Here is a 53,810-nt window from a genome sequence, read left to right on the forward strand (position 1 = left end):
TTTCTTTGCGGCGGCAAAGAAAAGTAGGTGCCGCCCCGCACAGGGGCGACGCCTGGAGCGAGCTAACAATTGGCGGATGCCATCGCAAAGGCCGAAAACACCGACCGGCGCAGCACGACCCACGAAGGCAAATCGCGGATGCCAGCGCAAACGCCGAAAACCCCAAACGGCGTCGCCAGCCAACCCTAACCCCAACCCCTACCCCTCCCTCCGCAACTCCGCCGATTCCCGAACCATGGCAATAAGCGCCCTCAACCCAGCGGGCACATGCTTGCGCCCAGGATAATAAAGACACAACCCATCCAGCGGCGGCGTCCAATCCTCCAGCACGCGAACCAGCGTCCCCGCCTGAAGATCCTCAGCGACCGTCCACTCGGACAGATAAGTCAGCCCAACCCCAGCCCGCGCAGCGCTCAACATTAACCCGGATTCATCAAGGGTCAACGCACCCTTGCCATCGATCCGCACCGTCTCCCCATGCCGCTCGAACTCCCATTGATAAATCGTGCCACTCGGCATCCGAGTCCGAATACAACGATGCTGACTCAACTCGTCAGGCGTACGCGGCGGCCGATGCCGCGCAAAATACGCCGGACTGCCGACCACGGCAAACCGCTGCTTATCCCCGAACGGCACCGCAATCATGTCCTGCGGCACCGTCTCCGCGAGCCGGATCCCCGCATCGAACCCCTCGATCACGATGTCGATCAGCCGCCCCTCCGTCACGATATCCAGCTTCATCTCCGGATAGCGCGCGAGGAACGCTATGAAAACAGGCATCGCCTGATGCGCCGCCCCCACGGCCGTGTTGATCCGCAAGGTGCCGCTCGGCGTGTCGCGAAAGCTGCCCGCCTGCTCCAGCGCGACGCGAATCGTCGACAACGCGGGCGCCACACTGTCGACAAACTGCGCCCCCGCCTCCGACAACGACACACTGCGCGTCGTGCGATTGAAGAGCCGCACGCCGATGCGCGCTTCGAGCGCCGCCACAGAATGGCTCAGTGCCGACGTCGAGACGCCCATCTCGTTGGCGGCGGCGCGGAAGCTCCGGTGACGCGCAACAGCTAGCACCGCTTCGAGTTCGCTCAGGCCGGTCGTCTTCATTATCCTGTTTTGCTCAATAGGTCATGTCTGATTGTACGGCTAGTCGCGTCAATCAGGCGCCGCTATCTTTATGGCACTGAAGGCAAGTCACGGGATACGCAGATGCACACAATCGACAGGATCTATATCGACGGCGCGTTCGTCACGCCGCACGGCGACGAATGGTTCGACCTTTTCAACCCCGCGACCGAGCGCGTGATCGGCCGTGTGCGTCTCGCGGACGCAAAGGATGCACGCGATGCAATCGCGGCAGCGAAGCGCGCGTTCCCGGCGTTTTCGCGCACCAGCAAACGCGCGCGCATCGACATGCTCAGGCGCATGCATGCCGCCGTCGTCGCGAAAGAGGACGAGCTCTACGAAGCGATCGTCGAAGAGTACGGCGCGCCCGTGTCGCGCGGCCGCTGGATGGCGCAGCACGCGAGCAATGTGCTGATCGAAGCGGCGAAGGTGCTGGAGCAGTACGAGTTCACGCGCCGCGCGGGCAGCGCGGAAGTCGTGATGCAGCCGCTTGGCGTCGCGGGGCTGATCACGCCGTGGAACAGCAATGCGGGCTTCATCTGCGGCAAGCTCGCGGCCGCGCTGGCGGCGGGCTGCACGACAGTCATCAAGCCGAGCGAAATGAGCGCGCTGCAGACGCAGATCGTCACGCAGGCGCTGCACGAGGCGGATCTGCCGCCCGGCGTGTTCAACATCGTGACGGGGCGCGGCGATTCCGTCGGCGCGCAGATCAGCTCGCATCCGGATGTCGCGAAGATTTCGTTCACGGGATCGACGGCGGTCGGCAAGACGATCCTGCGCACGGGCGCCGATACGCTCAAGCGCGTGACGCTCGAACTGGGCGGCAAGTCGCCCGCCATCGTGCTCGAGGACGCGGACTTCGAGCAGGCCGTGCCGCTCGCGATCAACGCAGGCTTCATGAACAGCGGGCAGGCATGCATCGCGGGTACGCGCATTCTGGTGCCGCGCCAGCGTCTCGCTGAGTTCGAGGCGCGCGTGCGCGACGAAGTGGCGTTGACGCAATCGGGCGATCCGCGCGATCCGCGCACCACCGTCGGGCCGATGGTCAGCCAGAAGCAATGGGAGCGCGTGCAGCGCTATATCGGCATCGGCATTGACGAAGGCGCGCGGCTGGTCGCGGGCGGCGAAGGGCGTCCCGACGGGCTCGATGCCGGCTGGTTCGTGCGGCCGACCGTCTTCAGCGACGTGACCAACGACATGACGATCGCGCGCGAGGAAATCTTCGGGCCGGTGCTGTCGATCATCGCGTACGGCGACACGGAAGAGGCGATCAGGATCGCCAACGACACCCACTACGGCTTGCAGGCGTACGTGTTCGGGCAGGACAGGGCGCGCGCGCACGAAGTGGCGTCGCGCATCGAGGCGGGACGCGTGCTCGTCAACACGCTGGCGCATGAGCCGGCTGCGCCGTTCGGCGGATTCAAGCAGTCGGGTATCGGCCGCGAATACGGCACATATGGCATCGAAGCGTTTCTCGAGCCGAAGGCGTTGCTCGGCGTGCTGTGAGCGTGCTGTGAGCGAGTCGTGACGCATCGAGCGCGGCGGTGAAGGACCGGGTGTCTTTCACCGCCTTTCTTTTGCTCGCGCGTGTTAGCGTAGGACGATCCCCATGCGCCGAGCCCGGACGGCGCGCGCCGCCCGTCGACGCACGCGATCGAGCCAGCACGCATGTGATACGTGAAAGCCTGCGTAAGCGAGCCCTTAGCGGCGAGCCTCCCATCGCGTGGGACGCGTTGTTATCGTTTCGGCATCTTCATTACTGCAACGGCAGCCGCCGTTCTGCCGATCGCCATGATCTCGCTCAAACGCATTTCTCTTCTCGCCGCGCTGGTCGCGCTGACCTGCGCCGCTCACGCGCAAGTGCCGCCTTCGTCCGATTTTCCGCCGCCGCACGACGGCACCGCGCATGACGGCCCGCCGCCGCATGGTCCGGGCTTCGCGGCGATCAACGATCTCGAGCATCTACAGCGTCTCTATGACATGAGCGGGCGCGATGCCGAGATGATTGCGGTTTATCACGACGTGCTGTCGAAGACGCACGATCCGGCATTGCGTCATTACGTGTATGTCGCGTTGGCGCGCAACCAGCTGAAGCCCGCCAACGTCGATCAGGCGATCGACACGATCCGCAAGAGCCTCGATGAAGATATCGACACGCTCGACAAGCAAGCTGTGCTGCGGCCAAAGCGCTGAAGCATGTCCCTGCTCGCTGCCCGCATCACGCGAGCAGCGAGATCAATCCTCCGATTGTCAGCCCTGCCGCGAGCCACTTGCCTGCGGTGTAGAAGCCGTTGCGCTCGTCGTGCGGCTGGTCCGGCCGCTCCAGTCCCAATGCGCCATAGGCGAATGCCTTCACCGGCGAGACGTTCGCGGGATTGGCTTCCGTGCTGCCCGTATCGTCCGTTGCGGTGGGGTCGTCGATGTCGCTATCGGTAACGGCCGAGTCCGGCGTGCCGTTGTCCGCTTCCGTTTGTGTGTTGTCCGTGCCTGCGTCAGTGGATGCCGTCGCCTGATCCGTAGCCTGCACACGCGAAGCCGCCGCCGCGCCTTCGGGCGAAATGCTGACCGTGACGCCCGGTTGCGCAGGTTTCGTCGCAGTGTTCTGCTTCCCTTCGTTCTGCTTTTGCGCGGCGCCGATCACATTGTTCACCGCGGACTGCGCGGCTTGCGCCGATGCTTCGCCGGACACGGAAGCGAGTTGCGTCGACGGCGTCGTCGCCGTCCCATATCCGACACTGCTTACCATTGCTCGCCTCCTTCAGTCGCGAATTCCAGTTGCACTGACGGTGCTAACGTCCAGTCGCGCGCGCAACTTGAGGCCTCGTAAGGCCCGGTAAGCAAGCCGGGCGCGCACGTCATGCGGCGATGTACACCCACGCATCGATGCCGGACTTCAGCGTGACGAGCACGCGCTTGTAGTCCGACACCTCGTATTCATCGGCGGCGAGTAGCTCCTGCTGGGTGATTTCGAAGACCGTGCCCGCCACTTCGTCGGCGGGATTGGCGCTGGGTCGCACCACGGGATGATGAGTCTTGCCGCTGATCTCCACGACCTTAGGATCGCCGATGGCAAGCAGCGTCTGCGCATAGCCTGGCAATGAATCGGGACGGCCCGCGAGCTCGCGGCCGAAGCTGGAAATCTGTACGTTGCGATCCTGCAGCGTGCCGTACGAGAACAGATAAACGATGCCGGGGGTGTTCAAGTGGCGCTCCTCGATTCGATTCGAAAAAGGAAAGTCTACCGTCGCGGCGTGATACACGCGCGCGACCGTCGCGCAACAGCCCGTCGCAAAAACGCGGGAAGCGAAAACTCTCCCTCGACTATCAGGCGCGCGGTGGATACGCCGGGTCGGTTGGCTTCGATTGGAGTGTGTGTTCAGCAAAAAGCTGGATGCGGGCGGGCGCTTCTTTACTGCGCGCTGATGTTGCTCTGACTTCGTTCCGGGTGTAACTAAAACAGCCCGAACATTCTGGCGTTCGAGCTGTTTTTTTAGCGCTTCGTTTCTTTCCCGTTACCGCTCTCGACGCGCTTCCTATTGCGACGCGCTGGTGTCGGCGGAAGGCGCCGCGATCATCGCCACGCCGCAAAACCAGCCATCGGAAGACGGCTCACGCGCTTGCCATTGCGCGCGTTTGCCCAGCACGTTATCGCATTGCACGGGCGGCACGAGATCTTGCGTCGTGGCCGTGCATTGCTGGACTTCGCGGCCGAGTGCCTGCGATTCGAATGGCTTCGGCTTGTCCGCGGGCTGGCTCACGGCGGCCAGATCCGTGTCGACGGGCCGCGGCGCGCGCGGTTCGTCCGGCGAAGGCTTGTGCAACTGCTCGCGAATCTCTTCGATGCGCGTCGAGTACCAGTCGCTCAGGCACGCGACATCCCTGCAGTTCTCTTCGCGCCACGCCCATTTGCTGTCGCTGTCTTTTCTGTACGCGCGACGGTCGGCGGCCTGGCGCTGTGCGAGCTTGAACAGCTTGCCGAGTTCGTCGTCTGCTCGCGACAGACCGTCGTCGTGGCAGATCAGCGTCTCGGCTGGCGAATGCGCCTTTGCGCAATTGAAGCTGGTGGCATGCGCGCTGGTCATCGCCAGCAGGCCGAGCGCGGCTACGGTGTATCGGTTGAGCTTCATCGTATGCGGATGGCTAGTGACACACGACAACGCATGTGACTGCGCTGATGCCCGCTGCCGCGCCGACCAGGCCGCCGAGCATGAAGGTCTGAAGCGATGTCGCGCATCCTTGCAGACACAGGATGGCCGCGAGCAGGATGGAAGCAGTGGTAAAGCGCATTGGCCCCTCGATGCAGATAGTCTCGATCTGCAAGCATAGGTGCCGTGCGCGTACGCATTCGGGCGAGCAACGGGCGATAAAGCCGGTTGCTTACGAGAAATTGCGCACGCGTCAGGATATGGAAGACATGGCGCGCCGAGCGGGAGCGGAGCGCGCACAAACGTTCAAGACTGTGCGCCGCCGCGCGCGATACGCTGGGTTCCGTACGGTAGATCCGGGTATTCAGCGTGAGGGCGACATGACCACTTCCACCACCGTAACCAGACCTCGGGTGCTTCCCGAGATTCGCGAAGCGACGTTCCCCAGCGATACTGCGCCGCTCGTCGCGATCGTTCGCGAATACGTGAGATGGCTCGCTATGGACCTGTCGTATCGCGGCTTCGAACAAGAGATGCAATCGTTCGAACAAACGTATACGTTGCCTTCGGGTATGTTCCTGATCGCGGAAGTTCCGACGGAGATAGCGGGCTGCGTCGGACTGCTGCGTCATTCGGATGAGGTCGCCGAAGTGAAGCGGCTTTACGTGCGGCCAGCATACCGTGGGTCCGCGCTCGGCGAGAAACTCATGCATGCATTGATCGACAAGGCGAAGTCGCTCGGCTTTGCAAAGCTCGTGCTAGATTCCGTACCTCAAACGGCTTTCGCGCAAATGCTCTACGAGCGTTTGGGTTTTGCAGAGACCTCTCCGTACTACGCGAATCCCGTTCCCGGTACGCGCTTTCTCGAACTCGTGCTCTGAAGCGCAAGACGGCGCGCGCCGCGAACGTTCATCGAACACACGTGCAAGGAATCCATGTCGTCGGCCAACTCACTGCTTCTCTCGCCAGGCGCACAGTCTCTGTTCGATGAATGGTGTATCGCCGATCTCGACCTCGCGCTGATGCTCAACCGCCTCGTGCTGAACGGCGACGACGTGCCGGAACATCTCGCCGATTACGCGCGGCATCAATGGCAAAGGCCGTCGGTGCAACGCTGGGTCCAGTTGCAGCGGCTGTCTCTTTGACGCACGGGCCGCGATTCATTTCCCACATAAAGGGAATAGGCGGTTGCGTTCGCGACATGAATTGCATCGAATGCAAGCTGCCCGCGACCGCAAACGTCAAATGTCAGGTAAAGCGGGCCGGCTGGCATTGACTGCCCGACTGTGCGAATCGATGTGAAGTATTAACCTCAGGCGTTTGCTGCCGTTATACATCGGCAGAGTGACCGAAACTGGCCTGAGTTGACAATGCTTTTCTCCCCGACGGAACAGACGTCCGACGCCGGATTTAGAAGCCGGTTTCACCGACGTTCGCTGGAACATCAGCGACCCCTTTCGACCGTGACGATGGCGTTTACCGTCGTCGCGTTCATCGCCTTCGCTTGCGCGCGCAGTCTCGTCTCCGGACCGGCCGTGCCGCTCGTGTGGCGGCTCGCGTGCGCGATCGTGCTTGCGCTGCTGGTCGCCGCGATTCCCCGGACCCGGCGCACGTCGGTATTCGGCGGCATCGGCGTGGCGTACACGCTCGTCCTGCTGGCGGGGCTCGCGTTGAATGTGGTCGGGCTCGAAGAGCCGCTGTTGTGGGCGCTGCCTGCGATCGTGGTGATCTCCGTCTGCGCCGCGCCGCTGTGGCTCACGCCTGCGCACTTCTGCATCGGCACCGCGCTGTTCTACGCCGCGGGCACGCCGCTGTTGCTGAACCTGCCCGACCCGCACGGCAACACCAGCGTCGTGTGCTGGATGTGGATACTGATCGCGGTGCCGACCTCGGCCGTGTTCCACTTTGGTTTCTACTGGTTCCGGCGCAATCACTTTTTGCTGGAAGACCGGCTCGCCCGCCTCGCCGCCACCGATCCGCTGACAGGCCTGCAAAACCGCCGCGCGTTTCTGGAGCAGGCGGCGATGCGTCTGTCCAAGCTGGATAGCGGCGCGAAGGTCAGCGCGATCTTTCTCGACATCGACTACTTCAAGTCGCTCAATGACCAGTTCGGCCATGCGGTCGGCGATCAGGCGCTGTCGGACGTGGCGCGCGTGCTGAAGGAACTGACGGCGGCGGCCGATATCGTGAGCCGTATCGGCGGCGAAGAGTTTGCGCTGTTGCACGACGCGGCGTTGCGTCCCGCCGCGCATCTGGCCGAAACGCTGCGCGCGGCGATCGGGCGCGTCGCGCGTCCCGATGGCCAGTTGAGCGCAAGCTTCGGCGTGGCGGAATACCGGCCGGGCGAAAGCGTGATGGCGCTGCTCGACCGCGCGGACGAGGCGCTGCTGCGCGCGAAGTATTCGGGACGCAACCGCGTGTGCGCGGAACGCGCGACGCTCGTCGACCCGGTGCGCCTGACGTGGACGCACGTCCACGCCGACGGCGATACGGCGTCGCAGCCGATTCGCCAGCAATGGGACGACTTCTGGCTGACCTCGCATTTCCAGCCGCTCTATAGCCTGTCGCATCAGAAGCAGGTCGGCTTCGAGGCCTTGTTGCGCGGCGAGCGCGAGGACGGCGCGCAGGTGCCGCCCGTCGAGCTGTTTTCCCCGAAGCCCTTCACCGATCAGGGCGAGCTGGACCGCACCAGCCACGTGCTGCATCTCAGCAATGCGCGCCGCCTGATACCGGACGACGCGTGGGTCTTCCTGAACATCCTGCCCGCGACCTTCGTCGCCGACGGCTATCCCGATCAACTCGCACAGATCGCGCGCTCGGCGGGCATTCCGTCCGAGCGCGTGGTGCTCGAACTGCTGGAGTCGCATGGCGGCAGCGTCGACGATATGTCGCGCGCGGCGGGTCAATATCGCGATCACGGCTTCCTGATCGCCGTCGACGATTTCGGCGCAGGCCATTCGAACCTCGACCGGCTGCTGCGTATCCGGCCCGACCTCGTGAAGCTGGACGGCGAACTGATCCGCGCCAAAAGCCCGGGTGCGGATCAGCCGATCCTGCCGAAGCTCGTCTCGCTGCTGCATCAGGCGGGCATGCTGGTCGTGGTCGAAGGCGTGGAGACCACTGAGCAGCTGATACTCGCCGTCGAATCGAATGTCGATTTCGCGCAAGGCTATTTGCTCGGCCGCCCTGCGCCGTCCGTTACGCCGCCCGATGCGGTGCACCGGCGCATCGATCACGCGTTCGACGTGATCGCCGAAGGGCGCGCGCATCAGCATGCGTTGTTCGAATCGGAAGTGCGGCCGTACCGGCAGGCGCTCGACGCGGGCGTCGATGCGTGGCTCAAGGGCGTGCCGCTCAACGACGCGTTCTATGATCTCGCGCAATTGGAGCTGTGCATCAGCTGCTTCGTGCTCGACGATACGGGCCGGCAAATCGGGCATGAGGTGCCGGGCAGGGCGTCCGGCATCGACGGCGGGTCATTGCATCCCGTCGCGAATCCGCGCGATGCGCGCTGGGACCACCGGCCGTATTTCCGCAATGCCGTGCTGCGGCCGGGCGTACCCATCACGAGCAGCCCGTATCTGTCGCTGGCGAGCGGCAGGCCGTGCATTGCCGTGACTGTCGCGTTGCAGTCCGCCGTGGGGCGCTGCGTGGTCGGCGCGGAGCTGGACTGGTCGCTGCAGCGTCTGCCGTGGCCGACGGCTGAGCATTGGTGATGGACGGGTTAGGGCAGAGCTATCTCGTTGCTGGCTGAATGCAGCTGGGCGAGCAGTGCGCAGGCCTGTTCATGGAGATCGGCGCCCGTGGGCCGCAGCGCGAAACGCGTCGATTCGGGCAGCCGCGCAAAATGCTTGCCCGTGCTGCGCGCATACGCGGGGTCGTAGTGCAGATCGATCAGCTGCTCGAATAGCTCGACACGGCGGTCTTCGTCGATCAGCTTGTGCCATTCGCCGATTCGCGCACGCCCATGCAATTCGACGAGCCGCGCGAGTTGCGACTTGAAGAGCGCACGGTCGTCGAACAGATGCGCGTAGTCCTCGAGCAGCAGGCGGATACGCTCGTCGCGCTCCGTGACCACGGCGACACACGAGCCGCGACGAATCTGTTCCGTCAATGAAGCGGGCAACGCGATGGACCCGATACGGCGGCTTTCCGCTTCGACGAACACGGGCCGTTTCGGATCGAAACGGCGCAACGCGCCGACGAGCGCGGTATCGAATGCTTTCTGCGTGGGTTGCGGCTCGTTGGGCAGCGTGCCGAGAATCGAGCCGCGATGCGCGGCGAGCGCTTCGAGGTCGAGGGTCTGCGCATCGGCCCTGGCGAGCGCATTCAGCAGACGTGTCTTGCCGCTGCCCGTGTGGCCCGCGAGCACGATATAGCTGAATTGCCGTGGCAGCGTATCGAGCAGTTCAACCACCTTGCACCGGTAGGTCTTGTAGCCGCCGTCCAGTTGCCGCGCGCGCCAGCCGATCAGATTCAACCACGTCGCCATCGACCCGGAACGCTTGCCGCCGCGCCAGCAATAGATCAGCGGACGCCAGTTGCGCGGGCGGTCCGCGAAGGTCGTTTCCAGATGCGCGGCGATGTTGCGCGACACCATCGCCGCGCCTTGCCGGGTCGCCTCGAACGGCGACACCTGCGCGTACATCGTGCCGATGATGACGCGCTCCTCGTTCGACAGTACGGGCGCGTTGATGGCGCCGGGAATGTGGTCCTCGGCGAATTCGAGTGGCGTGCGGACGTCGACGATTTCATCGAATTCCGCGATCTGGTCGAGCGTGACGAGAAGCGATTTCAAGGGCTGAAGCAAGAGGCCGCCGCGGCGCGGCGTACGGAACGATTATCGCATGCCGGGCTGTCTTTCCCGTTCCCGCCCGCGACGGGCCGTCGCAAGCGAATACCTCACGTTATGATGTAAAGTCACGGAAAGCGATGTAAGCTGATGGTGTGGAGGCGCAACATGTCGATTTCGTCGGTATTGCACTGGTGTTTCGGAACCCAGCGGCACCATAGGGGACTCGACCACGGCAACGGTGAATCGGGCGACGGCGAACACCGGGCGTTGGCGCGGCAGGACGAACGGCGGGAACTGCTGGACGAACTGCGCCGGCAGGCGTATCTGCACGATCTGCTGCGGCTCACGTGCGCGGATGTGATGCGCAAGCCGCCCGTCACGGTGACCGTCAATGAAAGCATCGGCGGCGCGCTGGCGGCGCTGGACGCGCACCATATCAAGCTGCTGCCCGTGGTCGGTGCCGAAGGGCGCCTCAAAGGCGTCGTCACGCACGTCGATCTGCAACCGCTGGACGAAGTCCTGCCTTTTCTCAAGCTCGCTTCCGACACCATCGCACCCGACAGCGAAAGGCGCGAATGGCCCGTCACGACCGTGATGTCGAGCCATGCACAGTACGTCGACGCAACGGCGCCGCTCACGGAAGTCATCCCGCTCTTCACGAAGAACGGCCATCATCATCTGCCCGTCGTGGATGAGGACGGGCGCGTCGTCGGCATGCTGACTCAGGCCGATATCGTCAAGCTCATGCTCGGCCATCCGGACAGCGTGTAAGCCCGCCGTTTATCCGGCCTCACGCGCTCAGGCGGCGCAGCGGTTCGCCGCGCGCGGCCAGTTGCCCGATCGCTTCGCCGATCGCGCCGCCCACCAGGATCACGGCCGGGCTGGCAATCTGTTGCGCCGCCGCACGCGCCGCGATGTCGCGCAGCGGCGCGCAGACCCGCTTCTCGCGCGACGTGCCGGCCCACTGCACGACGGCAGCGGGCGTCTCGGGCGCGAGCGTCTCGCCCAGGGCTTCGCTGATGCTGTCGATGCGGCTCGCGCCCATGTAGATTGCGAGCGTCATGCCCGTCGCCGCGAGCGTGGCCCAGTCGGGCTCGGTGCCGTCGCGCAGATGCGCGGTCACGAAGATCACGCCCTGGCAATGATCGCGATGCGTGAGCGACACGCCTAGCGCGGCCGCCGCCGCGAAACCCGACGAGATGCCGTTGACGATCTCGACGTCGATCCCCGCGTGCCGCAGGTCCGCGATCTCTTCGCCGGCGCGCCCGAACAAGAGCGCGTCGCCGCCCTTGATGCGCACGACGTGCTTGCCTTGCAGTGCGTAGCGGCGCATCAGGCGCTGAATGAACGCTTGCGGCGTCGACTTGCAGCCGCCGCGTTTGCCGACCTTGACGACGCGGGCATGCGGCGCTTTCAACGCGGCGATCTCGTCGTTCACGAGGTCGTCGATCAGCAGCACGTCGGCGGCTGCGATCGCCTTGGCCGCCCTGAAGGTCAGCAGATCGAGGTCGCCGGGTCCTGCGCTGACGAGTGTGACTTTGCCCGTGTTCATTCTGTTCTCCATCGTTTGATCGTCGATCATTGGCCGCCAATGCAAAACGGCGTCCCGTCCGTGCATGCACGAAGGGGACGCCGCTGTCCTGACTGATCCTGCCTGTTTTCCATGGCGGGCGCGCAACGCTGCGTGCCCACACTCGATTCGTTGCCGGCGCCTTTGCCGGCGAACACGTTATTGCAAGAACAAGGCCAGTGGTTTCGATGGGCGCGTATAGCATGCGCGCGAGGCGCGGCTGGCTTCGCTGGACGCTTTCTATGCGGAAAAGCACGGCGTGCGTGCAGGTCCGTGGGCCTCGCGCTCGCCGCACTCGCGCAGTGCTGCGACGCACCACGAGCGTGCCTGAAGGCATCATGTTGATACGCGCGGCGTGACCCGCCGGAACGTCTCGACGTCCGCAACCCTCCACCCGGCGTGGACTCGGGCGCATCGCCGCACATATGGCATAGCGCTTGCATCACCGAACCGCCGCGGCATCAACGATGAGCCGCTCTATGGCAAATCTTCGTAACATCGGATTGGACAACGGCGTCCCTTCGGTCTGGTCTCGCACCGGACTGTCGGGACGCCGTTTGCGTTTACTCACGACGGACGACGCACGACAAGCATCTGGAGACCACATGAAACAGCGCATCTCGACGTTGATCGATTTCTTTGTGCGAGACAAGGCGTCGACGAGTCCGCCCGCACACGGCGACGATGGCCCGCGTGACGGCGCGAGCATGCGACCCGAGCGCTTGAGAGACCGGCGTGCAACGCGCGCGCACAGGCGCCGCGGCGAGAGCTACAGGCCGGCACGCGCGGTACGCTGCGCCGGTTGAAACGGCATGACGCCGGCTTGCATGCCGACGTCCGTGAATCGTGACGGATTGTGACAATTCGTCTGTACGCCGCGCCTACACTGGGTTTTGGTCCACACACGCCGAAACTCAGCTTCCGCCATGACAGACGCCATTCAGCAGATCCAGAAGAACTACGACGATTGTCCGTATTACTCGTTTCCCTATCACCACAGCGCGCCTGAACATCTGGCGGCAGTCGCCTACGCGTTCGGCCTTTCCGCGCCCGACGTGCGCACGGCGCGCGTGCTTGAACTGGGATGCGCGGCGGGCGGCAATCTCATTCCGTTCGCGGTGCGCAATCCTCAGGCACGCGCGGTCGGAATCGATCTTTCCAGCACGCAGGTTCAAGACGGCTGCAGACGTATCGAGCGTTTGCAACTGGGCAACGTCGAACTGCTCCAGAAGGATCTGATGTCGGTGACAAAGACGTTCGGCCAGTTCGACTACATCCTGTGTCATGGCGTCTACAGTTGGGTGCCGGAGGCGGTGCAGCAGGCGATCCTGAACATCTGCCGCGAGAACCTGTCGGCTGACGGTATCGTCTACATTGGCTACAAGACCTATCCGGGCTGGAAAGCGCACGAGATCGTGCGCGATGCGATGCTGCTGCGCGCGCATGCGCAGGACGATGCCCATACGCGTCTCGCGCATGGGCGCGGCATGCTCGATTTTCTGCACAAGCACGCGCTGCGCAACAGTGTGCTCGCGCGCGCGGTCGAACAGGACCAGGAAACGGCTCAGACCTACGATGCCGCCTACGTGATCCACGACTTCCTGTCGCCGAACAACGCGCCTTGCTATTTCAAGGACTTTGCGGCGCGCGCGGAGTCGCACGGCCTCGCCTATCTGGCCGACGCCGAGCCGCCGCTGATGTTCGCGACCAACTACGGCGACGAGATTGCGCGGTTGCTGTTCAGCGAATGCGGACACAGCCAGGTGTTGCTCGAACAGTATCTGGACTTCGTCAGCGACCGCTCGTTTCGACGCTCGCTGCTCGTTCACAAGGAACGCGCCGGCGATATCAGCTATCAGATGCAGCACACACGGCTGCGCGAATTGCATGTGGCCGCGCAACTGGAATGCGCCGATGGCGAAGTGCGTATCGACGATTCGCCGCAGCGATTCGGCGCGTCCAATGGCAGCGTAGTCGTGTTCGACACGCCCGTCGCCAAGCTGGCCGCCGATGCGCTCGCGCGGGCATGGCCTTTCACGCTGGGTTTCGAGGAACTGCACCGCATGGCGCAGACGAGCTTGCCTGTCAGCGCCGAGGCGGGCAACGACACGGAAGGACAACTCGTCGCGTTCTTCAACGCGATCGTGGTTCAGGGCATCGGGCGTTATCGGGTGGCGCCGTACGTGCGTCAAGCGGAGAATCCATGCGTCGAACAGTCCGCCCGCGACTATCCCGCCGACCTGCCGCAAGGCCAGGCCGTGCACACCTTCAACGGATGGCACGAGCCCGTCCAGCTCGATCCCGTGGCGCAATACCTGTTGCCGCATATCGACGGCAGCCGGACGCGCGAGGCGCTGCTTGCGTTGCTCAAGCAGGCAGTCACGCAAGGCACGCTCGCGATTCCCCGCAAGGCATCCGCGGTCGATGCGCTCGACGACGAAGCGCTCGCAGCGGAACTGGACCGTGTGCTGGCGCTGCTGTGCGCGTGAATGTCTGCTACTGTTGACTGGTTCGCCAGCGCGCCCTACCAGGCGCGCGGCCCGTTGCGCCCGTTGCTCACGCAGAGGATCGTCATCATGCAGACACTGGAATGTGTGTTGCCCGCCGCCGCCGCGCTTGGAGAATGTCCGCGCTGGGACGAGCGGCGCGCGAAGCTGTGGTGGGTCGATATCAACGCGCCCGCGCTGAATAGCTTCGATCCGAAGACAGGCGAGAACAGCGCGATTCCGATGCCCGAGAACATCGGTTGCTTTTCGTTGACCGAGGACGATGGCTTCATCGCGGGCATGCGCACGGGCATCTTTCTGCTCGATGCGAAAGGGCAGGTCGTGCGCAAGCTGTGCGCGAACGCCGAGAACCCCGCAACGAGCCGTTTCAACGACGGCCGTTGCGACGCGCGCGGACGTTTCTGGCTCGGCACGCTCGACGAGCCGAAGGCGGGCGATGCGGCCGCGCTGTATCGCTACGCGAACGGCGCGTTGACGAAGATGGACGCGGGCCTGCTGACGTCGAACGGCATGGCGTTCAGCCCCGATTACCGCTGGTGCTACCACTCGGATACGCCGCGCTTCACGATCTACCGTCATCCGTACGACATCGACAGCGGCGAGGTCGGGCCGCGCGAAGACTGGGTGAAGTTCCAGCCGACGCCGACGGATCGCGGGCGTCCCGACGGCGCGTCGGTGGATAGCGAAGGCTACTACTGGTCGGCGTTGTACGAGGGCGGGCGCGTCGTGCGCATTTCGCCCGAAGGCAAGGTCGTCGAAGAACATCCGCTGCCCGCGCGCTGCCCGACGATGTGCGCGTTCGGCGGCGACGACCTGCGCACGCTTTACGTGACGACGGCCCGGCAGGGCCGTCCTGCTGAAGAGATCGAGCAGTACCCGCAATCGGGCGGCTTGTTCGCGATGCGCGTATCGGTGCCGGGTCTGATCGAAAAGCGCAGCGCGCTACGCGTGACGCAGTAAGCGCGGCGTCGCATCCGTCGCGAAAGGTTGGGTCGTGCGCGCTGCCGTTATCATATGCGCCTGTCCACGAACGCGATCGACCCCTTCAGCATGTCCAGCACTCCACGCACCACCAGGCGCGTATCCCCAACACGCAGCACGCTCGCGGGACCGCCGCGCATGTCCGACGTCGCGGCGCTGGCAGGCGTATCGAAGATGACCGTGTCGCGCGTGCTGGCTGGCCGCGGCGTCGCACCCGCGACACGCGAGCGCGTGCAGCGTGCGATCGACGAACTCGGCTACGTCGCGGACGCTGCGGCGGGCGCGCTGTCCTCCGGGCGCTCGGCGTTCGCCGCCGTGCTGGTGCCGTCGCTTGCCAGTTCCAATTTTTCCGACACCGTGCGCGGACTCACGGCCGCACTCGAACCTTACGGCTTGCAACTGCTGATCGGCGACACCGACTACGACCTCGAACGCGAAGAACGGCTGGTGCGTTCGATGCTGCGTCATCAGCCGCGCTGCATCGCGTTGACGGGCGCGCAGCACACGCCCGCGACGCGCGAGCTGCTGGTGCGCTCGGGCGTGCCCGTCGTCGAGATGTGGGATTTGCCCGCGACGCCGATCGACGCGGCCGTAGGCTTCTCCAACGCCAGAGCGGCACGCGAGATGGTGCGTTATCTCGCCGGGCGCGGCTATCGGCGCATCGGCTTTCTGGGTGGCGCGAGCGAGCTCGACAGACGCGGCATGGAGCGTCTGAGGGGCTATCTGCAGGAAGTGAAGGCGCAGGGCATGGGCGAGCCGCGCGTAGTGCGGCTGGGCGAGTCGCCCATCACGATGAGCCACGGCGCGCCCGCGCTCGAAGCGCTGCTGCAGCAATGGCCCGACACGGATGCCGTGATGTGCGTGAGCGACATGTCCGCGTTCGGCGCGATCATGCAGTGTCACCGGCGCGGCCTGTCGGTACCCGGCGACATCGCGATTGCGGGCTTCGGCAATTTCGAAATGTCGGCGTGCTGCACGCCCACCATCACGACCGTGTCCGTCGACGCCTACGGCATCGGCACGCGCACGGGCGAAACGCTGCTGGCCGCGCTGGCCGAAAGCGACAGTGCCGCGCGGCATGCATCGGCTCGCCCGGCGACCCGCAAAAGCGTGAAAATCGACTACACGGTGATCGCGCGCGAAAGCGCCTGACACGACTCGTCGCGGCCTTTCGTGCCGCGCGAATGCCGTGCTACCATGATCGGATGTTACCGATAACGTGCCGTACCCGATACGCCTTTGAAGCGGGGTGGAAGCACCCGCACGAAGCAACGGCGGCACAAGCAAACATGGAGACACGAGATGACGGAGAACACGCAAGCGCGCCGTCTGCGCAGCCAGGAATGGTTCGACGATCCTTCGCACGCGGACATGACGGCGCTGTATGTCGAGCGCTTCATGAACTACGGCCTCACGCGCGAGGAGTTGCAGTCGGGCCGGCCGATCATCGGCATTGCGCAGACGGGCAGCGATCTCGCGCCCTGTAATCGTCACCACATCGAGCTGGCCGCGCGCACGAAGGCGGGCATTCGCGACGCGGGCGGCATTCCGATGGAATTTCCGGTGCATCCGCTTGCCGAGCAGAGCCGCCGGCCAACGGCCGCGCTCGACCGCAATCTCGCGTATCTCGGCCTCGTCGAAATCCTGCATGGCTTTCCGCTCGACGGCGTGGTGCTGACCACGGGCTGTGACAAGACCACGCCCGCGTGCCTGATGGCGGCCGCGACGGTCGACATGCCCGCTATCGTGCTGTCGGGCGGCCCGATGCTCGACGGCTGGCATCAAGGCAAGCGCGTTGGCTCCGGCACGGTGATCTGGCACGCGCGCAATCTGCTCGCGGCGGGCGAGATCGACTATGAAGGCTTCATGGAACTGACGACGGCCTCGTCGCCTTCCATCGGGCACTGCAACACGATGGGCACGGCGCTGTCGATGAACAGCCTTGCGGAAGCGCTCGGCATGTCGCTGCCCGGCTGCGCGAGCATTCCCGCTGCGTACCGCGAGCGCGGCCAGATGGCGTATGCGACGGGCAAGCGTATCGTCGAGATGGTCCGCGACGATCTGAAGCCTTCGCGCATCATGACGAAAGAGGCCTTCGAGAACGCGATCGTCGTGGCGTCCGCGCTGGGTGCGTCGAGCAATTGTCCGCCGCATCTGATCGCGATCGCGCGGCATATGGGCATCGAACTGAGTCTCGCGGACTGGCAGCGTGTCGGCGAGCAGGTGCCGTTGCTGGTCAATTGCATGCCCGCTGGCGACTATCTCGGCGAGAGTTTTCATCGCGCGGGCGGCGTGCCTGCCGTCATGCACGAGCTGACCGAAGCGGGCCTCATACACGAATCGTGCATGACGGTGTCGGGCCGCAGCATTGGCGATATCGCGGCGCGTTCGGCGACAGGCGATCGCGACGTGATTCGCACGACAGCCGAGCCGCTCAAGCATGGTGCGGGTTTCATCGTGCTGTCGGGCAACTTCTTCGACAGCGCGATCATGAAGATGTCGGTGGTCGGCGAAGCGTTCCGGCAAACCTATCTGAGCGAGCCGGGCCAGGAGAATACATTCGAAACGCGTGCGATCGTGTTCGAGGGTCCCGAGGACTATCACGCGCGCATCAACGATGCGTCGCTGGAAATCGACGAGCACTGCATGCTCGTCATTCGCGGCGCGGGCACGGTCGGTTATCCGGGCAGCGCGGAAGTGGTCAACATGGCGCCGCCCGCGGAACTCGTGCGCCAGGGCATCACGTCCTTGCCTTGCATGGGCGACGGACGGCAGAGCGGCACGTCGGCGAGCCCCTCCATTCTCAACATGTCGCCGGAAGCGGCTGTCGGCGGGGGGCTCGCGCTGTTACGCACGAACGACCGCATTCGCGTCGATCTCAACGCGCGCAGCGTGCAACTGCTCGTCGATGAAGACGAACTGGCGCGCCGGCGCGCCAGCATGAAGTTCGACATTCCGCCAGCGCAAACGCCGTGGCAGGAGTTGTATCGTCAGACGGTCGGGCAGCTTTCGACAGGTGGCTGCCTCGAACCCGCGACGCTCTATCTGAAAGTGATCGCCGAGCGCGGGAATCCGCGCCATTCGCATTGACAAACCATGATTGGAGACGCGCTTCATGACAGCATCGAACGAAACGAACTATCTTCCCGACGACCTCGACCGCGCATTGCTGGTTGGCCGCGTGTGGCGCAAGACGGACGGGCATGAAGGGCCGAGCGTCGTAGCCGTGCGCAACGGCGACGTGTTCGACATTACACCGAGCGCGCCGACCACGGCTGATCTCTTCGAACGCGACGACGCCGTCGAGATCGCTCGCCATGCGCCGGGCGAACGGCTCGGCAGCGCAGCCGAACTGATCGCCGCGAGCCTCGCGAACGACGCGTCGGCGAGCGCGCAACTGCTCGCGCCCTGCGACGTGCAGCCCATCAAGGCATGCGGCGTCACGTTCGCGGTGAGCCTGATCGAGCGGGTGATCGAAGAGCAGGCGGGCGGCGATCCCGCGAAGGCCGACGAAGTGCGGCAGACGATTGCAACCGTGATCGGCACGGACCTCTCGAAGATCAAGCCCGGCTCGGAAGCGGCGGCGCGTCTGAAGGCGGAACTCGAGCGGCGCGGCGCGTGGTCGCAATACATGGAAGTCGGCATCGGCCCGGACGCGGAAGTGTTTTCGAAGTCGCAACCGATGTCGTCCGTAGGGTTCGGCGCGGACGTCGGCCTGCTCGCGGCATCGACATGGAACAACCCCGAGCCGGAGATCGTACTGGCCGTCAACAGCAAGGCTGTGATCGTCGGCGCGACGCTCGGCAACGATGTGAACCTGCGCGATATCGAAGGGCGCTCGGCATTGCTGCTCGGCAAGTGCAAGGACAACAACGGCTCGTGTTCGATCGGACCGTTCATACGGCTCTTCGACGGCGACTTCACGCTGGATACCGTACGGCGCACGAGCGTGTCGCTGCGCGTCGAAGGCGCCGACGACGGCTTTCTGCTCGAAGGCGTGAGCCATATGTCGGAGATCAGCCGCGATCCCGCCGATCTGGTCGCGCAGACCTGCGGCAAGCATCATCAGTATCCCGATGGCTTCATGCTGTTCCTCGGCACGATGTTTTCGCCGATCAAGGACCGCGACGCGGAAGGCGGCGGCTTCACGCATCACCTCGGCGATATTGTGACGATTTCGACGCCGCAACTCGGCGCGTTGCGCAACACGGTGCAACTGTGCACGGAGATTACGCCGTGGACCTTCGGCGTGCGCGCGCTGTACGCGAATCTCGCGGCGCGCGGGCTGCTCGGTTCGGGCGTGCAATACCCTTAGAATGCATGTTGAAATGGATTGCGTTCAACGCAGCGAGGCGCACAGATAGCGCCGTTTTCAACGGAGAGGATGTTGTGCAATTTCTGAATCGCACGGTTGCCTCGAGCAATCGCGTGCTGCCAATGCTGTGTGTCGCGCTGGCGTTGTGCGCCGGTGCGGCCAACGCCACGCCGGCCGCGCCCAAGGGTAGCGAGGCTCATGAGGCAAGCGCCGCGGCAACGCCCGACCGCTTCACCGCCGACGACCCCGTCAAGGTGCGCGACATGCTCGCGAGCCAGATGCCCCCGGCCGCGTCGGACTCGCTGACCACTCGCATCCGCAAGTTCGCACGCGAGCCCTACGACCGCATCGTGCGCGGTCATGCGGCGGGGGCCGAAAATGGGCAGCGCACTTTCCTGTTCATGATTCCGGCGCCGCACGGCATTCTGTATCGCTCGAATACGCATGTGCTGAGTGTGAACGTGCCGCTTGCCAGCGACGAGGATCCCGACGCGATCCAGCTCTACCAGAGCGTCGCCGGCCCGAGCGGGCGCGGTCTCGTGATCGCGCCCGATGCGAAGGCCAAGGGTTTTATCCAGAAGATCGATTCGATCGAACTGGCGACGCAAGGCAAGCCGAAGACGACGGCGCGCGGGCGTCTGACCGTCCCGCAAGCAGTCTTCGAGCAGGCCGACAACAGCTTTGCGATCGTACTTGTCTGCACGCTCGAACCGCCGTATCTGACTGAAACGCGGGAGCACAGCGATCCCACCGACGAAGAGCCCACCGATATCACGCGCCGCACATCGACGCTGCATGCGAACGTTCAGGCTGTCTGGCTGGTGAACCAGAAAGACGGCACAGTGATTGGCAAAGGGCTGCGGCTCGCGAAGTAGCGGCGCAACCGGACGCGATGCGCGTCCGCGTGCATGTCGGAAACGCCGCACGCATTTCCGGAAAAGGCCTGCGTACCCTTCTGCGACTTTTTCTTTCTGATGCGGTAAGGTATTACGTTTCCTGTTACAGCAGCGGCAGTCCTTCGCAACATTTCACATCGGAGAATAAGCTATGAAGGCAAAGTGGGCAGCAGTTCTGATCGCGGCATCGACGTTCGGCGTGATGGCAGGCCAGGCAAGCGCGCAAGTGGCGGGCTCGCAGACCATTGGCGTGAGCGTCGAGCAGGAATCGATCATCGTCAACGGCTGGAGCGCGAAGAAGGGCCTGCTTGGCAAGCCGATCTACAACGAGCAGGGCCAGAAGGTCGGTGTACTGCACGACATCATCATCGCGCCGGACAATGCGGCTTCGTTCGCGATCGTCGCCGCGCATCAGTTCCTCGGCGTATCGCAGCATGACGTCGCCGTGCCGTTCTCGCAAATCGACTTCACGGGCGGCAAGCTCGTGTGGGCAGGCGCGACCAAAGACGCTGTGAAGGCCATTCCGGCGTTCCAGTACGCGAAGGTCCGCGCAACGCCGATCGCTCGCAAGGAATACAGCGAGCATCACTAAGCGCGTCATGCGGTTCGCTTCGAACTGGAGCGAACCGTGAGCATAAAAAAACGCGGCAGCCCTTGGGCTGCCGCGTTTCGTTTGGGGCGCTGCCGCGCCCATATTGGGCGGCGGCGATGCCGATCAGCTGCGTTCGAGGAACGGGCGCAGCTTGTCCGCACGGCTCGGGTGATTGAGCTTGCGGATCGCCTTGCCCTCGATCTGGCGGATACGTTCGCGCGTCACGTCGAACTGGCGGCCCACTTCTTCGAGCGTCAGTTCCGACGCCGTGTCGATGCCGTAGCGCATGCGCAGCACCTTCGCTTCACGCGGCGTGAGCGCGTCGAGCGCTTCGTCGATCGCGCGGCGCATGTTCGCGTGCACGGCGGCGTCGGCGGGCGACGTCGCGGACGTGTCTTCGATCATGTCGCCGAGCGTCGTGTCGGCGTCTTCGCCCACGGGCGAATCCAGCGAAGCCGGATTCTTCGCGATCTTCAGGATGCTGCGGATCTTCGCTTCGGGCATGTCCATGCGCTCGGCGAGTACCGACGGATGCGGCTCTTGCCCCGTCTGCTGGACGATCTCGCGCTGGATGCGGTTCAGCTTGTTGATCGATTCGATCATGTGAACGGGCACGCGAATGGTGCGCGCCTGGTCAGCGATCGCGCGCGTGATGGCCTGACGGACCCACCACGTCGCATACGTCGAGAACTTCCAGCCGCGACGGTATTCGAACTTGTCCACTGCCTTCATCAGGCCGATGTTGCCTTCCTGGATCAGGTCGAGGAAGTGCATGCCGCGATTCACATACTTCTTCGCGATCGAAATGACCAGACGCAGGTTCGCTTCGATCATCTCGCGCTTGGCCTGGCGCATCTTGCCTTCGGCCGAGCCAAGCTGCTTGTTGATCTGCTTGAGCTGCTGCAGCGGTAGCGCGATCGACGCTTCGATGTCGACCAGCTTCTGCTGTTCCGACTGGATGGCAGGCAGGTGACGCTCGAGCGCCGGACCGTACGACTTCGACTTCGCGGCGACGCGCATCGTCCAGTCGAGATCGGTTTCGTTGCCCGGGAACGACTCGACGAACGCTTCGCGCGGCATGTCGCAGCGGTCCACGGCGATCTGCAGGATGTTGCGTTCGATCGCGCGAACCTGCGCGACCTGCGCCTGCACTTCCGCGCACAGGCGGTCGATGGTCTTCGCCGTGAAGCGGATCGGCGTCAGTTCCTGCTGGATCGACTCGCGCAGGTTAGCGATGGCCGTTGCGCGGCGCTTGTCCGTGACGGGCATGTCGGGCACGCTGGCGAAGAGGTCGCGCACGCGCTGGAAGATCGCGAGGCTGTCCGCCGTCAGTTGTTCGAGGCGCGCGGCGTTGGCTTTTTCGCCGCCGTCGTCCGACAGGTCGCCGTCTTCGTCGTCCGAATCTTCGTCCGAGGCGCTCGCTTCCAGTTCTTCTTCCGCGGCGGCGTCGGCTGCTTCGTCGTCGAGTTCCGCGGCCTCGCTCGTGTCGCTGATGCCGTCGACCAGTTCGTCGATGCGGATTTCACCCGCGACGACGCGGTCCACGTCCGCGAGAATCGTCGAGATGATGGACGGGCACATCGCGATGGCTTGCACCATGTCCTGCAGGCCGCCTTCGATGCGCTTGGCGATTTCGATTTCACCGGCGCGCGTGAGCAGCTCGCTCGCACCCATTTCACGCATATACATGCGGACCGGGTCGGTGGTGCGGCCGAATTCGGAGTCGACCGTGGACAGCGCGACTTCCGCTTCCTCATCGGCCTGATCGTCCGATGCGGCAGCCGAGGGGCCGTCGTTCAGAAGCAGCGTTTCCGCGTCGGGTGCTGTTTCGTACACGGAGACGCCCATCTCGCCGAACGTGCTGACGATGGTTTCCATCGCGGCCGTTTCGGTGAAATTGTCGGGCAAGTGGTCGTTGATGTCGGCGTGCGTCAAATAGCCGCGCTCGCGTCCCAGCGCGATCAGCGCGCGCATCTGGCGTTGACGCTCTTCAACGAGAGATTCCAGCAAGGCCGCATCTTGCGGCGCGGCGGCGGGCTGCGCCTTCGCCTTTGCTGCGCGCTTGGGCGCCTTCGTTGCAGTGATGGTTTCGAACTGGGAGTTGTCCCGGTCAAGCTTTGCCAATACGTTCTCCTCGGCAGGCTGTTTCGCATCCCCGCGCGCGCACCCGCGGCAGGCGGGCTGACCTGTCGGATCGTGAGGTGTGGGCGGGGTGTTGCACGAATCGATTGACGCGGAACGGTGTGCTCGAAGCCACTGGCGAACGCTGGCATGCCAGCAGGTTCACCCGGCTTCCGCGCAGTGCCTTCCAGTTAGGACGCAATTCGACGCGTGCTGAAAAGTGAATCTGCGAGTATAGCAGAAAAGGTGGTGCAATGCACCAGGTTTATACAGTTGCCGATGCCCGGTTCTGGTGCATGCGGGGTCACTGCCGATCGCGCGACAGGTCGGACGCGACAATGCCGGCGAGCGCCGCCACCAGCAGGCACCCGACCGTCAGCAGCGTCTCGGCGAGGGCCACGGACACATGCTCGGGCCCGATTACCGCGAACGCGCCGACCATCAGCCCGACGGCCGACAGCGCGAACATCGTCCATGGCGTGCTGCCGTGTTTCGCGGCATCCCGCGCGACGCAGGTCGCGTCCTGCGCGCGTTCGGGCTCGGAAGCGGTAGACGGAGTGCTCACGGCGGAAGCTTCAGACGACGTAGAGATAGAACCTATCTTATGCGACGCATCGTTCATTTCGACAACGTGTTTCTTTCGAACCGGTAACGGGGCAAGACGGGCGTAGGCCGTAGGCGGCAGCCGCGCTGCGAGATCCATCATGTTATGACACGACGGCAACGGCGTCAGCGGGCAATGCGCGCGATGTGCAGAAGTACAACGTCAAGGTGACGAGCCAGTCCCCCATGTCGCGCTGCCCAGGGCGCCCCCTCACCGTTTGCCCCTTCCATATTTGAGAGGCGGCGTATCAGTTTTGCGGGTTCCCGTTTTCATGCCGATGCGCCAAAGTTGCGCCACATCGTCCTGATCAACCAAGAGAACAAGATGTCGACCGTCAAGAACCCGATTGAAAACCACATCGAATCCCGCGTCTCCGCCAACCATTTCGATGCCGCGCGCCTTCTGGCCGACCACGAAATCGAAGAACTGATTCGCCTTGCGACAAAGGCACCTTCGGCATTCAACCTTCAGAACTGGAAGTTTGTCGCGGTTCGCACCGCCGACGCGAAGGCTCGTCTGTTGCCGCACGCGTATGGGCAACAGAAGGTCGTCGACGCGGCGGTCACGTTCATCGTCTGCGGCACGCTCGAGCCGCACCGGACCCTGCCGGTTGCGCTTCAGCCGTCTGTGAGCGCCGGGCTGATCAATGAAGCGACCCGGGACGGCTGGATCGGTGCCGCGCGCTCGATGTATCAGGACAACCCGGCGCGCCAGCGCGACGAGGCGATCCGCTCGGCGTCGCTTGCCGCGATGACGTTGATGCTCGCGGCGCAGGGGAAGGGACTCGCGTCCGGCCCGATGATCGGCTTCGATCCGGTCGGCGTCGCACGCGAATTTGGACTCGCGTCGACCGACGTGCCCGCGATGCTCGTCACCGTCGGCTATCCCGCGCCGGGGAACTGGCCGCAAAAGCCACGCAGGCCCGTTGCCGACGTATTGCTGTTCGCCTGATCCGGCGCGCCCAGAGGAAAGCGGAACAACTACGCAATTAATCAGGACTCCATTATGAAAGCCTATGTAATAGAACGGGCTGGCGGCCCGGAAGTGCTCGAACTGCGCGACATGCCGTCTTTCGCACCGAAGCTCGACGAAGTGCGCATTCGCGTGCGCGCCTTCGGTATCAACCGCGCTGAAGCGTATCTGCGCGCCGGCAAGCTCGGGCCGATCGACGCGCCGCGCGTGCCCGGCATCGAAGCTGTCGGCGAAATACTCGAAGATCCGTCCGGCGCGTTTCGCGTCGGCGAGCGGGTTGCAACCGCGATGGGCGGACTGCAGTTCACGCGGGCGGGGAGCTATGCGGAGGAAGTCACCGTGCTCGCGCGCAACGTCGTGTCACTTCAGGGCTCGGCGTTGCCGTGGCAAGAACTGGCCGCGTTGCCGCAGGCGTATCTGACCGCGTGGGGCGCACTGCGCAAAAGCCTCAGGATCGAAGCGGGGCAAACGCTGCTGGTGCGGGGCGCCACATCGTCGGTCGGTCTGGCTGCCGTTACGTATGCGAAGGCCTCCGGGGTTCGGGTGCTCGCTTCGACCCGCTCCAGGGAACACGTCGAGCGGCTTTATCTCGCAGGCGCGGACGCGGTCATCGTCGACGACGGGGCGATCGCAGAACAGGTTCTCGACACGCAGCGTGGCGGCCTCGACGCCGCGCTCGAAATCGTCGGCGCCGCGACGCTTCGCGACACCATGAAAACGGTGCGCCCGTTCGGCGCGATCACGGTGATCGGCATGCTCGGCGGCCCACCCGTGCTCGAACAGTTCAATCTCGTCGCCGATGTGCCGCCCGCCGCGCGACTGAGTTTCTTTCCGAGCCAGTTGTTCGGCACGGAGGCTTTGCCGCTCACCAACACGCCGCTGAAATCGCTCGCACTCGACGTGGAAAACAGGCGCATCCCGTCCCACCTGGCCCATGCATTTGGATTCGACGAACTGCAGGACGCGCATCGTCTGATCGAGAGTAATCGCGCGCTCGGCAAGATCGTGGTGCGGCTATGAACGCGTCACGCGAGAGGACTGTCGCCGTGCGATTGAGCAGATTGCTGGTTCCCGTGCTGTTTGCGGCTGGCGTCGCGCTGCAGGACGCCGCGTCCGCGGCGCCCTCGGGCGACGCGGAACGCGCGATCGCGCGACAACTGCATCGCTACGAGCAGGCGCTGAACGCGTCGGACGCAGACGCGATCATGAGTCTCTACGACGACGCGCCCGTCGTGATGGTGCCGAACGCGCCGACGATCGTCGGGCGTGAGGCATTGCGCAACTCGATCACGCACGCCTTGAGCGCGATGAAGCTGAACGTCCGCTTCTCGATCGACGAGATCAAGCCGATGTCGCCCGACTGGGCATTCGCGCGCACGCATTCGACGGGCAGGGTCGACACGCTGACGGGTAAGCACGCGACGCAGCCGGAAGCCAACCAGGAGTTGTTCATTCTGCATCGCGGGGCGGACGGCGTCTGGCGTATCGCGCGTTATGGTTTTTCGTCGACCAATCTGCCCGCGGCCTGAATCTGCCGTCTAGGCGCGCCCGGGCACGGCCGTCCTCGTCTGGCGGCGCGCCTCGGCGGCTTCGCTGACGTCCCAGAACGACAGCACCTGCACCGACAGCCGGCAGCGATGCCAGTACATGCCATGCAGGCGGCGCCGTATATTGTTCAGCGTCGTCCAGTTGGCGCCCTTGACGGCGATGAGTGCGGCAGGGTGCTCGTCGGCTGCTCCGACCAGTTCGACATCGCGGCAGTCCGCGTGCGAATAGCGGAACACGAGCGCTTTCACTTCATCGAGCGAGGCCGATTGCGGCAGACCGCTGATCAACAGTTTCATGCCTTGTCCCGTTCAGCCGATGATGCTCACGCCGCCGTCGACGAACACCGTATTGCCCGTCATGCGACGGGCGTAGGGCGTCGCGAGGAACGCGCAGGTGTAGCCGACGTCCATGATGTCGACGAGTTCGCCGATGGGCGCGCGCTCGGCTGCTTCGTTGAGCAGCAGATCGAAGTCTTTGAGTCCCGACGCGGCGCGCGTCTTCAGCGGCCCCGGCGAAATGGGATGCACGCGGATGCGCTTCGGCCCGAGTTCGTGCGCGAGATAGCGGCATGATGCCTCGAGCGCGGCCTTCACGGGCCCCATCAGATCGTAGTTCGGCACGACGCGCGTCGCGCCCAGATAGCTCATGGCGAACAGCGATCCGCCTTCGTCCATCAGCGGCGCGGCGAGGCGCGCCATGCGGATGAACGAGTGACACGAAATGTCCATCGCCACCGAAAAGCCTTCCGCCGAACTGTTCAGCAGGCCGCCCTGCAGATCGGCCTTCGGCGCGAATGCGATCGAATGCACGGCGACGTCGAGCCGTCCCCACGTCGCGCGGATTGCATCGAGCACCGCTTCGAGTTCGCCGGGCTTCGACACGTCGAGCGGCAGCAGCAGCGACGCGCCGAGCTCCTGCGCGAGCGGCTCGACATAAGCCTTCGCCTTTTCATTCAGATAAGTGATCGCGAGTTCGGCGCCAAGCTCGCGGAACGCGCGCGCGCAGCCGTACGCTATGGAATGCTCGTTCGCGATGCCGACCACCAGCACCTTGTGTTGCGCCATCACCTGGCTCGTTGGCGTGTCCATGCTTAACCCTCCAGCCGGCCGAGCGCGTGCCGGGCGATCATCAGTTCTTCGTTGGTCGGAATCACCCAGACGTCGACGGCGCTGTCCGGACTGCTGATGCGCGGACCATGGCGCTGGTTCGCCGCTTCATCGAGCGAGACGCCGAGCCATGCCGCCAGCTCGCCGACGCGCTTGCGCACCGGGTCCGCGCGTTCGCCGATGCCCGCCGTGAACACGATCGCGTCGAGTCCGCCGAGCGCGGCGGCGAGCGAGCCGAGCTCGCGCGAAATGCGATAGCAGAACAGCTCGACGGCTTCGGCGGCTTTCGGGTCGTCGCTGGCGAGCAGCGTGCGCATGTCGCTGGAAATGCCGGACACGCCGAGCAGACCGGAGCGCTTGTACAGCAGCGATTCGATCGCTCGCGCATCCATCTTTGCTTCTTCGAGCATCCACAACACGACGCCTGGATCGAGACTGCCCGAGCGCGTGCCCATCACGAGTCCTTCGACGGCCGTGAAGCCCATGGTGCTCGCGACGCTCTTGCACTGATCGAAGGCCGTCATGCTCGCGCCGTTGCCCAGATGCAGCACGACGGTTTTGCCTTTCGCGGCACGCTCGTCGAATTGCGGCAGCACGCTCGCAATGTATTCGTACGACAGCCCGTGGAAACCATAGCGCCGCACGCCGCGCTCCGTAATATCAGGCGGCAGCGCGAAGCGCGTTGCGACGGCGGGCTGAGTGTGATGAAACGCCGTATCGAAGCACGCGATCTGCGGCACCTGCGCATTGCGCGCCATGACGGAACGGATGACGGCGAGATTGTGCGGCTGGTGCAGCGGCGCGAGCGGCACGAGCGCCTCGAGATCCTGCATCACCTGCGCATCGACGCGCACGGGCTTCGAATACCTGTCGCCGCCGTGCACGACGCGATGGCCGACCGCGAGGAGTGTGGCGCGTCCTTCGCCATGGCTGCGCAGCCAGTCGAGCAGAAACGCAGTCGCATTGTCGTGCCCGAGCTGCTCGCCTTCGGGCCAGCGTTTGTCTTCGATGACGTCGCCGTTTTGCCGCTTCGCGGTGAAGCGCGGGTTCGTATAGATCTCTTCGATCTTGCCGCCCGCAATGGGTTCGAGCTGCGCGCCTTGCGCTTCGAACGCATGAAACTTGATGCTCGACGAACCCGCGTTGATGACGAGGATGACGTCCATGTCACTCCCTCAAGACGTGTCAAACGATGGCGGAAGAAGGTTGCTCGCGCCGCGCGAGCGCGACCAGCGACGCAACGGCGCAGGAAGCCAGCCGCGTGATGACGGAATCCGCGCGGCTCGTGAGGATGATGGGCACTTTCGCGCCGAGCACGATGCCGGCGGCATCGGCGCCCGCGAGAAACGTCAGGCTTTTCGCGAGCATGTTGCCAGCTTCGAGATCGGGCACGACGAGCACGTTCGCATGGCCCGCTACGGGCGACTCGATGCCCTTGATCTTCGCGGCTTCTTCGTTGATTGCGTTGTCGAGCGCAAGCGGGCCGTCGAGTATGCCGCCCTTGATCTGGCCGCGGTCGGCCATCTTGCATAGCGCGGCGGCTTCGAGCGTCGATGGGACCTTGGAATTGACGGTTTCCATTGCCGACAGGATCGCGACGCGCGCAACGGGAAAGCGCAGTGCATGCGCGAGGTCGATTGCGTTCTGCACGATGTCGCGCTTTTCGTCGAGCGTCGGCGTGATGTTGACCGCGGCGTCGGTGATGATGAGAGGCTCGGCGCGGCCCGGCACGTCCATGATGAAGCAATGGCTCACGCGCCGCTCGGTGCGCAGGCCCGTGCCGCGCGCGACCACGGCGCCCATTAGTTCGTCCGTGTGCAGCGAGCCTTTCATCAATGCCTGCGCGCGGCCTTCGTGCACCAGTTGCACGGCGCATTCGGCGGCCGCGTGGCTATGCGGCGCATCGACGATAGGCAGATCGCCGAGATCGAGGTTGCATTCTTTCGCGGCCGCTTCGATCTTCGCGCGCGGGCCGACCAGTATCGGCGCGATCAGCTTCAGCCGCGCGGCTTCGACAACGGCCGCCAGCGAATCGTGATCGCAAGGATGCGCGACGGCCGTTGGTGTTGGCGGAAGCGTGGCGGCAAAGGCGATCAGACGCTCGTATTTCTCGCGCTTGTGTTCCATCTTCATTGCCCTCGTAGAGGATGTGGCGGGAGTGCGGGCGTGCGCGGCGGACTGTGACCGTCCGCTCGCACACGTGCATGCCATCTGTCATTCGACCTGCTGGCGCGCGGGCTCCGCGCGCCGCGATGCTTTCTTCTTCGATGCCGATTCGAAGATCGTCAATACGCGTGCGAGATCGGCGCGCTCTTGATCGTCGAGCGGCAGCACCGTGCTGAGCTTGTCGATGTCGCGCGCGGCGTTGCGGATGTTGTCGGGCGGCGCGCTGGCGAGCAGCCCCGGCAAGGCCCCGATGGCCGCCTCGCTGTCGAGGCGCAGCAGCGCGGCCTGTTCGCGCACGACATGCTTGAACGACAGAATGCCCCGATCCGACAGCTTGCTCAGCATTTCGCGCGCGAGGTTGAAGCGCCGCTCGTCCGCTTCGCCACGCGTGCGCCGCACATACAGCAGCGCGCGCACGCTTGCTTCGAGCAGGCCGCCCTCCGTCATGTCGTGGCGCAGCCGCTCGTGCTCCGCGACGATCGATGCTTCACGCTCTTCGGTGTCGCCCGGTTCCTTCAACGCGGCGTTTGCTTCGCTGTCGCTGCGCGGCGGAAGGCCTGCGAAGGCCTGCAGCCAGGGTGCGCCATAGACGGTTTCGAAAATCTGCTCGACGGCGGCGTCGCGCATATCGCGATAGAAATCGAACGACGCGATGACGGCATTCGACATGGCCGTCTGCATCTGCAGGAACGGGTTGTCGGCCGTGACGGGCGCGCGCGCTTCCTTCACGCTTTCGGCCGCCCGCGCGACGGACGACGCAAACGGATTGCGATCGGACCACAGTTCGTACGTGACGCGCAGCGGATGCAGCTTGCTGGAGACATCGGCGGTCCACGGCGTCGTGCAGGCGCGCACCCACGGCTGCAGGAAGCTGCGATACAGGCCGAGATTGACGCGCGACAGATACGCGGCTGTGGCGAAGCGCCGGTCGCTTTCGGGATCGGGCTGCACGATCTCGCGCACGTCGGCGATGGTGCGTGGAGAAATGGACAGCACATACTGGCCCTGCACGAGATCCGCATAAGGCGTCGCGTCCGTCTTCGCGCCCATGTGCGCTTCATAGAGGCCGGACGGCAGCAGGTCGATCAGATCGATATTGCTGACGAACTCGCGATGCTCTTTCTTCCCCGTGCTGCTCGACACGAAGATGCCGAGATGGCCGATGCTGTCGTGCGTCGCGTAGACGATGGTCTGATCGTGGCCGATCAGATCGGCGTCGTCGCGATAGAGATCGGTGATCCAGCCGAGCGCTTGCGGCGGCGGCGTGATGTTGTCGCCATACGAGCAGAACACGACGATGGGTGAGCGGATATTGCGCAGATCGAGCCGCACGCCGTCCGACGTCACGATCTCACCACTGACGAAGCGGTTGCCGACAAACAGGTTATCGACGATGTACTGCATTTCGCCCGCGTTGAGGAATACGTGGCCGCCCCAGTACTTTTCGAAGCCGAGATAGCGCGGACCTTCCGTGTCGATGTTTGCGTACAGGTTGTACTGCTTGGTCCACAGCGTATTCGCGGGGTTCAGGTTCTCGAAGTTCTGCACGAGCCACGCGCCGTCGAAGCGGCCATCGCCGAGATCGCCCGTGAGCGCCGTCAGCCACGAGCCGCCGAGCATGCCGCCCGAATAGCGCATCGGGTTCTTGCCGCGCCAGCCGGCCCAGTACGACACGGGCGCACCCGCGACGACGATCGGGCCGAATAGCTCGGGGCGCATCGAGGCCGTCATCAGTATTTGCCAGCCCGCCTGGCAATTGCCGATTACGGCGGGTTTGCCGGGGCTCTCGGGATGCAATTCGATGACTTTTTCCAGGAACGCGGCTTCCGCGTGCATCACGTCTTCGACGGTTTGTCCCGGCACGGGGTCGGGCAGGAAGCCGACGAAGTAGCAAGGATGGCCCGCTCGCAGTGCCGCGCCGATTTCGCTGTCGCGCTTGAAGCCGCCAATGCCCGGGCCGTGTCCCGCGCGCGGGTCCACGACCACGAACGGACGCAGGCGGCCGGGATCGTGTCCTTCCGCGAGGTCGCGGTCGGGCTTCAGGTCGTCCGGCGCGGCGATGCGCACGAGACCGTAGTTGACGGGGCGCGGCAGCGTACGCCCATCGACGATGAGCTCGGTGCCGAAGTCGAGCACGTTGGGCACGCGTTCCTGCATGTGCGCCTGATACTGATTGCCTCGTTCGCGCATCACATCGGCGAACAGCACGCTGCGCTGCCATGTGTCGACAGCGTAGGCGTAGCCTTGCGCGAACAGATTGCCCGGCATCGACGCGAAGGGCGTCGACGGTGCGGATGTGTCTGATGTTGCGGAATCGGGTGGAGACTGATTCATGGTCGCATCTGCTCCCTCAAAGAGTCGGCGCCGAGGTCTCATGCGACGCTCACAGGCACGCGCTAAACGTGCATGAAGCGCTTACCCGACGCGCGAGCATCGTTGCAATGAGTCGCGGCCTGAAACCAGGGCGAGACTTCAACGCGCCTCGACGAGGCGCGGCTTCGATCAAGATCAGCGATAAAAATGGCAGAAGCATGACGCATTGATGAATGCCAGCATCGGACTCGCACGTTGCGCGAGCCGGTATGTGTTGCATTGCGTCAACAACCCAGTTTAGGACGGGATGTTTTTTCTGGCAATCTGAAATGTGCCAGCGAGGGCGGGCGGAATTGAAGCGTTGACTTCGATCAAGGCAATTGCATTGCATGCCTTGATCGACGTTTCTGTTCAGACTAGCGGCTTGCGTCGCGGATCATGTTGCGCGCGATCACCAGTTGCTGGATCTGCGTGGTGCCTTCGTAAATGCGGAACAGACGCACGTCGCGATAGAAGCGCTCGACAGCATACTCGGACACATAACCCGCACCGCCATGAATCTGCACAGCGCGATCCGCCACGCGGCCGCACATCTCCGAGGCGAACAGCTTGCAGCACGATGCCAGCGTCGATACGTCCTGTTTGTCATCGCGGCGGCGCGCGGCATCGAGCACCATCGAGCGCGCGGCGTAGATTTCCGCGCGGCTGTCGGCGAGCATGGCTTGCACGAGCTGGAACTCGGCGATCGGCTGGCCGAACTGCTTGCGTTCCATCGCATAGCGCAGCGCGTCGTCGAGCATGCGTTCGGCAGCGCCGACGCAGATCGCCGAGATATGCAGGCGGCCTTTGTCGAGCACCTTCATCGCCGTCTTGAACCCGACGCCCTCCTTGCCGCCGATGATGTTCGCAGCGGGCACGCGGCAGTTCTCGAAGATCACGTCGCAGGTATGCGCGCCTTTCTGGCCCATCTTTTTGTCGATCTTGCCGAGCGACAGTCCAGGCGTACCTTTCTCGACGATGAACGCCGAGATGCCGCTCGCACCTTTGATTTCCGGGTTGGTGCGCGCCATGACCGTGTAGATGCCCGCTTCGGGCGCGTTGGTGATGAAGCGCTTGGTGCCGTTGATCACGTAATGGTCGCCGTCGCGCACGGCCGTGGTACGCAGCGATGCGGCGTCCGAACCCGAGCCCGGCTCAGTCAATGCGAACGACGCGATCAGTTCGCCCGACGCGAGCTTCGGCAGATAGTAGTGCTTCTGCTCGTCGGTGCCGTCGATGATGAGCCCCTGCGAGCCGATACCGTTGTTCGTGCCGATCAGCGAGCGAAACGCGGGCGAGGTCCTCGCAATCTCGAAGGCGGCGAGCACTTCTTCTTCCATCGTCAAACCGAGGCCGCCGTATTCCTCGGGAATCGACAGGCCGAAGAGACCGAGTTCACGCATCTCGTCGACGATGCCGGCAGGGATTTCATCCGTTTCGGCGACTTCGTTTTCGGCGGGCACGAGACGCTCGCGCACGAAGCGCGACAGCGAATCGAGAAGAATGGACAGTGTTTCCTGATCGCGGATCATCGTTTTACCTGTGTGCTATGACACGGTTTGCCTGTCGCGTCCGCATGAACGCGTGAAGCGCGCCGCGCCGGGTCTTCTTCAGCGCCGCCCGATGGCGGCCTCCACTCGTTTGACAAGACCCGCAAGGCGCGGGCCGATGTCGTTCTCCAGTCTGTCGCGGCTCAGCACGAAGGCGGGCCCGCCGCAGTTGAAGGCCATCTGCGTGCCGTCGGGCGCCGTGAACGGCACGCCGACGCTCGCGATGTCGGCATCCCAGTCGCCATACGACAGGCAGAAGCCGCGCGTGACGTAATCCTTGATTGCTTCGCCGATGCCGTCTTCGATACGTGGCCAGGCGGTTTCGTCCTGCGCGCGCACCTGGTCGAGCACCGCGCTGCGTTCGGCGTCGGTGGCGGCGGCAAGGTACGCGCGGCCCATCGACGTTGTCGCAATCGGCAGACGCGTGCCGATGCTGCGCATCACGGTGATGGGCGCGCTGCTTCGCACCCATTCGACGTACATCATCGACAGCCGGTCGCGCACGCCGATCGCCACCGAACATCCCGCGTATTCCGCGAGTTCCTGCATCAGCGGCCGCGCGAGGTCGCGAATGTCGAGGTTCGACAGCATCGCGTAGCCGAGCGAGAGCACGCCCGTGCCGAGGCTGTACTTGCCGAGCGGTTCGTCATAGCGCAAATAGCCGAGCTTCGCGAGCGTGCCCGCGAGCCGCGCGACGGTGCCTTTCGGCAAACCCGTCCGGCGCGCCAGTTCGGTCAGGCCGAGATGCCGTTCCTTCAGGCCGAAACAGCGCAGCAGTTCGAGGCCGCGCGCCAGCGCCGTGACGAACTGGCGATCGGTTTCGTACGGTTCCTCGTCGAAGCGCGCTATGTCGCGTTGCTCGTGCGGCTCGTTTTGACGCACGTCGCGCCTGTCTCCCGTTTTGGTGCTTCGGGCGAATGCTGTCATGTCGCTCAACTCCGTGTCAATCGGCTTCGGGGTTATGGTTCGCATGGCGGACCATTGTAGAGCGGGGTCGACGGATTCGCCAGTTGGCGCTTCGACGCGATCCAGCATGGGGTTCGTGTCTATTGTGCGATAGCTATAGGTGGGGATATGACGGGGTTAACCACTAAAGATTACGTGAAGCATCACTGCAGGGAAGAGCACGCAGGTGAACTAGCCGACCGTGCTGATGGTTCGCTGTGCAGACCGGAATGCGAATGCTACCAGGTCCGGACGGAAGGCTGCGTGTTGTCCCTCGGCGAACCGCCCGGGCCGTAGGGATCGGGATTGCCGAAGCGTGACATCGCTCCGTTCTGGCGCGCGCGGCTGAGTTCGTCACGCACTTGGGCGCGCGTCTTCGGTCCATCGCCGGGTGCGGGCGACGGGGCGGCGGGCTCGTGGGTTTGCGCCGTCGATGTCGCAGCGGGGGCGGGCGGCTGCTCGGCGGGTTCGGCTACCGTCGCGGCAGTCTGCACAGCGGATGCGATCACCGGTTCAGGCTGCGCAGGAGGTTGAACGGGAGCCGTGCCGGCCGCGTGATCGCTTGCCGTTGCGTTGTCCTTCACGCTGTCCGAGCGGATCTCGACGGGCGGTGTTGCGTCGAATGCGGGTTGGTCACGCTCCGAAGCGTCCGTGACATGACGCGACGCTGCCGGTCGCGCGTGTGTCGTCTTCGCGGAAGCATGCGCGCGCGCAAGCGGCTGCGCGGCGCTTTGCTCAACTGGCGTGGCCAGCTGCAGTTCGCGCGCCTGCGCTTCGCGCGCGGCCAGTTCCTTTTGCAGCGGCAGCGCTTGCGGCTCGTCACTGCGCATCGTCAGCACCGCGTCGAGCAGCACGTGTGCGGACGCGAGGTCGCCACGTTGCAAGCTGTCGTGCACCGCCTGCAACACCCGCGCGATGCCCGCGTTGCGCGGATCGTCGAGCGTTGCGTCGGGCGTGACGGGGCGCGCGGCGGACGACATGGCGCTATCGACGCGGCCCTCCGTATCTCTCGCGGCCGTCTCGCGATTGCCGAACCGAAGCCCGAGCGTCGCAAGCACCAGCGCGCCGATCAGCAGGCCACCCGCCACGAACATTCTGTTGGACTCACTCAACATCGCGTTTCCCTTCGGGTCTATCCCGCACACGTCGATACGCGCATCGCCTCACACGCATTCCGCAGACAAAAAAAGCGCGAACTGCGCTGTTATGCAATACGAGTTGTAGCAGCAATTGGATGCGCCGCGCGGGCAAATAAAAATCCGGCGCGCGGCATTCATCACAGGTTTGGCTGATGTGCCGCCATTTTCCAGTAGCATGGCGCCAGGACGCTTTTCGGGGATGCGCATGGGTTATCTGTTGGTTCTCGCCGTCGGCCTCGCGGCGGGCACGCTGAGCGGCGTGATCGGCACGGGCTCGTCGATGATGCTGATGCCCGTGCTCGTGATGCTGTTCGGTCCGCAGCAAGCGGTGCCCGTCATGGCGATCGCCGCGATCATGGGCAATTTCGGCAAGGTGCTTGCGTGGTGGCGCGAGATCGACTGGCGCGCGTGCGGGGCGTATTGTTCGACGGCCGTGCCGGGCGCGGCGCTCGGCGTGCGCACGCTGCTCGCGCTGCCGCCGCATGCCGTCGAGATCGCGCTCGGCCTTTTCTTCGTCGCGATGGTCCCGGTGCGGCGCTGGCTGGCGCGTCGAGCGGTGCGCTTCTCGCCGTGGCATCTGGCGGCGATCGGCGCGCCCGTCGGGTTTCTGACGGGCATCGTGGTCTCGACGGGGCCGATCACGGTGCCTGTGTTCATGGGCTACGGCCTGGTGAAAGGCGCGTTTCTCGCGACGGAAGCGGCCGGCTCGCTCGCCGTCTATGCCGCGAAGGTCGCGACCTTCAACCACTTCGGCGCGCTGCCGCTGCACGTCGTGCTGGATGGCGTGATCACGGGCTCCGCGCTGATGGCGGGCGCGTTCTGCGCGCGGCGCATCGTCGTGCGCATGAGTCCCGGCACGTTCAGGCTGGTCGTCGACGGGTTGATGCTGTCGTCCGGTCTGTCGCTGCTGTGGGCGGCGGGACGCTGATCGAAACAGCTACAACAGGGAAGGGAACGACATGATCGAACGAAACATGGTCTCCACGGCCTTCGATTTGCCTGGCTATACCGTCGACACGTCGCTTGGCGTCGCACGCGGCATCATCGTGCGTTCGCGCTCGGTGGTGGGCGCGATCGGTGCGGGGCTGCAGACCATCTTCGGCGGCAATATCTCGCTGTACACGTCGCTGTGCGAGCGCGCCCGGCAGGATGCCTACGAGCGCATGCTGGCTGAAGCGGCGACGCTCGGCGCGAATGCCGTGATCGGCATGCGTTACGATGCAACCGAGATCGGCGCGGGCGTGACGGAAGTGCTGTGCTACGGAACAGCCGTACACGTGCGCCGCAACGTATAACCGAAGTTTTTCAACCAGAAGGAAACGTCAATGCGTCTGTTGCTTGCTCTGCTTTTGCCGTGGTTCCAGTTCTTCACGATTGGCCGGCCGTTCGCCGGGATCATCTGCCTGGTGCTGCAACTCACGATCATCGGCTGGCTGCCGGCGGCGATCTGGTCGGTGTATGCGCTCAGCCAGTACAACACCGACCGCAAGATCGACGAAGCGCTCGGCCGGCGCTCCTAAGCGCATTCGTTGCCAACACATCTGGCCAGGCCCGGTTGCATGCATCGGCCTCAAGCAATCGCGCTTCGAGGCCGATAACCAGACGTTGGGCCTCTGTTGCGGGCCCCAATGCCACGGCCCAGATGAGCACAACACACACGCCCCCGTCCGTCCGCCTTCGCGCACTCGTCGATACGGTGCAGCGCAACGAACGCACGTTGCGCCGCTTCCAGGATGTCGAGCTTCAACTGATTCGCGCGCAGGATTTCCCGTCGCTTTGTCGTGTGCTGCTCGACTATCTGCCGCGCGAGTTCGGACTGGAGGGCGTGACGCTGTGGCTCAACGACACATTGCCGCTGCTGCACGAACTGGCGTCGCGCCACGGGAGCAGCGCGAACCGGCAAAGCAACGAGACTAACGGGATGGCTGCATCGTCGCTCAAGACCTCGCGCGAGATGGGCGATGCCGCCGCGCGGCTCTGTTGTCATGGCCGTCCGTGGCTCGGCACGCCTGCCGCGATGGACGAAGCGGCGCGTCACGCATGCTTCGGCAGCGACGCTCGGCCTGCCAGTATCGCGCTGTTGCCGCTCGCGACGAACGCACAGCCGAGCGGCTATCTATGCCTCGCCAGCGACAACGAAAGCCGCTTTGCGCCCGGCATGGCGACCGACATGTTGGAGCGTTTCGCCGTGATCGTCGCGGCGAGCCTCGATAACGTCGCGCATCGCGAGCAGCTCGAACGCCTCGGCGCAACCGACGCGCTCACAGGCCTGCCCAACCGCCGCTATTTCGACGAACGTCTGCGCGAAGAAACGACGCGTGCGTCGCGCTACCGGCTGCCGCTGGGCTGTCTGTTCATCGATATCGACGGCTTCAAGCCGATCAACGACGCGCACGGTCACGCCGTCGGCGACCGCGCGCTGGCGATGGTCGGCGCCTGCCTGCGCAAGCAGACGCGCCTCGGCGACACGATCGCGCGCTACGGCGGCGAAGAATTTGCCGTGCTGCTGCAAGGCGACCTGAAGGATTCGCTGGTGGTGGCCGAGCGCATGCGCGCAGCCGTCGCGCAACTCGACCTGCGCGACACGGATGGCGCGGACGATGGCGCGCGCATCCCGTTGACGGTGTCGATCGGCGTATCCGCGCATGCCATGCAGCAAGGCGCCGATCTCGACGGGCTCGGACGTACGCTCGTCGAGGAGGCGGACCGCGCGATGTACAAGGCGAAGAGCGCCGGACGCAACCGCGTGGTAACGCTCGTCGTGTAAGCGCGGCTGCGCTAGTCGTCGACGAACAGCATCGACACGTAGAGGATCGTCGACACGATGATGATGCCGACGCCGACGAATACCTTCGTGCGGTTGAATTCGAGTCCGCCGTTGATCGCGACGGCAATGCCGGCGACGGCCGACAACGTGCCGATCGCGGCCAGCACGACGTGCGCCTTGCTCCAGATCATTTTGCGGCGTGCTTGGCGCTTCGGGGAATTCCAGGGTTCGATAGGCATCGGGTTGATTGTGCGGGACTGCGAGATGATCTACGACTGCGTCTCGCCGGCATGGCGAAACGCAGTCTTGCAAACGCGCTTTTACTTGATCGGCGTACCGTTGCGCGTGATCTGTACAGCCGTCGCGGACACGTAGGTCGCGCGAATGCTGTCGCCGACCTTGATCCTGGTGAGCGGCACTTCCTCCGACACTTGCAGGACCACGGTGCGCTCGGGCCCGCGCAGCGTCACCTGACGCTTCTTCCGGTCGATCTTCTGCACGGTCGCGACCACCTCGACGTGGCGCGTCTGGGTCGACGCGCCGCCTTGCTCCGGCGTGGTCGTCTGCGATTCGACGCGCGAGCGCACGCCCTTCGCGTCGACCTTGTCCGCCGTCAGCAGCAGCGCGCCCTTGTACGAGATATGCACCTCGTCGCCGACTTTCAGCTTCTTCACGTCGCCGACGTCGGGATCGACGTCGACGATGGTCGTTTCGCCGCGCGGCCCGCGGATCGTCACTTCGTTGTTGTCGGCGTCGATCTTGACGATGTGCGCCGTCACGTCGGCGACGGCGGCCGTACCGACGGCATTCGGGGCAGGTGAGGAGGCCGGATTGTCCTGCGCGCGAGCGTCGATGACGGGCGCGGCGAGCGCCGCGCATGCGGCTGCGATGGCCAGGATGCGAACCGGACGGCGAGCTGCAAGTTGCATAGGAGACTCCTCGGTTGGATGGACCTGTGGTCGGTAGGCCGATTGGTCGCGACGAAGCGGGGCGCGAAACCGGCGATCGGGGTCACGCAGGTTCAGGCGGGTTCGGCGACCTGTCTGGCCGCTTTTCTTCTTGCATCTTCATAGACGCGGCGTCGCTCCGCCTCGACCAGCAGGCGCTTGCGCTTGACCGACTGGCGATGGATGGGGGGTCCCATTACCGCGACATAGTCGGCATAGCGATGCTTCTGGTAGCGGCGGAAAAAGTCGGGGCCGGGCAAGCCGTTGCTCAGCGCGAGCAGCACGCCATAATCGATGTCCGACACCTCGCCCAGCGACGCGATGGCGCGCTCGAGTGCGTCGTAGCGCGCGGTGAGCGGATCGCCCGCGCCGAACATGGCGTGAAATCGCTGATAACTGAGGAGACGCTCATGTTCGGCGGCGCGTCGCAATGCCAGCACGATACGCTCGACCCGTTCGCCTTCCATTTTGACCTCCGCGCGTGTTGCGCCCCTCGCGCGAGTATCCGGATGCTGCGCGACGGGCTATTTCGATTAATCGGTTATGCCGTTTATAGGCGAAGTTGTTTCGCGTTGCTGAAATACTGATTTAAATCAATTTTGAAAAAAGCGCTTTTTGAGCGTGCACATATACGCCGCGTTTTAGAGCGGTGAGCAGGGCATGAGTAAATACCATTAGGCGAAGCAATCGAGATATTCAATTTTGAAGCGAGGTCTTGCCATACGACGTTCCCTTGAAAACGTAGCAGGCGCACGGACCAAAGTGCGGGTTGTCAGGCTTGTAGGTACTCGCTGCGAGTAACCGTTACAGCATGCTAGCAAACGATTTCGGTAAGTTCAAGGCGCCATGTAATGCTTCTGAAAAAATATGAGGACTTCTATTGTTGATCGAAATGGTTTGACTGTTTATTGCCGTTAAACGCAACGCAATAAAATCCGCAAATGATTTTTCTATATTCATGAAATTTTACGGATAGCCGACACAGCGGGGCCTGGAACATATATTGGTTTTTGTCTTGTGTCATGCCATGTGCCACGCGGGCCCGTCGTGCTGCACCTTGGGCTTGCGTCTTCCGGACCGTCAACGAGACCCGCTCATGCCTTCACGAAACGACGCATTGCCGACTGTCATGCGCAGGCTCGCGGCGGGCAAAATGCTGATGGAGGGGGCGTCCGTCAGCGACGTGGCCGCGCAGCTGCATATCTCCGAGAACACCGTGCGCAAATATCGCGCGCTCGTGAACGAGGGCGGGCTGGAGTCGTTGCGGCAGATGAGCGTGGGCGGCCGTTCGTCGGTGCTCGACGCGGCCGCGATGCAGTGGATCGCGACCGCGCTGAGCGGGCCCGCGAGCATACACGGCTTTCCGTCCGATGCATGGACGAGCAACCGTCTGCGCGAGCTGATACGCGCCCGGTTCGGCGTCAGCTACTCGCGTGTCTATACATGGCAGATCGCGACCAATCTCGGCCTCGGGCACCGGCTCACCAAGTCTCGCAAGTGAGCACGCAAGTGAGCACCCAAGTAAGCACTCAAATGAGCACGCAAGCGGGTATGAAGGCGAATGCCCGTCGTGGTCCTCAGCGCGATGCAGGCAGCAGTTCGCCCCACGCGACGAGAATCTTCTGGATGCTGCGCGCGTAAGCGTCGCGCTCTTTCGGCGATTCCGAGTGATAGGCGCCGATCGCACGCCAGGTGTTGCCGTACTTCACCATCTTCTGCTTCATGAGCCACGCCGCGACGTAGATGTTCACGCAAGCATCCGTGAGCGCGCGGTGCGGAATGCCCAGCCGCTTCAGATCGCTGAAGTGCACCGAGTTGATCTGCAACTGGCCGACGTCGATCGAACCATTCGCGTTGCGGTTGACGGCAGCGGGATCGCCCTTCGACTCGTGCCACGCGACCGCGCGCAGGATCAGCGGATTGACGCCCTGATAGACGGCGGCCTGCTCGAAGCAGTCGTCGGCGCGGGCGGCGCCGCACGTCAACGCGGCGAGCGCAAGCGCGAGCGCGCCCGCCGTGCATCGGACCAGGCGCAGCGAGCGGGGCGCGGCGGGGAATCGATGGTTGAACACGTGTGACGCTCCGTTGAGTGTGCGCATCAGCGGTTATTTGCCCAGCGCGAGATCGAGCTGCCTGTCGACCGAGCGCAGATAGGTGCGCGAAGCATCCGATACGACCAGGCGCGCGGCGGGCGCGGCGGGCCGCACGTCGACGGCGGCGCGCACCTTGCGTTTCTTCGCGGCGGGCTTTGGGGCGAGCGGCTCGTCGTCGTCGGTCGTGGGCGGCAGCATCGCGAGCGTGGGCAGCGGCGGGTAGACCTTGTCGGCGGCGGCTGTGGCGGCGGTCGCGCTATTGGCACCATTGGCGCCGGCGGCGCCGTTCGCCGACAGCGCGCCGGCGACGGACGGCTGACCCGCGTGCGCGGCTTCGCTGATGAAGGCGGTGAGCGCAACGAGGCTCGCCGCGCAGATGACGGTGCGGAACATGACGTGGCTTCCCCTCATGGCCTCGCGGCCGTCGGCCGGACGGACACGCTGTACGGCTGATTTGCGCCCGCCGTCAGGTTTTCCAGGCTGAGCTTCGCTGGATGCTGCGACGGCACGCCGCGCCAGATCGCCTGGTTCAGGTACGGCAGGTCCTGGCCGAGGGCGGTGACGAGAATCGTGGTCGGCTGCTTTTGCGCAGCGGCCAGCGCGCCCGCCTTGGCGAGCACGGCCGACAGTTGCGGATCGCGTGCGCCGAGCGCGTCGGGCGGAATCGTAAAGCTGATGACATCGTTCGACACGGGCGGCTTGTCCGCCTGCGGTGCCGTATTGGCGGGCAATTGCGCGCAACCGGCCAGCGCGGCGAAAACCATACAGAACGCAAGCTGCTTCACGAGCTGCTCCCAGAAGTCGTTGACGCTATTTCGATTTTGTCGGCAGGATCGCGTCGAACTTGATATGCAAACCGCAAACGTTTGCTAAATCGGGAAACTTGACTCAAGAACAGCGGCTGTTCGGAAACTCTGACCGCAGAGGGTTGGGAAAGCGGTGAGGTTGCCTCAGGCCTGGCGGCGCATCAAGACATTCGAGCGCACGACCGGTTTGGCGGGGATTTCATATTTGCAGCGCGTTGTCAGGCGCCAGTCGCGCTGTGTCATTTGGGCGAATTGGCCGCCCGACATACCCGCGTTACACAGTCATGAAACACAGCGGCCTCAGGATATCGTCCCCATGCCCCGGTTCGCACTGCCGGGTTTCATCTCACGTCGGTTCTGCATCAACCTGTCAAACCCTATGTCAGCGGATTTCATCTGGAGGCTGCTCGCTGCGTTCGCGTGCGGCGTCGCAATCGGTCTCGAACGTCAGATCCGGCAGCGCACCGCGGGGCTGCGCACCATCACGCTGGTGGCGAGCGGCGCTTGCCTGTTCGTCACGCTCGGCATGCTGACGGGCAATGGCGTCGCGGGCGTGACGCAGATCGCCGCGTATGTCGTGTCGGGCGTGGGCTTTCTGGGCGGCGGCGTGATCATGCGCGACAAGGGCTCGATCCAGGGCATCAACACGGCGGCGACGCTCTGGTGTTCGGCGGCAGTCGGCGTGCTGTGCGGCGCGGGGCATTACGGACCGGCGCTGGCTGGCACGGTCGTCGTTCTGGCGACCAACACGGTGCTGCGCGAAGTGAGCCGCGCGATCAACGCGACGCCGGTGTCGAGCGCGGACCTCGTGCGCGAATATGTGTTGACCGTTGTGTGCCGCGAACACGACGAAATCCACATTCGCGCGCTGCTGTCGAACTCGATGTATTCGCAACCGCTGTCGTTTCAGAGTCTCACGAGCGAAGACGTCGAAGACGATCCATCGCGTATCGAAGTGACGGCGACATTACGCATGCACCCGAAGGATCAGGCGAAGCTCGAATTGATGGCGAGCCGGATCAGCATGGAGAAGAGCGTGTCGAGCGTCAGCTGGTCCGCGAAGGAAGTGGAGCCGACGCCTGAATAAAAAAGCGCATCGCGCGGCGATGCCGCGATGCGCTTTGCTCAACGTCTGCTTCTATTTGCAGCCGCGTGCTTACTGCGTCGCGAGATGCTTGCGCTTGGCGAGTTCCTGCGCGGCCGCGTACTGCGCCTGGATGGCGGGCAGCGCCTTCTGCGCGGCTTCCTTCAACTGCGCGTCACGTCCCGAGGCGATCTCTGCCTGAAACGCCGACAGCGTTTTTTGCTCGCCGCTCAATGCGATCTGCTCGATATACGCCTTGTCGAATTCGGCGCCGCGCAGGTTCTTGATGCTGTCGAGCGTTGCCGTATCCGGGTTGTTGTGCGGCACGTCGACGCCGCGCGGGCTTGCTGCGCGCAGCGCATTGGCGATCGTGAGGTTGTCGGCGGCGACCTTTTCGGCGAATGCCTTCACGTCGCGGTCCGTCGAACGCGACGTCGCGATGCGCGCGGCATCGCGCTGCGTGGCGACGGCTTGCGTGCCTTCGTTGACGAAGGTCTGATCGGCCGCATGCAGCCGCACGGAATCTGCGGACGCGGCGGGTGCCGGTTGCGTGGTTTGCGCGTTCACCGCCGATGCGAACAGCAACAGACTGGTCGTGGATGCACAGACGATGGAAGCGATGGGCAAACGGATCATGTGTTCTCCTTCATTGGGCTAGGAATCAGTCGAAGGCATTCTATGGGCCGCTCCCGCATGCAGGTGAAACGACGATGTCGCTTGTGTAACTGGGCGTAAAGCTTGTGGCGCGTCGCGCGCGGCGATGCAATGCGTTCGCGCGGCGAGCGACGCGAGGCGTTGCGAAGACATGCGCGGTGTGTCGGGAGTATCGTGAGTGGCGCGGCAGACAGTGCCGCCCGCTCTCAAACGCGAAGCATGACGGCTTCGCATACTCGTCAGGAGATCGCAATGGCCAAGGTTCTCGTTCTCTATTACTCGTCGTACGGGCATGTCGAAAAGATGGCGGAGGCCGTCGCGGAAGGCGCGCGTGGCGCGGGTGCGCAGGTCGATGTCAAGCGCGTGCCGGAGACCGTGCCCGAAGAGATCGCAAAGAAGTCGAACTTCAAGCTCGACCAGCAGGCGCCCATTGCGACGGTCGCCGATCTCGAACAATACGATGCAATCGTGGTTGGCACGGGCACGCGTTATGGGCGCATGTCGTCGCAGATGGCGGCGTTTCTCGATCAGACGGGCGGACTATGGGTGCGCGGCGCGCTGAACGGCAAGGTCGGCGCGGCGTTCGCATCGACGGGCACGCAGCACGGCGGACAGGAGACCACGTTGTTCTCGATCATCACGAACCTGATGCATCTGGGGATGATCATCGTGGGCTTGCCGTATAGCCATCAGGGGATGATGAACATGACGGAGATCGTCGGCGGCGCGCCTTATGGCGCTACGACGATCGCAGCGGCCGACGGTTCGCGTCAACCTAGCGCAATCGATCTGGAAGGCGCACGGCATCAGGGCGAACTGGTCGCGAAGACGGCGGCCAAGCTGTTTGGCTGAGCGGCCTCTTGCTTGCTGGAGTCCGCGGCGGAACGCACTGAACGCGCGAAAGCGCACGGGAATTCGCGCGCCTTCAGTGCGCCGTCGTTCACGCTGTGGCGGGTGTTTCCGGCGGCAACGTCAGTTGCGCGACTTCGACGTTGTCGAGCTGTTCGAGCAAGGAAGGCGCGAGCAACAGCTTCGCCTTGCGAATGCCTGCGCCCATCACCACTTGCCGGCGCGCCATCACGCCGGCATCGACGAGCACGCGCCAGTTCGCGGGCAGGCCGAACGCGGTGATGCCGCCGAACTCCATCGCGCTTTGTTCCGTTGCGATCTCGCGCTGCGCGAACGAAATGCGCTTTGCGCCCAGCACGGCTTTTACCGCGCCATTGACGTCGAGCCGCAGCGAGCCGAGCGTCACGATCGCGGCGAGATGCTCGCCTCCATCCTTTTTGTACTTGACGACGATGGTGTTCGCGCAGTCTTCCATCGGGAAGCCGTAGCGCGCGCTGAAGTCGGCTGTGTCCGATGCGTCGTCGGTGACGGCGAACACGACGATGTCGCGGCCTGCCACGGATGCGGCGACGTGCGCGGGAAGATGTGCGCCGATATGCTCGGGCGCGATGATGTCGAGCTTCTGAAGCGGTTCGTGCGAAAGCATGGTGACCTGTGAGCAGTGAGCGGACGAAAACAACGCGCACACATTGTACGATTTGCGGCTGATCCGCGGCCGCATTGCGCGCATGTAGTCAGTCGCCGGGCGAGCGTTGTGGCGCGCTGGCGTTCACGGGAAAAAGATGCACGCTCATGAAGTCGACGAAGGCCCGCATTTTCGGCGTCAATTGCCCGCCCGAAGGCCACAGTGCGCGAAACACGCTGAGCGCGCCGGAGTATTCGCGCAGAACCGGGACGAGCGTGCCGCTCTCCACCTGCGCGCGCACCGTGAAATCCGGCACGCAGGCGAGGCCGAGATCCTGCTCGGCCATCGCGATCAGCGGCTCGACGGCGGTGGCGATGGCGGTCGTGGGCAAGTCGATGTCGATCGACTCGCCGTCGCGTTCGAGCGGCCAGCGGCGCAGCTTCCCCGTGGTCGGAAAGCGATGCTGAAGACACGCATGATGGACGAGCGCCTCGGGCATCGTGAGGGGCGGATGTTGCGCGAGGTACGCGGGCGACGCGACGATCAGATGCACGTAGGTGCCCATCGTTCGCGTGATCAGTTGCGAGTCGTTGACGTCGCCCGTGCGCATCACGACGTCGAAGCCTTCTTCGATCACATCGACCATCCGGTCGCTGAAGTCGATGTCCAGCATGATCTCGGGATAAGCCTTCATGAATTCGCCGATCACGGGCATCATCAGCTTCGTCACCATCGGCATGCTCACACGCAGCTTGCCGCGCGGCGCGGCATGCGCGAGCGCGAGTTCGCTCTCCGCGGCCTCGATCTCCTCGAAGATGCGCTGGCAGCGCGTGAGAAACAGTGCGCCTTCGGGGGTGAGCGTGATGCTGCGCGTGCTGCGATGAAAGAGCCGCGCGCCGAGCCGTGTTTCCAGACGTGAAATGGCCTTGCCGACTGCGGATGCCGAGATGCCGATCTGGCGGCCTGCTTCGGTGAAACTGCGGGTTTCGGCGGCGCGCACGAAGATGTTGAGCGAGCCGAAGCGGTCCATTGCGCCCGTACTCGTCGTGCCGTCGATGGTCGCCGACGACGCGGAGTGCAGCTTGATGGGCGCTGTGCGCGCCACATCGGCTTGTGTAGCCATGGCAGGTCTCCGGAACTCGAAGCGCCGCCCGGCGAGCCAGCGCGGGCGGCACGTCGCACGCTAGCCGTGCGCGTCCGAAGTGTAGCGCGTGCGTGCCGTGTCGATCATTCGAGGTCGTCGAGCTGATCCGCGAGGATCATCTGCGACATGTTGCGCGGCCGGCTCGACGGACGGCTGAACGGTCCATACACGGCGTCGCCGCGCACGATGCTGGCGCCCGTCAGCGCGCACACGCCGCGCGAGCGCGCAATGCGGCGCACCCACAGCTGCTCGGTATAGCGGCCGGCCGTCGAATCGCGCCAGGTGATCGAAATCGACTTCGCGCCGAACCGTTCGACGAACGTGATCACCGCGTCGCTATGCTGGCTCGCGGCCGCTTGCGCGCGTTCGGCCGTGGCGCTGCGGCGCGCGGCACGCGCGGCGCAAGCGCCCTTGTCGCATTTGTCGGACGATGCGAGCTTGCTGTCCTGCGCGGGCGACTTGCCGAGCCGCGAAATCGTCGCGGTCCACGGGTCGTGCAGCGCGGGCGTGGCGGGCGCAATACCGCCGCCTGCCGGCTCGGACCGAAGATCGGCATAGAGCGTTTCCTTGCGACGCAGTTCCGGCTCACCGTTCGCGCGCCGGTTTGCGTGGGCGCGAGGCCTGGGCTCAGGCGTACTGGCTGTTGCAGTTCCAATCCTGCTCACGTCGACTCCTCGTTAAAGCGTGGCCCGTCGAGGCGGCTCATTCGATCACGCAGAACCTTACGTTCTGCTTTTGATGGCCGCCCGGCAGCCGCATTTGCGGCCACCTTGCGCGCGGGCGAAAACGCATGCGCCGCGCGTCGCTGCGCCCTGACGGCGAACGATGGGGAGCGGCTTCACGCTGCATCACAGCGTTGCAATCAGCTTTCGCGGCCGGCGCGGATGACCGGTCGCATGGCACGCATCCTAGCGGCTTGCCTTTGGCAGATAAATGCCAGCTAAATGAACACTCAATTTATCTAACTCAAACAATGGGACGGGACGGGTATGCCAATCGACGGCAATCGCTTGCCGCATCAGGCTGTCCGGCGCTGCATATGCACACCGGTCGGGCGCGCAAACGGCCGATAGCCGCCACGCGGCGCAAGGTCTTGTCTTGACAACGCAAGACGGGCGGCCATACTCGGACGGTACTTCGCCGCCCGGCCACAACCTGTTTCCACCGCAAGGACACGCCGTCATGCACAAGACAGTGAAGATTCCCGGACCCGATCATCCCATCGCGATTGCAAAAAGCGGGTCACGCGTGGTCGTGTCCGTGGCAGGACAGAAGATCGCCGACAGCACCGACGCGCTGTCCTTCCATGAAGCCTCGTACCCTGAAGTCCTCTACATTCCGCGCAAGGACGTCGACATGTCGCTGCTCGAACGCACCGGTCATTCGACGTATTGCCCGTACAAGGGCGAGTGCAGCTACTACAGCATTCCCGTTGGCGGCGAGCGCTCCGTCAATGCGGTGTGGAGTTACGAAAGTCCGTACGAAGCCGTCGAGTCGATCAGGGATCATGTTGCGTTCTATCGCGACCGCGTGGACGCCATCGAGGTCAGCGCGCCATAAACACGCGAACGCGCGGCCAGTTTCCGGCCCGCTGCGGTGCCATCGAAGCCCTCGTCCGAGGGCTTCACAACTTCGCTTCTTCCGTCGAATCGCGACGCGCCGTCGCCCGTTTTCCGTCGCATTTTCGTCATTGACACCACTGTCAAACGCGGCGCACGCATTCAAATTTGACGCGATTGATAAAAAATAAAGACAAGAAAAGTCATTTCCGAAAAGCTCCGTTTATTCACGGCGCAGCCAATCACCCAAATAACATAAAACGCCCCGAAAGCCGCATGTATGCACGCTTTCAGGGCATCGGATGCAGCCGGCATTAAATGATTTTTTGTTGATTTTTTTCGGAACCTTCTTGCCGTAAGCTTTTCGTAAACACCATTGCGTTTGTCCGCGATGGACTGACTCCGTTCAATTGAGAACCCGGCAGGAGCACGATCGATGAATCATCCAAAACGCTTATTGCTTTCCAATCTGGCATGGTCGCAAGAGGTCTCGGCGCGCGAGCCCGAGTTCTTTACGGAACTCGCGCGCGGCCAGCAGCCACGCTTTCTGTGGATCGGTTGCTCCGATAGCCGCGTGCCCGCCGAGCGCGTCACCAATGCGCAGCCGGGGGAATTGTTCGTCCATCGCAACATCGCGAACCTCTACACCTCCGACGACGGCAACACATCGAGCGTGATCGAATACGCCGTGCATGCGCTGAAGGTCGAGCACGTGATCATCTGCGGACATCATCATTGCGGCGGCGTGCGCGCCGCGCTGTCGCCGCCTTCGGATGCGCTGCCCATCGTGAACCGGCGCATTGCAGGTTTGCGCGAGCTCGCCGAACGTCATCGCGACGAACTGCATGCGATCGCGGATTTCGACGAGCGCGTCGACCGCTTCGCGGAGTTGAACGTGATCGAGCAGGTGCGGCTGCTGCGCGAGTCGCCCATCGTGCGCCGCGCGCCGCGTCCGCCGCAGGTGCACGGCTGGATTTTCGGGCTGCGCGCAGGGCTTATCACGCAACTCACCGATATGGATGAAGCCCGCGACATCGCCGAAGCGCACGCCGAAGGGCACGCCGAAGCGTCCCCGTCCGTCGCCGTGCGCGACGCTGCGTAGGGACGCTCGGGCAGTTCGCCCGTTTTCAGACTCACTCACGCCCATTTCACCGACATGTCCATCAAGCCGCCGGCGCGCGACGCCGGGCGGTGTGGCTCAACTCGACCTCGCGGATACCATGCACACTCCACCTGTTTCCCGTTTATCGAACCTGCGCAGCGATGTCTTCGCCGGGATCGTCGTGTTTCTCGTCGCGCTGCCGCTATGTCTCGGCATCGCCACCGCGTCCGGCGTCGATCCATTTGCCGGGCTGGTGTCCGGCATCGTCGGCGGACTGGTGGTCGCGCTGTTGAGCGGCTCGCATCTGAGCGTGAGCGGGCCGGCTGCGGGCCTCGTCGTGATCGTCGTGTCGGCAATCGCGTCGCTCGGCAGTTTCTCCGCGTTTCTCGCCGCCGTGCTGATCGCGGGCGCGTTGCAGATCGGCTTCGGCCTGCTGCGCGCGGGACAGCTTGCCAGCTTCGTGCCCGTCGCCGTCATCAAGGGCATGCTGGCTTCGATCGGCATCATCCTGATCGTCAAGCAGATTCCACTCGGCGTGGGGCTCGTGAGCGGCGCGGATGCCAACGTGGCGCACGCGGGCATGCTGGCGACGCCGTTCGGCAAACTGTCGATAGTGACGACTGCGCTTGCGCTCATCTCGCTGGCGATGCTGTTCGCGTGGGAGACGCCGCGCGCCAAGCGCTACGCGGTCGTGCGCATGCTGCCGGGGCCGCTCGCGGTCGTCGCGCTCGGCATCGGCGTGACGCTCGCGCTCGATGTGCTCGCGCCCGCGCTTGCGGTGCCCGCCGAGCACCGCGTGTCGCTGATGCCGCTGGACTCGTTCGCGGCGCTGACGGGCGCGATTTCGATGCCCGACTTCAGGCAGCTCGTGGACGGCCACGTCTGGCGCGTCGGCTTGACGCTCGCCATCGTCGCGAGTCTGGAGACGCTGCTGAGTCTCGAAGCCGTCGAACAGATCGATCCGAAGCGCCGCCGCGCGTCGCCGGACCGCGAGTTGAAGGCGCAGGGCGTGGGCAACATGGTGGCGGCCGTGCTGGGCGGTCTGCCGCTGACGGCCGTAATCGTGCGCAGTTCGGCGAACGTGAATGCGGGCGCGCAGACGCGCATGTCGGCCGTGATTCACGGCGTGCTGCTGCTGGCGAGCGTGTTCGCGCTGACCGCGGTGCTCAACCTGATTCCGCTCGCCTGTCTCGCGGCGATCCTGATTCACACGGGCTACAAGCTCGCGAAGCCGGCGCTCTTTACGGCGATGGCGCGCGAAGGCGTCGACCGCTTCGTGCCGTTTGCGGCGACGATTGCCGGCGTGCTCGCGACGGATCTGCTGATCGGCATTGGCATCGGCATTGCGACGAGCGCGGTGCTCGCGTTGCGCGCGAACCTGTCGCGCACGTTCACGCTGACGCGTCACGACGATCACTATCTGCTGGTGCTGCGCAAGGACGCGACGTTCCTGTCGAAACCGATGCTCACGCGCTGTCTCGCGCAGATCCCCGACCGCGCGACGGTGCTGATCGACGCGGAGCGTGCCGATTTCATCGACCGCGATATCCGCGACACGCTCGATGCGTTCGTGGGCGAGGCGGCGCAGCGGCAGATTACCGTCGAGCGCCTGCGCTGGCCGGAGCCGGCGGCTCAGGAAGGGCAGGCGCCGCTGCCGTCGCTGGGCGCGACGACGGGCTGAGCCGTAAAAAGGGCGCGATAGCGCGCGGCAGCGCGTTATCGGTGTTGTGGAACCACGGTTTCGGAAAGTGCTGGCCGGAAGGCGAGGGCGCTGACGGGCGGCGCATCCTCGCCTGACCGGCGGAAGGCGGGATTATTCGGCGATCGAAAAGCGCGACGGCCGCGCCTGCTTCGCTTTGCTGGGACGCTCGACACGCGGGCTGGCACCGCGGATGAACAGCACTGCGCACAACGCCACCATGGCCCAGATGCAAAGAATTACGGTCAAGACGTTCATTTCCAGTTCCAGTCTCAGTCTCAGTCTTAGTGGGTCGGCACTACGGACGTTGCCGGGCTGCCACCGTCGGGTTCGGTTCTCGTGGTCGCGCGGGGCGGCCGGTCAATGCGTGGTGTGCTGCGTTTCGCCGTCGAACAGAAGCTCGTCGATCAGCCGGGTGGTCACGGCAAGCTGCTTCTCCAGCGACACACGCGCCAGTTCCGCGCTCACCGCGTCGCCGCGTGCGACGGCGGCGTGCGTCTGGGTGGCGAGGCGCAGCACCGTGTCGGAGGCGAGCTGCAAGCCGCGCATCAGCTCGGACTCCGGGTATTCCCGCTGGCTATTCCACTCCGGCGCGCTGAGCGCGTCGGGCTCGAACGGGTTGCTTCTGTCATGACGGGAAGACATTTCAGGCTCCTCAGTGCACTGGCATGACTGCAGTGTGCGCCGCGTCGCCGGCGTTCAATCGGCCGAACAGAGGCCGATTTCGGATTCATACCGCCGTCATCGAAATGTGCTCGTGCACGGTCAGAATGCCTGCTTCCTGTCCACGTCCCGGCGAATGGTAAGCAACTGTTAGTGCGCGGTCTGCGCGTAAAGGCCCTGGGTTGCGCGGGCTCCTTTCTTGCGCGGGTCGAGTGCGTGGCGCAGCGGGCGTCCCGTCGTATCGAGCCGTAATGCGCCGTCACAAGTGGTCACGCATGTCTTCTGTAGCGTCTGCTCAAATGGCGCTAGAGAAGGGAGAACGATCATGAAAAAGCTTCTGACGCTGGCAGCCGTCGCCATGGCGACAATCGGTTTGGGAGGCTGCGTCGTCGCGCCGCCGTATGGTTATGGGTACGCGCCGGCGTACGGCTACGCGCCGGGGTATTACGCGGGGCCGTCGGTGAACGTCGGCATCGGCTATAGCTGTTGCTGGGGCCATGGCGGCTGGCACCGGTAAGCGCATCCAGACGCATCCCGACGGATCGCGCGATCGAGACCCAAAGAAGCCGGACACGGATGCGTCAGCGTCCCGTCTGGCTTTTTTAATGTGATGCGGCGCGCAGGCCGCGCGGTGGCTGGAGTTCGGCGTCAGGCGGCGCAGATTGCGCGCGCATGCGGCCGCGCGCGCTGCGGGTTGCTGTACGATCTCGGAAAGAATGCGCCCGCGCCATAGCGGCGCGTCTTCCCACGCCACGATTCCGCAACGACATCTACGTTTTCGCACCCCAGCATGGACTACCGCGTTACCTACGAGCACAGCCTCGCCACCGCCCCAGACGACTTCATCGTGAATGTGCCGTCGCAACTGGTGTCGGATGTGCCGTCGAACATTCCCAAGGCGCTGCTGCCCGAAGCGATCGAAAAGCTGATACTCGAACGTTCTCCGCGCATCGGCCGCATCCGCAACCTCCGGCTTATCTGACGTTTTTCTTTCGGCGGCAGGCTTTGTCGTTTTTCTGCTCTGGCCGCCGCGCTTGAAAACGGCATGCTTGCCCTGCATGTGCGGCTCTCGTTATACGGAGCCTTGTCATGGGAAGCCGTCCCCGTTTTGTCGACGATCTGTCGGGTGCGCTGCCGGGCGCCGCTGCCGCCGGGTCGTCCGATGACGACGCACTCCTCGACACCTATTCGCGCACTGTCGTCGATGCGCTCGAACGGGTGCGGGCGGCCGTCGTTTTCATCACTGTCGAGCGCCGCGTGCCGGGCGCGCCGGAGCGCCATGCGCGCGCGGGCACCGGCTCCGGTTTCATCTTCACGCCCGACGGATATCTTCTGACCAACAGCCACGTCGTGCACGGTGCGACGCATATCCGCGTGCAGCTTGCCGACGGCACGAAGTTCGACGCCGATCTGGTGGGTGACGATCCGCACAGCGACCTGGCCGTATTGCGGATTGGTTCGCCGGAGCCGCTGCCGCACGTCGCGCTTGGCGAGTCGGGCAAGCTGCGCGTGGGGCAGATAGCGATCGCGGTTGGCAATCCGCTTGGGCTCGAGCAGACGGTGACGGCGGGCGTGGTTTCCGCGCTCGGGCGTTCGCTGAGGTCGAACTCGGGCCGCATGATCTATGACGTGATCCAGACGGATGCCGCGCTCAATCCGGGCAATTCGGGTGGGCCGTTGATCAACTCGGCGGGCCAGGTGATCGGTGTGAATACGGCGATCATTCCGGGTGCGCAGTCGATCAGCTTTGCGACGGCGATCGATACCGCGAAGTGGGTGATCATGCAGATTTTTGCGCACGGGCGCGTGCGGCGCGCTTATATCGGCGTGGCGGGGACGACTTTCGCGCTGCCGCGGCGTGTGCAGCGTTATTTCGCGCTGGAGTCGGAAAGTGGCGTGCGGGTGATGGAGATCGTGAAGGGGAGTCCTGCCGCGCTCGGCGGGCTGCGGACGGACGATACGATCGTTGCGGTTGATGGGCAGGTTGTTGAGGGGGTCGATGCGCTGCAGCGCGTGCTGGATGGGTCCAGGATTGGGCGCTCGGTGAGTGTGAGTGTTTTGCGCGGCGCGCAGCGGGTTGAGGTGGTGGTTGTGCCGGTTGAGCAGAGCGTTTAGGTTTTTGGTTTTGGTTTGGTTTTGGGTTTGTCTGCGACGCTGGGTAGGGGCGGTTTTTTCGATGGCATTCCGCGATTTGGCATCGGGGTTCATGCGGCGCCGTTCGTGGGTTTGGGTCTTGGCGCTGGCATTCGCGATTCGTTAGCGTGCCTCACGCGTCGCCATTTGGTGTTTTTGGCCTTTGCGCTGGCATCCGGGTTTTGCTTTTGCTTTTGCTTTCGCTTTCGCTGGCATCCGCGCATTGTTAGCGTGCTTCACGCGTCGCCCCTGTGCGGGG

The 53,810-nt window shown here is 64.3% G+C and carries 58 protein-coding genes and 1 pseudogene; 29 read left to right on the forward strand and 30 right to left on the reverse strand.

The genetic code is table 11. From position 1 onward, the window contains the following. Positions 1-198 precede the first annotated feature (198 nt). A complete protein-coding gene (locus KFO72_RS24105) occupies positions 199-1,104 on the reverse strand; it encodes a LysR family transcriptional regulator (RefSeq protein ID WP_225033204.1) in 906 nt (301 codons plus the stop codon). A 102-nt stretch (positions 1,105-1,206) separates the two neighbouring features. On the opposite strand from KFO72_RS24105, the gene KFO72_RS24110 reads away from it, so the two are divergent. Beyond that, on the forward strand, positions 1,207-2,628 hold the full coding sequence (locus KFO72_RS24110) for an aldehyde dehydrogenase family protein (RefSeq protein WP_225033205.1): 1,422 nt from the start codon (positions 1,207-1,209) through the stop codon (positions 2,626-2,628). A 285-nt stretch (positions 2,629-2,913) separates the two neighbouring features. After that, on the forward strand, positions 2,914-3,315 hold the full coding sequence (locus KFO72_RS24115; protein ID WP_225033206.1) for a hypothetical protein: 402 nt from the start codon (positions 2,914-2,916) through the stop codon (positions 3,313-3,315). A 25-nt stretch (positions 3,316-3,340) separates the two neighbouring features. Here the strand turns inward: KFO72_RS24115 and KFO72_RS24120 are convergent, their stop codons facing one another. From KFO72_RS24120 to KFO72_RS24135, 4 genes are all read right to left on the reverse strand, one after another. Further along, entirely contained in the window at positions 3,341-3,868 is a 528-nt protein-coding gene (locus KFO72_RS24120) for a hypothetical protein (RefSeq protein WP_225033207.1), read from the reverse strand. Between the two features lie 109 nt (positions 3,869-3,977). Next, complete coding sequence (locus KFO72_RS24125) at positions 3,978-4,325, reverse strand: gamma-glutamylcyclotransferase family protein (protein WP_060603721.1); 348 nt, start codon at positions 4,323-4,325, stop codon at positions 3,978-3,980. 330 nt (positions 4,326-4,655) lie between these two features. After that, entirely contained in the window at positions 4,656-5,249 is a 594-nt protein-coding gene (locus KFO72_RS24130; RefSeq protein WP_225033208.1) for a lysozyme inhibitor LprI family protein, read from the reverse strand. A 13-nt stretch (positions 5,250-5,262) separates the two neighbouring features. Continuing rightward, positions 5,263-5,409, reverse strand: coding sequence for a hypothetical protein (locus KFO72_RS24135; protein WP_007745195.1), 147 nt, complete (start codon positions 5,407-5,409; stop codon positions 5,263-5,265). Positions 5,410-5,647: 238 nt separating this feature from the next. On the opposite strand from KFO72_RS24135, the gene KFO72_RS24140 reads away from it, so the two are divergent. The 3 genes and pseudogenes from KFO72_RS24140 (at position 5,648) to KFO72_RS24150 (ending at position 8,983) form a co-directional block, all read left to right on the forward strand. Beyond that, complete coding sequence (locus tag KFO72_RS24140; protein ID WP_225033209.1) at positions 5,648-6,148, forward strand: GNAT family N-acetyltransferase; 501 nt, start codon at positions 5,648-5,650, stop codon at positions 6,146-6,148. Between the two features lie 21 nt (positions 6,149-6,169). Then, positions 6,170-6,412, forward strand: a pseudogene (locus KFO72_RS24145) (glutathione S-transferase); the annotation flags it as partial. 225 nt (positions 6,413-6,637) lie between these two features. Beyond that, positions 6,638-8,983: a bifunctional diguanylate cyclase/phosphodiesterase gene (locus tag KFO72_RS24150; protein ID WP_107200646.1), complete on the forward strand. Its 2,346-nt coding sequence runs from the start codon at positions 6,638-6,640 to the stop codon at positions 8,981-8,983. An 8-nt stretch (positions 8,984-8,991) separates the two neighbouring features. On the opposite strand, the gene mnmH is transcribed toward KFO72_RS24150, so the two are convergent. Next, positions 8,992-10,065 carry a tRNA 2-selenouridine(34) synthase MnmH gene (mnmH, locus tag KFO72_RS24155; protein ID WP_225033210.1) on the reverse strand — a complete coding sequence of 358 codons (1,074 nt, stop codon included), beginning with the start codon at positions 10,063-10,065 and terminating at the stop codon, positions 8,992-8,994. A 162-nt stretch (positions 10,066-10,227) separates the two neighbouring features. On the opposite strand from mnmH, the gene KFO72_RS24160 reads away from it, so the two are divergent. Beyond that, on the forward strand, positions 10,228-10,833 hold the full coding sequence (locus KFO72_RS24160; RefSeq protein ID WP_225033211.1) for a CBS domain-containing protein: 606 nt from the start codon (positions 10,228-10,230) through the stop codon (positions 10,831-10,833). Positions 10,834-10,852: 19 nt separating this feature from the next. On the opposite strand, the gene cobA is transcribed toward KFO72_RS24160, so the two are convergent. Next, entirely contained in the window at positions 10,853-11,614 is a 762-nt protein-coding gene (gene cobA, locus KFO72_RS24165) for a uroporphyrinogen-III C-methyltransferase (protein ID WP_054932678.1), read from the reverse strand. Positions 11,615-12,558: 944 nt separating this feature from the next. Here cobA and KFO72_RS24170 point away from each other — a divergent pair. The 7 genes from KFO72_RS24170 (at position 12,559) to KFO72_RS24200 (ending at position 20,923) form a co-directional block, all read left to right on the forward strand. Then, positions 12,559-14,121: a methyltransferase regulatory domain-containing protein gene (locus tag KFO72_RS24170; RefSeq protein WP_225033212.1), complete on the forward strand. Its 1,563-nt coding sequence runs from the start codon at positions 12,559-12,561 to the stop codon at positions 14,119-14,121. Next, a complete protein-coding gene (locus tag KFO72_RS24175; RefSeq protein ID WP_225033213.1) occupies positions 14,122-15,099 on the forward strand; it encodes an SMP-30/gluconolactonase/LRE family protein in 978 nt (325 codons plus the stop codon). It abuts the gene before it with no gap. Between the two features lie 159 nt (positions 15,100-15,258). Next, entirely contained in the window at positions 15,259-16,272 is a 1,014-nt protein-coding gene (locus tag KFO72_RS24180) for a LacI family DNA-binding transcriptional regulator (RefSeq protein ID WP_060603708.1), read from the forward strand. Positions 16,273-16,422: 150 nt separating this feature from the next. Further along, positions 16,423-18,210, forward strand: coding sequence for an IlvD/Edd family dehydratase (locus tag KFO72_RS24185; protein WP_225033214.1), 1,788 nt, complete (start codon positions 16,423-16,425; stop codon positions 18,208-18,210). Between the two features lie 25 nt (positions 18,211-18,235). After that, positions 18,236-19,435: a fumarylacetoacetate hydrolase family protein gene (locus KFO72_RS24190; protein WP_225033215.1), complete on the forward strand. Its 1,200-nt coding sequence runs from the start codon at positions 18,236-18,238 to the stop codon at positions 19,433-19,435. A 74-nt stretch (positions 19,436-19,509) separates the two neighbouring features. Then, entirely contained in the window at positions 19,510-20,310 is an 801-nt protein-coding gene (locus KFO72_RS24195) for a hypothetical protein (RefSeq protein WP_225033216.1), read from the forward strand. 172 nt (positions 20,311-20,482) lie between these two features. Then, entirely contained in the window at positions 20,483-20,923 is a 441-nt protein-coding gene (locus KFO72_RS24200; protein ID WP_054932656.1) for a PRC-barrel domain-containing protein, read from the forward strand. A 123-nt stretch (positions 20,924-21,046) separates the two neighbouring features. Here KFO72_RS24200 and rpoD read toward each other — a convergent pair whose 3' ends face one another. Both rpoD and KFO72_RS24210 read right to left on the reverse strand, forming a co-directional pair. Next, the gene (gene rpoD, locus KFO72_RS24205) at positions 21,047-23,047 is read right to left on the reverse strand and encodes an RNA polymerase sigma factor RpoD (protein ID WP_060603700.1); all 2,001 of its coding nucleotides are present in this window, start codon (positions 23,045-23,047) and stop codon (positions 21,047-21,049) included. Between the two features lie 301 nt (positions 23,048-23,348). Beyond that, positions 23,349-23,609: a hypothetical protein gene (locus KFO72_RS24210; RefSeq protein WP_225033217.1), complete on the reverse strand. Its 261-nt coding sequence runs from the start codon at positions 23,607-23,609 to the stop codon at positions 23,349-23,351. A 363-nt stretch (positions 23,610-23,972) separates the two neighbouring features. Between KFO72_RS24210 and KFO72_RS24215 the strand changes: the two genes are divergently transcribed. The 3 genes from KFO72_RS24215 to KFO72_RS24225 are packed head-to-tail and all read left to right on the forward strand — an operon-like array spanning position 23,973 to position 26,149. Continuing rightward, positions 23,973-24,599: a nitroreductase family protein gene (locus tag KFO72_RS24215; RefSeq protein WP_176053007.1), complete on the forward strand. Its 627-nt coding sequence runs from the start codon at positions 23,973-23,975 to the stop codon at positions 24,597-24,599. 54 nt (positions 24,600-24,653) lie between these two features. Continuing rightward, entirely contained in the window at positions 24,654-25,640 is a 987-nt protein-coding gene (locus KFO72_RS24220; protein ID WP_225033218.1) for a zinc-binding dehydrogenase, read from the forward strand. 26 nt (positions 25,641-25,666) lie between these two features. Continuing rightward, a complete protein-coding gene (locus KFO72_RS24225) occupies positions 25,667-26,149 on the forward strand; it encodes a YybH family protein (RefSeq protein ID WP_225033219.1) in 483 nt (160 codons plus the stop codon). Positions 26,150-26,158: 9 nt separating this feature from the next. On the opposite strand, the gene KFO72_RS24230 is transcribed toward KFO72_RS24225, so the two are convergent. The 9 genes from KFO72_RS24230 to KFO72_RS24270 all read right to left on the reverse strand — a co-directional run bounded on the left by KFO72_RS24230 (position 26,159) and on the right by KFO72_RS24270 (position 35,633). Next, positions 26,159-26,464: an RNA-binding protein gene (locus KFO72_RS24230; protein ID WP_225033220.1), complete on the reverse strand. Its 306-nt coding sequence runs from the start codon at positions 26,462-26,464 to the stop codon at positions 26,159-26,161. Between the two features lie 12 nt (positions 26,465-26,476). Beyond that, positions 26,477-27,256 carry an enoyl-ACP reductase FabI gene (gene fabI, locus KFO72_RS24235; protein WP_225033221.1) on the reverse strand — a complete coding sequence of 260 codons (780 nt, stop codon included), beginning with the start codon at positions 27,254-27,256 and terminating at the stop codon, positions 26,477-26,479. 2 nt (positions 27,257-27,258) lie between these two features. Beyond that, positions 27,259-28,440 (reverse strand): acetate/propionate family kinase, encoded by a 1,182-nt coding sequence (locus KFO72_RS24240; protein WP_054932650.1) that lies wholly within the window; start codon positions 28,438-28,440, stop codon positions 27,259-27,261. A gap of 19 nt (positions 28,441-28,459) precedes the next feature. Next, on the reverse strand, positions 28,460-29,407 hold the full coding sequence (locus tag KFO72_RS24245) for a phosphate acetyltransferase (RefSeq protein WP_082670399.1): 948 nt from the start codon (positions 29,405-29,407) through the stop codon (positions 28,460-28,462). An 81-nt stretch (positions 29,408-29,488) separates the two neighbouring features. Next, positions 29,489-31,774, reverse strand: a complete 2,286-nt coding sequence (locus KFO72_RS24250; RefSeq protein WP_225033222.1) for a DUF3141 domain-containing protein — start codon at positions 31,772-31,774, stop codon at positions 29,489-29,491. A 395-nt stretch (positions 31,775-32,169) separates the two neighbouring features. After that, positions 32,170-33,324: an acyl-CoA dehydrogenase family protein gene (locus KFO72_RS24255; protein WP_054932648.1), complete on the reverse strand. Its 1,155-nt coding sequence runs from the start codon at positions 33,322-33,324 to the stop codon at positions 32,170-32,172. Positions 33,325-33,402: 78 nt separating this feature from the next. Beyond that, positions 33,403-34,269 carry an IclR family transcriptional regulator gene (locus KFO72_RS24260; RefSeq protein ID WP_225033223.1) on the reverse strand — a complete coding sequence of 289 codons (867 nt, stop codon included), beginning with the start codon at positions 34,267-34,269 and terminating at the stop codon, positions 33,403-33,405. Positions 34,270-34,526: 257 nt separating this feature from the next. Then, a complete protein-coding gene (locus KFO72_RS24265; RefSeq protein ID WP_225033224.1) occupies positions 34,527-35,402 on the reverse strand; it encodes a DUF4148 domain-containing protein in 876 nt (291 codons plus the stop codon). Positions 35,403-35,450: 48 nt separating this feature from the next. Further along, complete coding sequence (locus KFO72_RS24270) at positions 35,451-35,633, reverse strand: hypothetical protein (protein ID WP_225033225.1); 183 nt, start codon at positions 35,631-35,633, stop codon at positions 35,451-35,453. Here KFO72_RS24270 and KFO72_RS24275 point away from each other — a divergent pair. The 4 genes from KFO72_RS24275 to KFO72_RS24290 all read left to right on the forward strand — a co-directional run bounded on the left by KFO72_RS24275 (position 35,632) and on the right by KFO72_RS24290 (position 38,193). Further along, positions 35,632-36,354, forward strand: coding sequence for a sulfite exporter TauE/SafE family protein (locus tag KFO72_RS24275; RefSeq protein WP_176053000.1), 723 nt, complete (start codon positions 35,632-35,634; stop codon positions 36,352-36,354). The genes KFO72_RS24270 and KFO72_RS24275 overlap by 2 nt on opposite strands. 31 nt (positions 36,355-36,385) lie before the next feature. Next, positions 36,386-36,721 carry a YbjQ family protein gene (locus tag KFO72_RS24280; RefSeq protein WP_060603682.1) on the forward strand — a complete coding sequence of 112 codons (336 nt, stop codon included), beginning with the start codon at positions 36,386-36,388 and terminating at the stop codon, positions 36,719-36,721. A gap of 30 nt (positions 36,722-36,751) precedes the next feature. Continuing rightward, entirely contained in the window at positions 36,752-36,946 is a 195-nt protein-coding gene (locus KFO72_RS24285; RefSeq protein WP_007586056.1) for a YqaE/Pmp3 family membrane protein, read from the forward strand. Positions 36,947-37,068: 122 nt separating this feature from the next. Further along, positions 37,069-38,193, forward strand: a complete 1,125-nt coding sequence (locus tag KFO72_RS24290; RefSeq protein WP_225033226.1) for a sensor domain-containing diguanylate cyclase — start codon at positions 37,069-37,071, stop codon at positions 38,191-38,193. Between the two features lie 11 nt (positions 38,194-38,204). Here KFO72_RS24290 and KFO72_RS24295 read toward each other — a convergent pair whose 3' ends face one another. From KFO72_RS24295 to KFO72_RS24305, 3 genes are all read right to left on the reverse strand, one after another. Next, on the reverse strand, positions 38,205-38,432 hold the full coding sequence (locus tag KFO72_RS24295) for a DUF2964 family protein (RefSeq protein WP_054932644.1): 228 nt from the start codon (positions 38,430-38,432) through the stop codon (positions 38,205-38,207). An 81-nt stretch (positions 38,433-38,513) separates the two neighbouring features. Then, on the reverse strand, positions 38,514-39,122 hold the full coding sequence (locus KFO72_RS24300) for a hypothetical protein (protein WP_060603677.1): 609 nt from the start codon (positions 39,120-39,122) through the stop codon (positions 38,514-38,516). A 92-nt stretch (positions 39,123-39,214) separates the two neighbouring features. Beyond that, positions 39,215-39,607 carry a hypothetical protein gene (locus KFO72_RS24305; RefSeq protein ID WP_054932642.1) on the reverse strand — a complete coding sequence of 131 codons (393 nt, stop codon included), beginning with the start codon at positions 39,605-39,607 and terminating at the stop codon, positions 39,215-39,217. Between the two features lie 629 nt (positions 39,608-40,236). Here KFO72_RS24305 and KFO72_RS24310 point away from each other — a divergent pair. Beyond that, positions 40,237-40,641, forward strand: a complete 405-nt coding sequence (locus tag KFO72_RS24310) for a helix-turn-helix domain-containing protein (protein ID WP_054932641.1) — start codon at positions 40,237-40,239, stop codon at positions 40,639-40,641. A gap of 76 nt (positions 40,642-40,717) precedes the next feature. Here KFO72_RS24310 and KFO72_RS24315 read toward each other — a convergent pair whose 3' ends face one another. From KFO72_RS24315 to KFO72_RS24325, 3 genes are read right to left on the reverse strand one after another with little or no spacing between them, the layout of a single operon-like run. After that, the gene (locus KFO72_RS24315) at positions 40,718-41,239 is read right to left on the reverse strand and encodes a lytic transglycosylase domain-containing protein (protein WP_409372625.1); all 522 of its coding nucleotides are present in this window, start codon (positions 41,237-41,239) and stop codon (positions 40,718-40,720) included. A gap of 6 nt (positions 41,240-41,245) precedes the next feature. After that, positions 41,246-41,626, reverse strand: a complete 381-nt coding sequence (locus KFO72_RS24320) for a hypothetical protein (RefSeq protein ID WP_060603675.1) — start codon at positions 41,624-41,626, stop codon at positions 41,246-41,248. Positions 41,627-41,640: 14 nt separating this feature from the next. After that, positions 41,641-41,997, reverse strand: a complete 357-nt coding sequence (locus tag KFO72_RS24325; protein ID WP_225033233.1) for a hypothetical protein — start codon at positions 41,995-41,997, stop codon at positions 41,641-41,643. Positions 41,998-42,418: 421 nt separating this feature from the next. On the opposite strand from KFO72_RS24325, the gene KFO72_RS24330 reads away from it, so the two are divergent. Then, a complete protein-coding gene (locus KFO72_RS24330) occupies positions 42,419-43,126 on the forward strand; it encodes an MgtC/SapB family protein (RefSeq protein ID WP_225033227.1) in 708 nt (235 codons plus the stop codon). 69 nt (positions 43,127-43,195) lie between these two features. Here the strand turns inward: KFO72_RS24330 and KFO72_RS24335 are convergent, their stop codons facing one another. Further along, a complete protein-coding gene (locus KFO72_RS24335; protein WP_054932639.1) occupies positions 43,196-43,759 on the reverse strand; it encodes a DUF4142 domain-containing protein in 564 nt (187 codons plus the stop codon). A 270-nt stretch (positions 43,760-44,029) separates the two neighbouring features. Here KFO72_RS24335 and wrbA point away from each other — a divergent pair, with 270 nt between their 5' ends. Then, positions 44,030-44,629: an NAD(P)H:quinone oxidoreductase gene (wrbA, locus tag KFO72_RS24340; RefSeq protein ID WP_060603668.1), complete on the forward strand. Its 600-nt coding sequence runs from the start codon at positions 44,030-44,032 to the stop codon at positions 44,627-44,629. Positions 44,630-44,717: 88 nt separating this feature from the next. Here the strand turns inward: wrbA and KFO72_RS24345 are convergent, their stop codons facing one another. The 3 genes from KFO72_RS24345 to KFO72_RS24355 form a co-directional block, all read right to left on the reverse strand. Next, positions 44,718-45,272: a YbaK/EbsC family protein gene (locus KFO72_RS24345; protein ID WP_225033228.1), complete on the reverse strand. Its 555-nt coding sequence runs from the start codon at positions 45,270-45,272 to the stop codon at positions 44,718-44,720. A gap of 88 nt (positions 45,273-45,360) precedes the next feature. Next, the gene (locus KFO72_RS24350) at positions 45,361-46,374 is read right to left on the reverse strand and encodes a LysR family transcriptional regulator (protein WP_225033229.1); all 1,014 of its coding nucleotides are present in this window, start codon (positions 46,372-46,374) and stop codon (positions 45,361-45,363) included. A gap of 104 nt (positions 46,375-46,478) precedes the next feature. Beyond that, complete coding sequence (locus KFO72_RS24355; RefSeq protein WP_054932635.1) at positions 46,479-47,060, reverse strand: DUF3331 domain-containing protein; 582 nt, start codon at positions 47,058-47,060, stop codon at positions 46,479-46,481. Between the two features lie 517 nt (positions 47,061-47,577). On the opposite strand from KFO72_RS24355, the gene KFO72_RS24360 reads away from it, so the two are divergent. From KFO72_RS24360 to KFO72_RS24370, 3 genes are all read left to right on the forward strand, one after another. After that, a complete protein-coding gene (locus tag KFO72_RS24360) occupies positions 47,578-47,955 on the forward strand; it encodes a DUF427 domain-containing protein (protein WP_054932634.1) in 378 nt (125 codons plus the stop codon). A gap of 435 nt (positions 47,956-48,390) precedes the next feature. Further along, a complete protein-coding gene (locus KFO72_RS24365; RefSeq protein ID WP_225033230.1) occupies positions 48,391-49,056 on the forward strand; it encodes a carbonic anhydrase in 666 nt (221 codons plus the stop codon). A 118-nt stretch (positions 49,057-49,174) separates the two neighbouring features. After that, positions 49,175-50,737, forward strand: a complete 1,563-nt coding sequence (locus tag KFO72_RS24370; RefSeq protein ID WP_225033231.1) for a SulP family inorganic anion transporter — start codon at positions 49,175-49,177, stop codon at positions 50,735-50,737. 132 nt (positions 50,738-50,869) lie between these two features. Here the strand turns inward: KFO72_RS24370 and KFO72_RS24375 are convergent, their stop codons facing one another. After that, positions 50,870-51,013, reverse strand: coding sequence for a hypothetical protein (locus KFO72_RS24375; protein ID WP_167352364.1), 144 nt, complete (start codon positions 51,011-51,013; stop codon positions 50,870-50,872). Between the two features lie 102 nt (positions 51,014-51,115). After that, entirely contained in the window at positions 51,116-51,400 is a 285-nt protein-coding gene (locus tag KFO72_RS24380; protein ID WP_060603653.1) for a hypothetical protein, read from the reverse strand. A gap of 343 nt (positions 51,401-51,743) precedes the next feature. Here KFO72_RS24380 and KFO72_RS24385 point away from each other — a divergent pair, with 343 nt between their 5' ends. From KFO72_RS24385 to KFO72_RS24395, 3 genes are all read left to right on the forward strand, one after another. Beyond that, a complete protein-coding gene (locus KFO72_RS24385) occupies positions 51,744-51,935 on the forward strand; it encodes a hypothetical protein (RefSeq protein WP_036000815.1) in 192 nt (63 codons plus the stop codon). Positions 51,936-52,208: 273 nt separating this feature from the next. Continuing rightward, positions 52,209-52,400 carry a hypothetical protein gene (locus KFO72_RS24390; RefSeq protein WP_036000819.1) on the forward strand — a complete coding sequence of 64 codons (192 nt, stop codon included), beginning with the start codon at positions 52,209-52,211 and terminating at the stop codon, positions 52,398-52,400. Positions 52,401-52,507: 107 nt separating this feature from the next. Continuing rightward, on the forward strand, positions 52,508-53,533 hold the full coding sequence (locus tag KFO72_RS24395; RefSeq protein ID WP_225033232.1) for a S1C family serine protease: 1,026 nt from the start codon (positions 52,508-52,510) through the stop codon (positions 53,531-53,533). Positions 53,534-53,810 lie beyond the last annotated feature (277 nt).

The sequence above is a fragment of the Paraburkholderia sp. XV genome (assembly GCF_020177535.1).
In the GTDB taxonomy this organism is placed as follows: domain Bacteria; phylum Pseudomonadota; class Gammaproteobacteria; order Burkholderiales; family Burkholderiaceae; genus Paraburkholderia; species Paraburkholderia caribensis.

Excerpts from the sequence above, each read along its gene's own strand:
- KFO72_RS24160 (WP_225033211.1), top strand. The coding sequence starts at position 10,228 with ATGTCGATTTCGTCGGTATTGCACTGGTGTTTCGGAACCCAGCGGCAC.
- KFO72_RS24215 (WP_176053007.1), top strand. The coding sequence starts at position 23,973 with ATGTCGACCGTCAAGAACCCGATTGAAAACCACATCGAATCCCGCGTC.
- KFO72_RS24370 (WP_225033231.1), top strand. The coding sequence starts at position 49,175 with ATGCACACTCCACCTGTTTCCCGTTTATCGAACCTGCGCAGCGATGTC.
- KFO72_RS24250 (WP_225033222.1), bottom strand. The coding sequence starts at position 31,774 with ATGAATCAGTCTCCACCCGATTCCGCAACATCAGACACATCCGCACCG.
- KFO72_RS24380 (WP_060603653.1), bottom strand. The coding sequence starts at position 51,400 with ATGTCTTCCCGTCATGACAGAAGCAACCCGTTCGAGCCCGACGCGCTC.
- KFO72_RS24130 (WP_225033208.1), bottom strand. The coding sequence starts at position 5,249 with ATGAAGCTCAACCGATACACCGTAGCCGCGCTCGGCCTGCTGGCGATG.
- KFO72_RS24175 (WP_225033213.1), top strand. The coding sequence starts at position 14,122 with ATGTCTGCTACTGTTGACTGGTTCGCCAGCGCGCCCTACCAGGCGCGC.
- KFO72_RS24330 (WP_225033227.1), top strand. The coding sequence starts at position 42,419 with ATGTCAGCGGATTTCATCTGGAGGCTGCTCGCTGCGTTCGCGTGCGGC.
- KFO72_RS24300 (WP_060603677.1), bottom strand. The coding sequence starts at position 39,122 with ATGCAACTTGCAGCTCGCCGTCCGGTTCGCATCCTGGCCATCGCAGCC.
- KFO72_RS24385 (WP_036000815.1), top strand. The coding sequence starts at position 51,744 with ATGAAAAAGCTTCTGACGCTGGCAGCCGTCGCCATGGCGACAATCGGT.
- KFO72_RS24345 (WP_225033228.1), bottom strand. The coding sequence starts at position 45,272 with ATGCTTTCGCACGAACCGCTTCAGAAGCTCGACATCATCGCGCCCGAG.
- KFO72_RS24140 (WP_225033209.1), top strand. The coding sequence starts at position 5,648 with ATGACCACTTCCACCACCGTAACCAGACCTCGGGTGCTTCCCGAGATT.
- KFO72_RS24310 (WP_054932641.1), top strand. The coding sequence starts at position 40,237 with ATGCCTTCACGAAACGACGCATTGCCGACTGTCATGCGCAGGCTCGCG.
- KFO72_RS24305 (WP_054932642.1), bottom strand. The coding sequence starts at position 39,607 with ATGGAAGGCGAACGGGTCGAGCGTATCGTGCTGGCATTGCGACGCGCC.
- wrbA (WP_060603668.1), top strand. The coding sequence starts at position 44,030 with ATGGCCAAGGTTCTCGTTCTCTATTACTCGTCGTACGGGCATGTCGAA.
- KFO72_RS24270 (WP_225033225.1), bottom strand. The coding sequence starts at position 35,633 with ATGCGCATCCCCGAAAAGCGTCCTGGCGCCATGCTACTGGAAAATGGC.
- KFO72_RS24295 (WP_054932644.1), bottom strand. The coding sequence starts at position 38,432 with ATGCCTATCGAACCCTGGAATTCCCCGAAGCGCCAAGCACGCCGCAAA.
- KFO72_RS24315 (WP_409372625.1), bottom strand. The coding sequence starts at position 41,239 with ATGCGCACACTCAACGGAGCGTCACACGTGTTCAACCATCGATTCCCC.
- KFO72_RS24390 (WP_036000819.1), top strand. The coding sequence starts at position 52,209 with ATGGACTACCGCGTTACCTACGAGCACAGCCTCGCCACCGCCCCAGAC.
- KFO72_RS24335 (WP_054932639.1), bottom strand. The coding sequence starts at position 43,759 with ATGATCCGTTTGCCCATCGCTTCCATCGTCTGTGCATCCACGACCAGT.
- KFO72_RS24395 (WP_225033232.1), top strand. The coding sequence starts at position 52,508 with ATGGGAAGCCGTCCCCGTTTTGTCGACGATCTGTCGGGTGCGCTGCCG.
- KFO72_RS24350 (WP_225033229.1), bottom strand. The coding sequence starts at position 46,374 with ATGGCTACACAAGCCGATGTGGCGCGCACAGCGCCCATCAAGCTGCAC.
- KFO72_RS24200 (WP_054932656.1), top strand. The coding sequence starts at position 20,483 with ATGAAGGCAAAGTGGGCAGCAGTTCTGATCGCGGCATCGACGTTCGGC.
- KFO72_RS24230 (WP_225033220.1), bottom strand. The coding sequence starts at position 26,464 with ATGAAACTGTTGATCAGCGGTCTGCCGCAATCGGCCTCGCTCGATGAA.
- KFO72_RS24150 (WP_107200646.1), top strand. The coding sequence starts at position 6,638 with ATGCTTTTCTCCCCGACGGAACAGACGTCCGACGCCGGATTTAGAAGC.
- KFO72_RS24260 (WP_225033223.1), bottom strand. The coding sequence starts at position 34,269 with ATGACAGCATTCGCCCGAAGCACCAAAACGGGAGACAGGCGCGACGTG.
- KFO72_RS24285 (WP_007586056.1), top strand. The coding sequence starts at position 36,752 with ATGCGTCTGTTGCTTGCTCTGCTTTTGCCGTGGTTCCAGTTCTTCACG.
- KFO72_RS24320 (WP_060603675.1), bottom strand. The coding sequence starts at position 41,626 with ATGTTCCGCACCGTCATCTGCGCGGCGAGCCTCGTTGCGCTCACCGCC.
- fabI (WP_225033221.1), bottom strand. The coding sequence starts at position 27,256 with ATGGACACGCCAACGAGCCAGGTGATGGCGCAACACAAGGTGCTGGTG.
- KFO72_RS24240 (WP_054932650.1), bottom strand. The coding sequence starts at position 28,440 with ATGGACGTCATCCTCGTCATCAACGCGGGTTCGTCGAGCATCAAGTTT.
- KFO72_RS24170 (WP_225033212.1), top strand. The coding sequence starts at position 12,559 with ATGACAGACGCCATTCAGCAGATCCAGAAGAACTACGACGATTGTCCG.
- cobA (WP_054932678.1), bottom strand. The coding sequence starts at position 11,614 with ATGAACACGGGCAAAGTCACACTCGTCAGCGCAGGACCCGGCGACCTC.
- KFO72_RS24280 (WP_060603682.1), top strand. The coding sequence starts at position 36,386 with ATGATCGAACGAAACATGGTCTCCACGGCCTTCGATTTGCCTGGCTAT.
- KFO72_RS24255 (WP_054932648.1), bottom strand. The coding sequence starts at position 33,324 with ATGATCCGCGATCAGGAAACACTGTCCATTCTTCTCGATTCGCTGTCG.
- KFO72_RS24190 (WP_225033215.1), top strand. The coding sequence starts at position 18,236 with ATGACAGCATCGAACGAAACGAACTATCTTCCCGACGACCTCGACCGC.
- KFO72_RS24135 (WP_007745195.1), bottom strand. The coding sequence starts at position 5,409 with ATGCGCTTTACCACTGCTTCCATCCTGCTCGCGGCCATCCTGTGTCTG.
- KFO72_RS24325 (WP_225033233.1), bottom strand. The coding sequence starts at position 41,997 with ATGGTTTTCGCCGCGCTGGCCGGTTGCGCGCAATTGCCCGCCAATACG.
- KFO72_RS24265 (WP_225033224.1), bottom strand. The coding sequence starts at position 35,402 with ATGTTGAGTGAGTCCAACAGAATGTTCGTGGCGGGTGGCCTGCTGATC.
- KFO72_RS24180 (WP_060603708.1), top strand. The coding sequence starts at position 15,259 with ATGTCCGACGTCGCGGCGCTGGCAGGCGTATCGAAGATGACCGTGTCG.
- KFO72_RS24115 (WP_225033206.1), top strand. The coding sequence starts at position 2,914 with ATGATCTCGCTCAAACGCATTTCTCTTCTCGCCGCGCTGGTCGCGCTG.
- KFO72_RS24185 (WP_225033214.1), top strand. The coding sequence starts at position 16,423 with ATGACGGAGAACACGCAAGCGCGCCGTCTGCGCAGCCAGGAATGGTTC.
- KFO72_RS24120 (WP_225033207.1), bottom strand. The coding sequence starts at position 3,868 with ATGGTAAGCAGTGTCGGATATGGGACGGCGACGACGCCGTCGACGCAA.
- KFO72_RS24290 (WP_225033226.1), top strand. The coding sequence starts at position 37,069 with ATGAGCACAACACACACGCCCCCGTCCGTCCGCCTTCGCGCACTCGTC.
- KFO72_RS24365 (WP_225033230.1), top strand. The coding sequence starts at position 48,391 with ATGAATCATCCAAAACGCTTATTGCTTTCCAATCTGGCATGGTCGCAA.
- KFO72_RS24105 (WP_225033204.1), bottom strand. The coding sequence starts at position 1,104 with ATGAAGACGACCGGCCTGAGCGAACTCGAAGCGGTGCTAGCTGTTGCG.
- KFO72_RS24245 (WP_082670399.1), bottom strand. The coding sequence starts at position 29,407 with ATGAAGATGGAACACAAGCGCGAGAAATACGAGCGTCTGATCGCCTTT.
- KFO72_RS24110 (WP_225033205.1), top strand. The coding sequence starts at position 1,207 with ATGCACACAATCGACAGGATCTATATCGACGGCGCGTTCGTCACGCCG.
- KFO72_RS24375 (WP_167352364.1), bottom strand. The coding sequence starts at position 51,013 with ATGAACGTCTTGACCGTAATTCTTTGCATCTGGGCCATGGTGGCGTTG.
- KFO72_RS24220 (WP_225033218.1), top strand. The coding sequence starts at position 24,654 with ATGAAAGCCTATGTAATAGAACGGGCTGGCGGCCCGGAAGTGCTCGAA.
- KFO72_RS24360 (WP_054932634.1), top strand. The coding sequence starts at position 47,578 with ATGCACAAGACAGTGAAGATTCCCGGACCCGATCATCCCATCGCGATT.
- KFO72_RS24275 (WP_176053000.1), top strand. The coding sequence starts at position 35,632 with ATGGGTTATCTGTTGGTTCTCGCCGTCGGCCTCGCGGCGGGCACGCTG.